A 55,936-nucleotide genomic window follows, 5' to 3' on the forward strand; every position below is an offset into this window, starting at 1 on the left:
CGGCGCCGGAGAAGGCGGAGTTCGACAGCATGGGCTTCCGCTTCGGCAGGAACGCCTCGTAAGCCGCCAGGAGATCTGATACGCAGTGAGAGACACGACCGCCGGCCGGGAAGGACACCGCATGGACATCACCGTCGTCGGCGAGGGCGCCGTCCTGGCCGTGCCCGACATCCTGCGGCTGCACGCGGGCGTCGAGGTGCGCAGGGCGTCGGCCGCCGACGCCTTCACCGCCGTCAGGGCCGCCGCCGCACGGCTGGCCGAGGCGCTCCGCGGGGCGGGGATCGCCCCTGAGGATGTCCGCACGGCCGAGCTCTCCCTCGGGCCCGAGTACGAGTCCTATCCGAAGGTGGCCGCCTACCGCGGGGCGCGGGGTGTGGAGGTCGTCGTCCGCGACCTTGCCGGGGCCGACGGCGTCATCGACACCGTGGCGGGGGTGGGCGAGGAGGCCCGGCTCAACGGCGTGGTGTTCGAGGTGTCGGACCCGGCGGGCGCGCTGCGGGAGGCCCGGGCCCTGGCGTTCCGCGACGCCGCCGCCAAGGCGGCCCAGTACGCCGAGCTGTCCGGCCGCCCGCTGGGCCGCGTCGTGTCGGTGAGCGAGGAGGTCGGGAGCGGCCCGCAGCCGCTCCCGATGGCCGCCGCGGAGAGCGGCGCCTCGATCAGTCCCGGCCGCCAGACCCTCTCGGTGAGGGTCCGGGTCGGCTACGACTTCGCGTAGGCCCGAGGCACGGTCCTGAGCCTCGGGCGGCGCGTCACGGAAGGGCCAGCATGCGGTCGAGGGCGACCCTGGCCCAGTGGGCGGTGTCGTCGTCCACCGTGATCTGGTTGACGACCGCACCGTCCTGGGCGAGCACCAGCGACTCCAGCGCCCACACCAGGTGGGGCAGGTCGATCCGGTTCATCGTCGAGCAGTAGCAGACCGTGCGGTCAAGGAACGAGACGTTCTTGTCGGGGAACGTCTGGGCCAGGCGCTTGACCAGGTTGAGCTCGGTGCCGATCGCCCAGCTGGAGCCCGCCGGCGCCGCCTCGAGCGTCCTGATGATGTGCTCGGTCGAGCCCACGTGGTCGGCCTTGAGCACCACCTCGTGGCGGCACTCCGGGTGCACGAGCACGTTGACGCCCGGGATGCGCGCCCGTACGTCGTCCACCGACTCGGCGGTGAAGCGGCCGTGCACCGAGCAGTGGCCCCGCCACAGGATCATCCGCGCGCGCTCAAGCTGCTCCCGCGTCAGCCCGCCGCCCGGGCGGTGCGGGTTCCACACCACGCAGTCGTCCAGCGACATGCCCATCTCCAGGACGGCCGTGTTGCGGCCGAGGTGCTGGTCGGGCAGGAACAGCACCTTGCCGCCCTGCTCGAAGGCCCAGTCGAGGGCGCGGCGGGCGTTGGAGGAGGTGCAGACCGCGCCCCCGTTCCTGCCGCAGAAGGCCTTGATGTCGGCGCTGGAGTTCATGTAGGTGACCGGGATCACCTGGCCGGCCAGCCCGGCGTCCTCCAAGGCGTCCCAGCACTCCTCTACCTGGTCGAACGTGGCCATGTCGGCCATCGAGCAGCCGGCCGCGAGGTCCGGCAGAATCACCTTCTGGGCGTCGCCGGTCAGGATGTCGGCGGACTCGGCCATGAAGTGCACGCCGCAGAAGACGATGTACTCCGCCTCGGGCCGGGCCGCCGCCTGCTGGGCCAGCTTGAAGGAGTCGCCCGTCACGTCGGCGAACTGGATGACCTCGTCGCGCTGGTAGTGGTGGCCGAGCACGAAGAGGCGATCGCCGAGGGCCTCCTTCGCCTTGCGGGCGCGTTCCACGAGGCCGGGGTCGGAGGCGGGCGGCAGCTCGCCGGGACATTCGACCCCCTTCTCACTGTGCGGATCGGCGCCACTGCCGAGGACGAAGAGCGGCAGTCCAGTCTGGGTGGCCATGGCCGTACCCCCTTATCGTCGAATTGACGATACTCATCATGACACACGGACGAAAGCGGGCAATCGGGGGGAGGTGGGGCCGGGAATGTGTGGCATCCCCGAGGTGTTGGTAGCGTCATCAGTAGGACGTCGAAAACAGACAGCCGGGTTAGGGAGTCAGCAGATGACGGTTGAGAGCAGCGAGACCACGGCACAGGGCCTGATCCTGACCGACGCGGCCGCGGCCAAGGTCAAGAGCCTGCTCGAGCAGCAGGGCGAGGAGGGCCTGCAGCTGCGGGTCGCCGTGCAGCCGGGCGGCTGTTCCGGCCTGCGCTACCAGCTCTTCTTCGACGACCGGTCGATGGACGGTGACGTGGTGTCCGACTTCGGCGGCGTCAGTGTGGTCACCGACCGGATGAGCGCCCCCTACCTGATGGGCGCCTCGATCGACTTCGTCGACACCATCGAGAAGCAGGGCTTCACCATCGACAACCCCAACGCCACGGGCTCCTGCGCCTGCGGAGACTCGTTCAACTAGAGCGACGGGCGACTGGTCGCCGGGTCCCGCGCGCCTTTGTGCGCGCGGGACCTTCGCGTATCCTCGATGGGCCCACTGGCCTGCTGACAACGAGGAAGAAGAACCCCGTGCGCATCGCCGTAACCGGCTCCATCGCGACAGACCATCTGATGACCTTCCCCGGAAGCTTCGGCGATCAGCTGATCGCCGAGCAACTCGACCGGGTGTCGCTTTCGTTCCTGGTCGATGACCTACAGATCCGTCGCGGTGGATGCGCCGCGAACATCGCGTTCGGGATGGGCTGTCTGGGCCTGACCCCCATCCTGGTGGGTGCCGTCGGCGACGACTTCGCCGACTATCGTTCGTGGCTGGAGCGCCACGGCGTCGACTGCGGATCCGTGCACGTCTCGGAGACCCGGCACACCGCCCGCTTCCTGTGCACGACCGACGAGCACCACAATCAGATCGCCTCCTTCTACACGGGGGCCATGGCCGAGGCCCGGCTGATCGAGCTGCAGCCCGTCGCCGCCCGCGCCGGCGGCCTCGACCTGGTGCTCATCAGCCCCAACGACCCCGACGCGATGCTGCGCCACACCGAGGAGTGCCGCCAGCGCGGCATCGGCTTCGCCGCCGACATCTCCCAGCAGCTCGCCCGCATGGAGGACGATCAGATCCGCTCCCTCGTCGACGGCGCCTCCTACCTGTTCTCCAACGACTACGAGAAGGGGCTCATCGAGCAGAAGACCGGCTGGTCCGACGCGGAGGTCCTCGACCGGGTAGGCGTCCGGATCACCACGCTCGGCCCCAAGGGCGCCGTCATCGACCGCAAGGGCGAGCCGTCGATCATGGTCGCTCCCGCCCCCGAGCGGGACAAGGCCGACCCCACCGGCGTCGGCGACGCCTTCCGCGCCGGCTTCCTCGCGGGCCTGGCCTGGGGCCTGCCGCTGGAGCGCTGCGGCCAGATCGGCAACCTCACCGCCACCCACGTGCTGGAGCGCGTCGGCGGCCAGGAATATGAGCTCGGCCAGCAGGTCTTCCTCGAGCGGTTCGGCGCCGCCTACGGCGCCGAGGCGGCCGCGGAGATCGCCGAGCACATCCGCTGCTACCACCCCTGAGCGTCGCAGGCCGTCCCGCCGCCGGGCGGGACGGCACTACGCCGTTTCGGCGCGAGAAAGTCAGTAGTTGCGCCTGACGTGGATCGCCCAGCCACCCTCGGGCAGCTCGTACGACCCGACGTGGCGGTGCGACTTCAGCCTGCACCACGCCGGCACGTCGGTGTAGGCGGCCGGGTCGTCGGCCAGCACCGCCACCACCGCGTTGAGCGGGACGTGGTTGATCTGCTCGGCCAGCATGATGATCGGGATCGGGCACTTCTTCCCGAGCGCGTCGATCGTCAAAGCCGGCTGGGTAACCTCGGTCATGCGACTCCTGCGTCCTGCCGGATGCGGCGCACCAGCTCGGGCAGCACGGCGAGGAAGCGGTCGACCTCGGCCGCGGAAGCGCCCCTGGGCAGCGACACCCGGACATTCCCATGCGTCAGCACGCCCATCGCTTCCAGAACGTGCGATGGACGAAGCGTACTAGCGGTGCACGAGCTTCCTGACGACACGGCGAAGCCGGCCTTGTCCAGCTCGGTCAGCAGCGCCTCGCCGTCGACGTACAGGCACGAGAAGGTCACGATGTGCGGCGCCCGCTCGTCGGGGTCGCCGATCACCTCCACGTCCGGGACGATCCTCGGGACCGTCTCCCTGATCCTGCCGACGAGCTCGGCCAGCCGCGCCTGCTCCTGCGACGCCTCCGCGGCCATCGCGCGCAGCGCGGCCGCCGCCGCCACGATGCCGGGAACGTTCTCGAAGCCCGGCACCCGCCGCCGCTCCCGCTCGTCCTCCGGCAGGAACGAGCGGAACCGCGTGCCCTTGCGCACCGCCAGCACGCCGACCCCGGCCGGGCCGCCCCACTTGTGGGCGCTGGCCGCCAGCACCGACCAGCCGGGCGGGACCGGCATCCGGCCGGCCGTCTGCGCCGCGTCGACCAGCAGGGGCACGCCGTTGGCGCGGCACGCCGCGGCCGCCTCCGCCACCGGCTGCAGGGTGCCGACCTCGTGGTTGGCCGTCTGCAGGCAGGCCAGCGCCGTGCCGGGGCGGGCCACCGCCGCGGTGAAGCGGTCGAGGTCGACCCGGCCGGTGAGGCCGACGCCGACGGTCTCGACGGTGCCGCCGTCGCGTTCGTGCACGCCGCCGGCGTGCAGCACGCTGGAGTGCTCGACGGCCGTGGTGACCAGATGACGCCCGACCCTGCGCCTGCCGTGTAGGGTGCCGAGCACGCCGAGATGCACGGCCTGCGTGCCCGAGGAGGTGAACGACACCTCGTCGGGGCGCGCGCCGAGCGCTTCGGCCACCTCCGTGCGGGCCTGTTCGAGCAGCAGGTGCGCGCGGCGGGCCTGGCCGTAGAGTCTCGCGGGGTCGGCCCAGCCGACGTCGATCGCCGCCAGCAGCGCCTCGCGTGCCTGAGGGTGGAGCGGCTCACTCGAGGCCGCGTCGAAATACGCCACGAGACTCATCGTCCCACTTCCGGCGCCATGGAGGGGTCGCGCGGTGGGGCAAGGCCCCTGCACGCTAATGTGTCTGCTTGTCAGTCTGTGCATGAATCAGAAACAGCAATACGCGCCCAGGGGAAAGACTCTTGGGCTACATCTGTGGGGTAGGCGATCCGTGAGTCCGACTCGCCGTACGACGCGGCGTTCGTTGGCCCGGCGCAGGGTGCCACGCGCCGCCGCTTTGGCGTTGCTGCTGGCCACTGCTACGGCGTGTGCTAATGACGTCCCCGAGGCCGACTGGTCTCGCGGCCTTCTTCCCGGCCACATCACCGAAGAGGGCAATGTGGTCCAAAGCCTGTGGAACGGGGCCTGGATCGCCGCGCTCGCCACGGGTGCCGTCGTCATTGTCCTGATCATGTGGGCGGCCATCTTCCACCGCAAGCGCAAGGCGAAGGCCGAGCTCCCGCCGCAGGTCCGCTACAACCTGCCGATCGAGATGCTCTACACCTTGATCCCGCTCGTCATGGTGTCGGTGTTCTTCTTCTTCACCGCACGTGACAGCGAGCGTCTGGAGCAGGTATCCGGCAACGCGCCGGTGAAGGTCAAGGTCGAGGCGTACCAGTGGAGCTGGCGCTTCACCACCACCGTCAACGGCAAGACGCTGCCGCCGGTCGCCGGCGTGCCGGTGAGCGACTACAACAAGGGCCCCCAGCTGGTCCTGCCGACGAAGACCAAGATCGAGTTCGAGCTGCAGAGCGACGACGTCATCCACTCCTTCTGGGTGCCGGAGTTCCTGTTCAAGCGGGACGTCATCCCCGGGATCCCGGAGGACAACCCGGGTCGCAAGTTCGAGATCACGACGCTCGACCGGACCGGCGTTTTCGCCGGCCGCTGCGCCGAACTGTGCGGTGTCGACCACAGCCGGATGCTCTTCTCGGTGAAGCTCGTTCCGCAGGCTGAGTTCGACCAGTACATCGCGACCCAACAGGCTGGGAGTGCCCAGTGACCGCCATCCAAGAACCACTCAGGACGCCGATCAGGCCCGTGACCAAGGGCCAGATCATCGCCAAGTGGCTGTCCTCCACCGATCACAAGATCATCGGGCACCTCTATCTGATCTCGTCGTTCGCCTTCTTCCTCATCGGCGGCGTCATGGCGCTGGTCATGCGGGCCGAGCTGGCGCAGCCGGGCCTGCAGTTCACCAGCAACGAGCAGTTCAACCAGCTGTTCACCATGCACGGCACGATCATGCTGCTCATGTTCGCGACGCCGCTGTTCGCCGGCTTCGCCAACGAGCTGATGCCGCTGCAGATCGGCGCCCCCGACGTGGCGTTCCCGCGCCTCAACATGGTGAGCTACTGGCTCTACCTGTTCGGCAGCATCATCGCGGTCTCGGGCTTCTTCACCCCGGGGGGCGCGGCGTCGTTCGGCTGGTTCGCCTACACGCCGCTGTCCAACGCGATCAACTCGCCCGGCGTCGGCGGCGATCTGTGGATCATGGGCCTGGCCCTGTCGGGTCTGGGCACCATCCTCGGCTCGGTCAACTTCATCACCACGATCATCTGCATGCGTGCTCCCGGCATGACCATGTTCCGCATGCCGATCTTCACCTGGAACGTGCTGCTGACCAGCATGCTCGTGCTGATGGCGTTCCCGGTGCTGGCCGCCGCGCTGCTGGCGCTGGAGGCCGACCGCAAGCTCGGCACGCACATCTTCGACTCGGAGTTCGGCGGAGCGCTGCTCTGGCAGCACCTGTTCTGGTTCTTCGGCCATCCCGAGGTGTACATCATCGCCCTGCCGTTCTTCGGCATCGTGACGGAGATCCTGCCGGTCTTCAGCCGCAAGCCGATCTTCGGTTACATCAGCCTCGTGGCCGCGACGATCTCCATCGCCGGTCTGTCCATCACGGTCTGGGCGCACCACATGTTCCCGACCGGGCAGGTGTTGTTGCCGTTCTTCTCGTTCATGACATTCCTCATCGCGGTGCCGACAGGTGTGAAGTTCTTCAACTGGGTCGGCACGATGTGGCGAGGGCATCTCACGTTCGAGTCGCCGATGTTGTTCTCGGTCGGCTTCCTGGTGACGTTCCTCCTGGGCGGCCTGACCGGCGTCATCCTGGCCTCGCCGCCGCTCGACTTCCACATCAGCGACACCTACTTCGTCGTCGCCCACTTCCACTACGTGGTGTTCGGCACCGTGGTGTTCGCCATGTTCGCCGGGTTCTACTTCTGGTGGCCCAAGTTCACCGGCAAGATGCTCGACGACAAGCTGGGCAAGCTGCAGTTCTGGCTGCTGTTCATCGGCTTCCACACCACGTTCCTCATCCAACACTGGCTGGGCGTGGTGGGCTTCCCGCGCCGCTACGCCGACTACAGCGCGGCCGACGGCTTCACCGACCTCAACATGATCTCGTCGGTGGGCGCGTTCATCCTGGGCGCCTCGACGTTGCCGTTCTTCTACAACGTCTGGAAGACCTGGCGCAGCGCGCCCAAGGTCACCGTCGACGACCCCTGGGGCTACTGCGGCTCGCTCGAATGGGCGACCTCATGCCCGCCGCCGCGGCACAACTTCACCTCGCTGCCGCGCATCAGGTCCGAGCGTCCCGCGTTCGACCTGCACTATCCGCACGTGTCCGCCAAGTCCGCCCAGGAGGTCGAGGCCTGATGAAGGTCCAGGGTTGGCTGTTCCTGCTGTGCGGCCTGTTCTTCGCCGGCGTCGACATCGCCTACTGGTTCTGGACCAAGGCGGAGATGGGCAGAGGCGAGCCGGTCGGCACCACGGCCATGGCCATCTCGGTCGGGTTCGCGTTCATGGTCGGCTACTACCTGATGTTCACCGCGCGGCGCATCGGCGCCCAGCCGGAGGACAGCAAGCAGGCCGAGATCAGCGACGGCGCGGGAGAGATCGGCTTCTTCAGCCCGAGCAGCTGGTGGCCGCTCTTCCTCTGCCTGGCGGCGGCCTTCGCCTTCGCCGGGTTCGTGATCGGCTTCTGGATGTTCCTGATCGGCGTGTTCCTGGTCATCATGGCCATGATCGGGTTCGTGTTCCAGTACTACCGCGGCAACTTCTCGCACTGATCCACACCTGAGGCGGGCGTGCTCCCACGAGGGAGGACGCCCGCTTTTTGGTGTTCTTTACCGGTTCCCGGATGTGGTCATTCGATCACTCAGGGTACTAATGAGAAATCTGCTATGCGGACTGCCTCTATGGCCCTAACCAGGTACGGGGCGCCAAGCGAGCGGATTTCTCATCAGGTAAGGCAATGGAGCGGGACAAGGGAGTCACTCGTGGGGCGCGTAGCGTATGGATCGGCCGGCCTGCTGGCCTTGGCGCTGCTCACCGCGTGCTCGGAAGGCGGCACGGCGGGCGGCACGGCGGGCAAGCCCGACGGGGTCGCGATGGCGGGCGCGGGGGTGCGAGCGCCCTCTGTGACGTTCTCTCCGGCCGACAAGGCCGCCGACGTGCCCACGGACCAGCCCGTCGTGGTGTCGGCCCAAGGGGGCACGCTCAGGAGCGTACGCGTGGAGGGCGACAAGTCCGGCTCGCTGGACGGCGTCCTGAGCGGCGACCGTACGCGATGGCGCAGCACCGTCACGGCGAGGCCGGGCGTGACCTACACGGTCACCGCGCTCTCGGTGGACGCCGCGGGCAAGCAGACCCAGGCGAAGAGCACGTTCAAGACGGTCAAGAGCGACAAGACGTTCGACATCAAGACGATCACCCCGAACAAGGACTACACCGGGCTGACGGTCGGCGTCGGCATGCCCGTCATGATCGAGTTCGACCAGCCGGTGGCCGACCGCGTGTCCGTCGAGCGCAACCTCATCGTCCGCACGTCCAAGCCGGTCGAGGGCGCCTGGCACTGGTTCGACGACACCCACGTGGACTTCCGGCCGCGGAAGTACTGGCCCGCGCACACGAAGGTGCGGGTGGAAGCCAAGCTGGCAGGAGTGCGCGGCGGGCCCGGCATGTACGGCAAGCGCGACGTCCGGCTCAACTTCAAGATCGGCCGCGAGCAGATCACCAAGGGCAGCACCAACAACCACGTGCTCACGGTCAGGCGGAACGGCAAGAAGGTCCGGACGATGCCGATGAGCGCCGGCCAGGGCGGGCAGTGGAAGTACTACACCACCTCGGGCATCCACCTGGCCATGTCGCGCGAACCAGTGACGATCATGACCTCCCCGGGGATCGGGCCCGGCTCCCCGGGCTACTACCGGCTGACGGTCTACAACACGGTCCGCATCTCCAACAGCGGCGAGTACGTGCACAGCGCACCCTGGTCGGTCGGGTCGCAGGGCCACGCGAACGTCAGCCACGGATGCGTCAACGTCAGCCCGGCGAACGCCGCGTGGTTCATCAAGAACACGCTGATCGGCGACCCGATCATCATCACGGGCTCGCCGCGGAAGCTGGAGCCCACGAACGGGTGGGGGCACTGGCAGGAGAGCTGGAAACAGTGGCTCAAGTGGAGCTCGATCAAGTCGGGTCCCACCGTCACCCTGCCGTAGCCGGCCACCGTAGGACGACCGCCGGACCGGGTCACGCCACCCGGTCCGGCGGTTGCTGTCGTCAGGCCCGCCTCCCGCCCGAGCGGGCCTCTTGTTCGGCGGCCCGGGGCATGGCCAGGACGTCAGGCGGGGCCGCAGGCGCGGCTGACCTCCACCCAGCGGTCGAGGGTGGCCGCGGCCGCCCCCGAGTCGACCGCCTGCACCGCGCGGGCGTAGCCGTCGATCATCGCCGAGTCGAGGTTGTCGCCGGGCCCGTCGAGGGCCACCAGGGCCGCGGCCGCGTTGAGCAGGACGGCGTCGCGCACCGGGCCGGTCTTGCCGCGCACCAGGTCGTGCACGGCCTGGGCGTTGAACGCCACGTCGCCGCCGCGCAGCGCGCCCACGTCGGCGCGCGGGATGCCGAGCACCGACGGGTCGAAGCCGGTCTGCGTCGCGGTGCCGTTTTTCACCACCCAGACCGTGGAGGTGCCGGCGATGGTCAGCTCGTCGAGGCCGTCGTCGCCGCGGAACACCAGGGCGGAGACTCCGCGCTCGGCGAAGACGCCCGCCAGCACGGGCAGCATCGCGGCGTCGAAGACGCCGATGGCCTGGGCGGCGGGGCGGGCCGGGTTGGTGAGCGGACCCAGGAAGTTGAAGACCGTGGGAACGCCGATCTCCTTACGGGTGGGCCCGGCGAAGCGCAGCGCGGGGTGGTAGACCGGGGCGAAGCAGAAGGCGATGCCCGCCTCGCGCGCGACCAGCGCCGTCTGCTCGGGCGTCAGGTCGAGCCGGATGCCCAGGTGCTCCAGGACGTCGGCGGCGCCGCACGAGGACGAGGCGGCGCGGTTGCCGTGCTTGACGACCCTGGCGCCCGCGGCGGCGGCCACGATGGCGGCCATCGTCGAGACGTTGACGGTGTGGGCACGATCGCCGCCCGTGCCGACGACGTCGACCACGGGGCCCTCGACGCTCAGCGGCGTGGCCAGCTCCAGCATGGTGCGAGCCAGGCCGACCACTTCGGCCACCGTCTCGCCCTTGGCGCGCAGCGCGATCGCGAAGCCGGCGATCTGCGCGGACGTCGCGGTGCCGGACATGATCTCCCGCATCGCCCAGGCCGTCTCGTCAGAGGTGAGATGCTCGCCTGACAGGAGAGCGGAAAGCAGGGTGGGCCAGGTCGTCCGGGAGTCCATGGGCACCTACTTGGCGTTGAGTCGGGTGGAGGAGCGGCGGCGCATGAGGTCGGCGACCGCGTCGGCCAGCACCATCGGCTCCAGGGGCTGCGACACGACGGCGTCGGCCTTGGACCAGTCGGCCAGCCAGCGGTCGTCGCGCCTGGCGATGATCAGGCAGATGGGCGGGCAGTCGTAGACCTCGTCCTTGGCCTGGCGGGAGACGCCCATGCCGCCCGCCGGCTGCGTCTCGCCGTCGAGGACGGCCACGTCGATCTCGCCGGAGCCCAGCAACTGGTGGACCTTGGGCTCGGTGGCGCACTCCACGAGCTCGACGAAAGGCACGTCGGCGGCCGGGCGCCTGCCGATGGCCGCGCTCACCTCGGCCCTGGTGGCGGCGTCGTCGCTGTAGACGAGGACCTTCATCGTGTCGTCGGTGCTCCCAGTGGACATCGCTGTCGCGCTCACTATCGTGTCGTAGCGGTATGGTCACCTGGGATCGTACCGGTGCGGCGGTGTGCAATCCCAGGCCGCCCGAGCGCGTGCCGCGCAGGCTGGGCGGTTTGGGTGTGGTTTGCCCCAATTATCCCAGGTTGGTGCGCGGTTCGTGCCCTCTAACGGGGGGTCGTGCGCCGGACCGACCACTGGAGCCGCAATAATGCTGCCCGTGGCGACAGCATCCGCAATAACTTCGACGACGGCAGCCCAGCCGTACCGCAGACCCAACCTGGTCAGCGTCGGTACGATCGTCTGGCTGTCCTCCGAGCTCATGTTCTTCGCGGCGCTGTTCGCGATGTACTTCACCATCCGGTCGGTGAGCGAGGGGAAGGGCCTGGCGTGGAACCCGCTCATGGTCCCGAACCCCGAGCACGACTTGAACATCCCGTTCGCGACGGTCAACACGATCATCCTGGTGCTGTCGAGTGTGACGTGCCAGCTTGGCGTGTGGGCCGCGGAGAAGGGGCAGGTCGGCAAGCTCCGCTTCTGGTACATCGTCAGCTTCCTCATGGGCGCGGTCTTCATCGCGGGGCAGCTGTACGAGTACGGCGAGCTGGCGTCAGACGGCGCGACCCTGTCCGCCAACGCCTATACCTCGGTGTTCTACCTGACGACGGGCTTCCACGGCCTGCACGTGACCGGTGGCCTGATCGCGTTCCTGTTCATGCTGGGACGCACGTACGCCGCGAAGCGCTTCACGCATGAGCAGGCCACCAGCGCGATCGTCGTGTCCTACTACTGGCACTTCGTCGACGTCGTCTGGATCGGTCTTTTCGCGACCATCTACATCATTCGTTAAGGAACGGGACTTCTGTGACTAGGATCACCGCTTGGCGGCGGCATCCCCTAGCGAGATACGCCGTCCTGATTTTGGCGTTGGCGCTGGTCGGGATGGCATACACCGCTTTTGTCCAGGCGGGTAAGCCTGCCGACGCGGCATTGGCGGCGGGCAAGGTCGACGACGTGGCCGAGGGCAAGAGCCTGTTCGTGGCGCACTGCGCGAGCTGCCACGGCACCAACGCCGAGGGGACCGAGACGGCGCCCACGCTCATCGGCGTCGGCGCCGCGGCCGTCGACTTCCAGATGAGCACGGGCCGCATGCCCGCCGCCAACCCTGGGCCCCAGGCGCCGCGCAAGCCGCAGCCCGAGTGGGTCACCCCGGAGAAGATCACGCAGATCTCCGCCTACGTGCAGTCGCTCGGCGGCGGCCCGCAGGTGCCGGGCGCCGAGCAGGTCGACCCGAAGCTGGGCGACGCGGGCAAGGGTGGTGAGCTGTTCCGCGCCAACTGCATCCAGTGCCACAACTGGGCCGGTGCCGGTGGCGCCCTGACGCAGGGCAAGCACGCTCCCAACCTCAACGAGGCGACCCCCACGCAGATCTACGAGGCGATGGTCACCGGCCCGCAGGCGATGCCGGTCTTCAACGACACGACGATCACGCCGGAAGAGAAGCGCAGCATGATCGCCTACATCACGCAGGTGCGCGCGCAGAAAGACCCGGGAGGCTTCGGCCTCGGGCGGATCGGCCCGGTCACCGAGGGTCTCGTAGCGTGGATTGTGGGTCTCAGCGCCCTCGCACTGGCCGCCATCTGGATCACCGCGAAGAAGCGACAGAAGTCATGACAGACAACGAGCACGAGATCGAGCAGCCGGACGAACGCGTTCCCAAGCGCGTCATCGGCACCCCCGCGCCGGGCACCTCGATGCTCGGCGCCACCGAGCAGCCGCAGGAGGCCGACCAGGAGGTCCCCGGCGTCACGTTGCAGGACGAAGCCAAGGCCCGCAAGGCCGAGAAGCTCGTGGCCCTGTGCTTCATGATCACGTTCCTGGCGTCGATCGGGTTCATCGTCTCCTACGTGGTCTTCCAGGTCGGCGGGCCCGAGGCGACCGGGGTGTCCAACTTCGCGCTGGGCAGCACCCTGACCGTGGCGATCCTGGGGCTGGCGATCGGCATCGTGATCTGGGTCCGCCAGATCATGCCGAAATACTCGCTGATCCAGGAGCGCCACGAGATGGCCTCCGCCGCCCCCGACCGCGACGTCGTGGCCGAGACGTTCGTCCAGGGCGCCAACGAGAGCGGCTTCGTCAAGCGCAAGCTGCTGCGCCGTACGCTGCTGCTCGCGGCCGCGCCGCTCGGCCTGGTGCCGCTGGTGCTGCTGCGCGACCTCGACAACAGCAAGATGCCCGGCGCCAAGTTCAACAAGACGCTGCGCCACACCGTCTGGGGAGAGAAGACCAAGGAGGGCAAGCCGCTCAGGCTCGTCGTCGAGGGCACGGGCCAGCCGATCCGCGCCGCCGACTTCAACTCGCCCGGCGGCATCCTGTCGGTCGTCCCCGAGGGCTACGAGCACGACCTCAACGCCCTCGCCAAGGCCACGCTGATCCTGATCAAGTTCCGTCCTGAAGAGATCAAGAGCGGCACCCGCCAGAACTGGACGCACGACGGCATCGTGGCATATTCCAAGATCTGCACCCACGTGGGCTGCCCCGCCGCCCTCTACGAGCAGAACACCCACCACATCCTGTGCCCCTGCCACCAGTCGACGTTCGACGCCGCCGACGGTGCCAAGGTCATCTTCGGTCCCGCGGCCCGGCCGCTGCCGCAGTTGCCGATCACCGTCGACGCCGAGGGCTATCTCATCGCCCAGCACGACTTCGAGGTGCCCGTCGGCCCCAGCTACTGGGAGCGCGGTGACGCCGAGGCCGCGGTCAGGGAAGGAGGCCAGACGTGAGCGAGCTCACGAATGTTCCGAAGGCCGTCTCCGGGCCCTCGACGTTCCTCGACGACCGCCTCGGCGGCGCGAACTTCCTCAAGCGCAACCTGCGCAAGATCTTCCCCGACCACTGGTCGTTCCTCCTGGGCGAGATCGCCCTCTACTCGTTCATCATCCTGCTGCTGACCGGTACGTTCCTGACGTTCTGGTACAAGCCCAGCATGATGGAGATCGCCTACGACGGCTCGTACGCGCCGCTCAAGGGCGTCATGATGTCCGAGGCCTACGCGTCGTCGCTGGAGATCAGCTTCGACGTCCGTGGCGGTCTGCTGATCCGGCAGATGCACCACTGGGCGGCCCTGATGTTCGTCGCGGGCATGATGGTCCACATGCTCCGGGTGTTCTTCACCGGCGCCTACCGCAAGCCGCGCGAGCTCAACTGGATCATCGGCGTACTGCTGCTGACGCTGGCGCTGGCCGAGGGCCTGACCGGCTACTCCCTCCCCGACGACCTGCTCTCCGGCGCCGGTCTGCGGATCACTGAGGGCGTGGCGATCTCGCTGCCGCTGGTCGGCACGTACATCACGTTCTTCTTGTTCGGCGGGGAATATCCGGGTGAGGATGTCATCGCCCGGTTCTACTCGCTGCACATCCTGCTCATCCCGGGCATCCTGCTGGCGTTGATCTCCGCCCACCTGGTGCTCATGTGGGTGCAGAAGCACACCCAGATGCCCGGCAAGGGGCGCGACAACAAGAACGTCGTGGGCGCGCCGTTCTACCCGGCCTTCATGGCCAAGGGCGGGGCGTACTTCCTGTTCACGCTGGCCGTGGTCACGGGCCTGGCGACGTTCGCCCAGATCAACCCGATCTGGTTGTTCGGCCCCTACACGCCCGCCGACGTGTCGGCCGGCTCGCAGCCCGACTTCTACATGGGCTTCCTCGAAGGCGCGCTGCGCATCATGCCCGCCTGGGAGATCAACCTCTTCGGCACCTCCCATGTTGGCACGCTGCCGTTGAGCGTCATCATCCCGGCGCTGGTGCCGATGGGCATCATCATGACCGGTCTGGCGCTCTACCCGTTCCTCGAACGCTGGGTGACGGGCGACAACCGCGAGCACCACATCGCCGACCGGCCGCGCAACAACCCGCACCGCACCTCGATCGGCATGTCGGCCATCGCGTTCTACGGCGTCCTCTGGCTGCTCGGCGCCAACGACGAGATCGCGGCGTTCTTCCACGTCAGCCTCAACTGGACGACCTACGCAGGACGGGTGCTGATCTTCGTGGCGCCGGCGCTGACGTACATGATCACCTATCGCATGTGCCTCGGCCTGCAGCGCTCCGACCAGGCGATCATCTCGCACGGTGTGGAGTCGGGCGTGATCAAGCGACTGCCGCACGGTGAGTTCATCGAGGTCCACACGACCCCGGCCGACGATATCGAGGCGCACATGCGCGGCAAGGAGCCGGTGCTCATGCTCCCGGTCGCGCCCGACGGCTCGGGGATCCCGCCGAAGGGCATGCGCGGGCCCCTGGGCAAGCTGCGTGCGCGCATGTCCAAGGCGTACGGCGGGGAGAAGATCCCGCTGGACGGCGGGCATGGGGACGGGCACGGGCACGAGGAGGAGCACGCCGCCGTCGGTTCAGCCGACGACGACCACAGCCTCACGCGCTGACGCCGCACACCGTACGGGCCCGGACGAGCACCGCTCGTCCGGGCCCGTCGGCGTCCGCGGCCGTGCGCGGTGGTTCAGGTGGGGCGCCGGGATGGGCCGATACCGCGACAGGACGCGTGGGGACAACGCCCTGCCGTGGCCGGAAACCGGGAGCGATCGGGTGGGGACCCCGGGACAACCAGCGCAGGGGCCCAGGAGAAGCGCGATGCCGGAGAATCCGGGGTCACGCCGGGAGCATGTCGTCAGCGGCCGAGCTGTGACGCACGGCGTCAGGGGCCCGCGAACGACGGCGAAGGCGCTGGGGCGGTGCGGTATACGCCGGGTGGGGTGTCAGGGAGTGATCGGCGTACGGGGGTCAGTCGGCTTCGGGAAAGCCGATGGAGAAAGCCGCTTCGAGGTCGTGCTTGGAATAGGCGCGGAAGGCGATGTGCGTCTCGGTGTGCAGGACGCCTGAGACCTTGTTGATCCGCCCGGGAACGACCTCCGCGATCTCCTCGTAGGCGGAGACCCTGACCATGGCGAGCAGGTCGTATTCGCCGGTGATGGAGTAGACCTCGCTGACCCCTTGGATCTCGGCGATCGTCTGGGCGACCTCCGGGATGCGGTCTACCTCTGCTTTGATGTGGACAATAGCCGTGACCATGTAACAACTCTATCGTTTCACCTCAAAGGTCGCCCCTCCCGAGGACGCGGCCGATCAGGACGCTGGTACGCCAGATCGATGCGCGCCTTGTGCCGGGCAGCCCCCCGGGCGGGCAGGCTCCACTCGCCGTCGACCTCCACCAGCCGCACCCCCGGCGACTCCAGCCAGCGCAGGATGCACTCGGTCTCCTCGGCGCTGGCGGCGTGGACGGGCCCGGGACCAGGAATGACGGACTCGGCGGCGGCCTTCAGCGAAGCGACGAAAGGGGTCGGATGGGCGCCCTTCGGCATGACGCCCGCCGCCGCCAGCCGGCCGTAGCGGATCACGTGGATGTCCCAGCCGCCGCCGAAGGCGGGGCTGGCGGCCACTAACTGGGGGATGCGAGTGATGGCGCTCAGCCGCTGCATGCGGGCCGCCGCACGGACGAACGCGGCCAGCCGGTCGCGGTCGATGGAGGCCTCCTCGTAGCGCTGCTCCACCGACAGGCGCTCCATGCGGGCCGACACGGCGGAGAAGACCGGCGACGCGTCGAGCGTCATCGCCCGGCGGGCGCTCTCGGCGTGCACCGCGTATTCCTCCTGGCTGGTCTTCCCCTCGCAGGGGGCGCCGCAGCGGCCCATCTCGTGCAGCACGCAGGCCGCCCGCCTGGTGCGCAGCGTGATCGGCTGCGTGCACTGGCGCAGGGGGACCGCCTCGTGCAGGGCGATGCGGGCGTCGTCTGCCAGGCGGGAACTGCCGAACGGGCCCAGATAGGTGGCGCCGTCGTCCTTGAGCTCGCGCACGATCGACAGGCGCGGGAACAGGTCGGTGGTGAGCTTGAGCCAGACCACCTTCTCGGGGAAGCGGGAACGGCGGTTGTAGCGCGGTTTGGCGCCGCCGATCAGGCGCAGCTCCCTGACCTCCGCCTCCAGGGCGGTCGAGCAGACGATGTGGCGCACCCGATCGGCGATGCCGATCATCTCGCGGATGCGGGGGCGGGTCTCGCTCGCCGTGAAATAGGAGCGCACGCGGTTGCGCAGGTTGGTGCTCTTGCCGATGTAGAGGACCTCGCCGCGGTCGTCCTCGAACAGGTAGACGCCGGGGGCGTGCGGGACGGACTCGGCCAGGTGGCGCTTGCGCTGCTGCTCCGGGGTGGGGGCGCGGACGAACGACTTGAGCTCCTCCAGCGTGTGGACCTGGAACGACCCGGCCCGCTCGATCAGCCCGTGCAGCACGTCGACGGTGGCCCTGGCGTCCTGCAGGGCGCGGTGGCACGGCTCGGTGGAGCTGCGGAAGAACTTGGCCAGCGTGGCCAGCTTGGCGTTGGGCGTCTCGTCGCGGGTCAGCACGCGCCGCGCCAGGTCGACGGTGTCGACGACCGGGTTGACCGGCGGGGGATAGCCGAGCGAGGCGCAGGCGGCCTTGACGAAGCGGGTGTCGAAACCGGCGTTGTGGGCCACCAGCGTGGCGCCGCGGATGAACTCGAGAAAGCTCGGCAACACCGCGTCGATCCGCGGCGCTGCCATGACCATGGCGTCGGTGATGCCGGTCAGCACGGAGATGAACGGAGGGATGGGGCCGCCGGGATCGACCAGCGTGGAGAACTCGCCGAGCACCTCGCCCGCCCGCACCTTGACCGCGCCGATCTCGGTGATGGCGTCCTCGGCGGGGGCGCCCCCCGTCGTCTCGAGGTCGAACACGACGAACGTGACGTCACTCAGCGGGGTGCCGAGCTCGTCGAGAGTGCCTTGAACCGGGTCCACGAACCAAGACCATAGAGAGGCCGACCGACAGGAACCACGACCGGCACCCGCGATCACCGGGACTGGTCACCGGAGGGGCGCTGTTGTCACCGGGCGGCCAGGCCCCGTACCGCCATTTTGTTCAGAAGAACCCCCATAAGTAGTTACCCTTCCCTTTATGTCCGCGGGAAGACTTGCCGGCCGTTACTCCCTGCTGCGCCCGCTGGGCGCGGGCGGCATGGGGAAAGTGTGGCAGGCCAGGGACGAGATGCTTGACCGCGAGGTCGCGGTCAAGGAGCTCACGCTGCCCGAGGGCATGTCGCCCAAGGAACGGTCCGACTCGATCACCAGGGCCGTGCGCGAGGCGCAGGCCACCGCGCGGCTGCGCCACCCCGGCATCGTGGCGCTGCACGACGTGGTCGTCGAGAACGAGCGGCCGTGGCTGGTCATGGAACTGCTGCGCGGGCGCACCCTCGCCGAGACCGTGCGGGAGTTCGGGCCCATGCCTCCCGACTACGCCGCGCGGATCGGCGCCGACGTGCTGGAGGCGCTGGGCATGGCGCACGCCCAGGGGGTGCAGCACCGCGACGTCAAGCCGGGCAACGTGTTCCTGACCGACAGCGGCAGGGTCGTGCTCACCGACTTCGGCATCGCCAGGCAGGAGGGCCAGGCCACCCTCACCGAGCAGGGGCTCATGATCGGCTCTCCCGGGTTCATCGCGCCCGAGCGCCTCGAGGGCCGGCCCGGCGGCCCCGCCAGCGACCTGTGGTCGCTCGGCGCCACGCTCTACGTCGCGGTGACGGGCGGGCCCGCCTACTCCGGTTCGGCGGCTCAGCGGGTACGGGCCACGCTGATGGAGCCGGTCCCGACCGCGCCGGGCCCGCTGGGGCCGCTGCTGGCCGCCATGATGGCGCACCACCCCGCGGCGCGGCCCGACGCGCGCACGGCAGGGGAGGCGCTGCGCCAGGTCGCCGCGGGCGGGGCGGCGCCGCAGTTGCCGGTTACCCAGACCGTGACCGCGCCGACCCGAACGAAGCGGCCCGGCGGCGCGGCCCGCTGGATCGCCGTCGCCGCCGCGGCGGTGGTCGTGGTCGCCGCGGGCACCACGGCCTTCTTCTTCCTGCGAGGGGAGGACGACGGCGTGCCGTCGGCGTTCACGGTGCCCATGGACGTGTGCACCCTGCTCAGCTCTCAGGAGATCGGCAGCGTGCTGCGTACGCAGAGCCCGCCGAAGGGAAGCCCCGACGCCGACGAGGCGGGGCCCAAGTGCGGCTGGCCGCTCTCGGGCAGCGGTGTGGGCCTGCAGGTGCAGAAGGACTCCGACACCGTCGATCCCTGGTCGATGACCGATGATTCCGCCCGCAGGCTGTTCGAGAACCAGAAACGCTACTGGGCCAGATATCAGGAAGTCTCCTGGACGTGGCCCGAGATCGGCGTGAAGGACTCCAGGAAGGCCACGCGCACGCCGGTGCGTCCCATCGGCGGCGTGGGCGAGGAGGCCTTCGCCTTCGAGCTGAAGGGCCCCACCGGCCGCGTGCACACCGCTCACGTCTACTACCGGCTGGCCAACCTCGTGGTGAGCGTCGAATACTCCACGCTGGCCAACAAGCCGACCGACGACGACGTCAAGCAGGCGGCGCTGAGGGTGGCGCAGGCGAGCGAACAGGCGTTGCGCAATGCCGGGTGACCTCTACCTGCTGGCGGGCCGCTACCGGCTGATCGAGCGGCTCGGACAGGGCGGCGCGGGCACGGTGTGGCGCGCCATCGACGAGGTGCTCGACCGGCAGGTCGCGGTCAAGCAGGTACGCGTGCCCGAAGGGCTGACCCCGCCCCAGCGCGCGGACTTCGCCAACCTGGCCATCCACGAGGCCAGGTCGGCGGGACGCCTGCGCGACCCGGCGATCGTGCTCGTGCACGACGTCGTCCTGGAGGGCGACCAGCCGTGGATCATCATGGATCTGGTCACCGGCCACTCGCTCGACAAGGTGATCAAGGAGCGGGGGCCGCTGCCCGCCGCGGACGTGGCCGGGATCGGGCTGCGCGTCCTGTCCGCGCTGGAGGTGGCCCACGCTCACGGCATGGTGCACCAGGACGTCAAGCCGGCCAACATCCTGCTCGACGCCGACGGCTCGGCCATGCTGACCGACTTCGGCATCGCCGCGCCGATGGGCGGGCACGCCGACAGGTTCGGCAGCGCGGGCTCGCCCGGCTACATGGCGCCGGAGCGGCTCAACGAGCAGCCCTCAGGCCCCGCCTCCGACCTGTGGTCGCTCGGCGCCAGCCTCTACACGGCCGTGGAGGGCAGGGCGCCGTTCGAGCGGCAGCTGTCCGCGGCGGTCGCGGCGGCGGTGCTGCTGCACGAGCCGCCGTTCCCCGCCAGGGCCGGGCGGGAGCTCGGCGGCCTGCTGATGGCCATGCTCGCGAAGGATCCGGCGGCCAGGCCCACGGCTGCCCAGGTGCGCCACGTGCTGCGCGGCCTGACCGGCGTCACCACGGGTGCCCACGGCGGGCGGGCGGGCGCGGGGTCCCGGCGCTGGCTGCTGCCCGCGGCGGTCGCGGCCGTCGTGCTCCTGGGCGCCGGCGGCTGGTACGCCGCCGGCGCGCTCGTCGACGGGCCGGAGACCGGCAGGTTCGCCACGGCTCCCGACCCGTGCACGCTGATCACCGGCGCCGAGGCAGGCCGGCTGGTGAAGGGCAAGCCCGAACGCATGCGCAGCAGGCCGGATGAGTGCCAGTGGCTGGTCCGTGACGGCTCGGCGCCCGGCCGACGGCTCATCGTGCGCGCCTGGGCGGAGAAGCCGGGCGCCGATCTCGGCGGGCCGCAGGTCGCCCAGCGCCGCTTCGACAGCGAGAGGACCACCCGCACCGCCTCCAAGGGCAGGCACATGCGCGAGCTGCGCGGCGCGGTCAGCGAGGTCAAGGGCGTCGGGGAGGCGGCGATCATACAGAACAAGTTCAAGTTCCATCTCAACAGCAACGAGACGGGCTCGTCCGACAGCGTCATCCTCTTCCGGACGAGCAACCTGCTGGGCGAGGTGGTCTGGCATCGTGATGACGTGCCGTCCTCCGACCCCGCTGACAAGGAGCCGGCCGTCGCCGCGGCCCGCCTGGTCTCGGCGGCGCTGGCGAAGTGAACGCCTGCAAGCCTCTCGCAAGGGGTGTGACTACCATGTACCCCCGCACGTCAAGGCAACCCCAGGAGTCTTTGTGAATCCCGGTAGCGAGCACGAGCCGCCTACCAGCCCTCACCAGGTGCCAGGCAGGCAGTTCGGGCCGCCCGACATGCCGCCCGACATGCCGCCCGGCACGCCACAGAACACGCCACCGTACCTGCCTCCAGCCATGCCGCCGACGCCGCCGACGCCGCCGACGCCGCCGACGCCGCCGACGCCGCCGACGCCGCAGATGCCGCAGATGCCGCCGCCGCAGCGCCCGCGGCGGCCCGCCTGGCTGCTGCCCACGCTGGCCGCCGCCCTCGTCGTGCTGGTCGCGGCGGGCGGCGTCGGGGCCTACTTCGTGTACGGCAAGGTCGCGGGCACCTCCACGCCGCCGTTCGCGCAGCCGGGCGACACGACGGACGACGGGCCGGCGCAACCGGCCGCCACCTCGACCGCCACCACGGCCGCCGCCGCGACCCGGCCCGACGTGTGCGCCATGCTGCCGAAGGACGAGGCCGACCGGCTCGTCCCCGACGCGACCATCGCCAAGAGGTCCCAGGACAGCCACTACACGGTCAGCTTCACCTGCAACTGGCAGAACCAGCGCATCTCGTACGGCGAGTTCTGGCGCAGCAGGGAGATCGACGTCCGGATCGAACAGCACAAGGGCGAGGGCGCCAAGACCGGCAGGGCGATGGCCCAGAACTCCTACGAGGTCGACTACCGCGGCGGCAAGTACGGCGAGACCGCCACACCGTCGCTCAAGCCCGGCGAGAAGAGTTACACCTCGCCGGTGAAGGACATCCAGGGCGTCGGCGACAGCGCGTTCGCCCAGTACACCTGGCGCCGCGACGGCAAGCTGCTGTGGTACTCGTTCGGCAAGGCCCACGCCCGCGTCGGCGACATGACGATCGAGGTCAAATACCAGGCGAGCCAGCAGCGCAAGGACGCCCGGATCCTGTCCAACGAGACCACCCAGTCGATCACCGAGGCCAACGCGATCCGCGAGGTCTCCAAGCTGGCGGGCCACTTCGCGACGGGCGTGGCGGCCTGGCAGGCGAAGCATCCCGGCGTGCTGGCCCAGGCGGAGTCGTCGGAGGCCACGGTGTCGCCGAGCGCCACCCCGACGCCCTCGCCGAGCGTGCTGACCGTCTTCCCCGCCGACTGCTCCGCCGTGACGGAGGCGGCCACGAAGCTCGTGCCCGAGCCCACCACCCGCGCCCGCGGCACCACGGCCGGGGGCGACAGCCAGACCGAGTGCCGCTGGCTCAACCTGGACCTGCCCGGGGGGGAGGGCACCAAGAAGATCCGCAGCGCGCTGATCACCGTGCACCGCTTCACCAACCGGACCGGCGCGGTCGACGCAGCCGCCGCCAAGGCCTACTACGTCGGCGAGTACGGCGGCGACAAGAGCACCGCCGACTCATCGCTCGAAGGCATCACCTGGGGCAAGCTGACCGAGGTCGACGGGCTGGGCGAACAGGCCTACCAGCAGTACGTGGAGACCAGGCGGGGCGAGGTCTCGGCCTCCAGCGCCACTGTGATGATCCGCAAGGGCGCCATGGTCGTCAGGGTCGACTACTCAGGCCACCAGCGGCCGGAGGGCGAGGCGACGAACTCGTCCAAGGTCGAGTTCATGCCGGAGAAGGAGGCCATGGCCGGCGCGCTCACCCTCGCCAAGTCCTACATGGCCACGCTGACCAGGCAGCCCAAGGGCAGCTGACCTCACGTGACGCCGCCTCGCCCCGCCGTCAGGAGGGGGCGGGGCGGCGTTGTCGTGTTCTCCTGACCGGCGGTTCACATCAACGGTTAAAGAGCCTGCAACCCGGTTGCAAGTGTGACAAATACGGTTAAGACCGCAAGCACTTGAGCCGCGCGATCACGTTTGTCCAGTACAGGGGCATGGGCAAGCGACGGGGGATCTCGCGGCTCATTGCTTTGCCACCGTCGTCCCCCTGATGAGGAACGGCTCCAGCAGGCCGGGCACGGCGCGGGAGGCCAGGTCCAGGCCGGTCTCGCGGCCGACGTCCACCACCTCGTAGTGCCCGCGGCCGGCGGAGGTGGTGGCGGAGACGGTCAGCAATCCCGAGCGCCGCTGAAAGTACGACTCGGTGATCGTCCATCCCGCGATGCCCCTGCGGTCGAGCGCGACGGTCCGCCGCACCACCGCGCCACCCCGGCTGACCAGGTGCCGGGGGCCCAGCGCGTGCCCGAGGTTCCTGGCGCCCTCGACGGCGCCCCACAGCCCGGCCGCCAGCACCACGACGGGGATCAGCCACACCCAGGCGCGCACCCACGGCGCCGGCCAGGACGCGGCCCCCGCCGCGGCGGCCAGGAGCGCGGTCGCCAGCAGGGCCCGTACGACGCGCCGCCGCCTCGCCGCCAGGGGATGCGGGATCAGCGCGCTACCGGCGCCGGGCACGCGCGACCCCGGCCCGCCGGCCGCCGCGACCTCGGCGGCGGGGACACGCGACCCCGGCCCGCCGGCCCCGGCGACCTCGGCGGCGAGCCGCCAGGCCAGGTCACGGGGGAGGGGCGGGGCGAGCGCGGCGGCGTCCTCCGTCTCGTTCCCGGCCTTCTTGCCAAGCCCTGTGGCGACGGTCTTGACGCGGGCGCCACCGCCCAGCCGCAGCAGCAGCGGCTCGCTGATCTCCACTCCGCGCAGCCTGCGCAGCTCCAGGGTCAGCGACCGGGCGGTCAGCAGCCCGCGGCGCAGCCTGAGCCGGCCGGGCTCGTGCTCCAGGCGGTAGCGGCCCCACGACTCGGCGAACAGCAGCACCGCGCCGAGCACGCCGACGGCCAGATTGACCGCCAGCAGCAGCGGGACCGCCGTCAGCGGCTGCGCGACGATCCAGCCCCACAGGTCGCTCGCCGCTCTGCTGGTGACCGACTTGAGCCCGATCGCGTTGAGCGGCTTGTAGAGCGCGCCGAGCACCAGCGCGGACGCCGTGAACGTCCACACCGACAACGGCGCGTACCTGATCCACGACAAGCGCAGCTCGGCCAGCGGCCCCTCCCGCGCCTCCCGCTCCTCCTCCCGGTGCAGCAGGGTACGGCGCAGCGTCTCGGCGTCGTTCCTGGCCAGCGGGTCGAGCGTCAGCTCGGTGTGGTCGCCCGCGTGCTCGCCGGTGCCCACCTTGACGACGCTCAGGCCGAACATCCGGAGGATCGGATCGGCCCTGAGGTCCACGCTGCGCACCCGGTCGCGCGGGATCGAACGGTGCTGGCGCGTGGTGAGGCCCGAGCGCAGCTCGAGCCGCTCGGCGGTGAGCCGCCAGCGGGTCGTACGCAGCCTGGCCAGGTCGTAGGCCAGCACGGCGGCCAGGATCAGCACCGCGGCGCCCGCGCAGGCCGCGACGATCCAGCCCGGCTGCCAGTCCAGGCCCAGCAGGAAGCGGGTGAGCCCGGCGACCGCGCCGGCCACGAGTGCCAGCGACTTGGTGCCCGAGACCCACAGGCTCCGTCCTGACAGCCGCCGCCAGCGGTCCTGCCCGTCGCGGTGGTGTGCCGCTTCCTGTGCCGCTTCCGGGGCGTTCATGTCCTGCCCGCGCAGCCCGGGCGCGTTCATGTGGCGTCCCCGGGCGTCGCCTGCGTGAGGGCGGTCAGGCGTTCGGCCAGTTCGGCGGCCACCTCGTGGTCCAGCCCCTCGATCTTGACGGCGCCCGCGGACGAGGCGGTGGTCACCGTGACGTCGGCCAGACCGAACAGCCGCTGCACCGGCCCCCGCGCGGTGTCGACCCGTTGGATCCGCGACATCGGCGCCACCCGCCAGGTGTGCGTCAGCCACCCCTTGCGCGTGTAGACCGCCTCGCCGGTGACCTCCCACCGCTCCACCCGGTAGTACGCCCGCGGCGCCACCAGCGCCAGCGCCACGCACGCCACCCCGAACACGGCGACCGCCGCACCCAGCCAGAGCGGCCGCTCGGTGAAGATCCAGTACGCCGCCACGGCCGCGACGGCGAGCGGCGCCATGAGGAGCAGCCACTGCACCGTCCACCACGGGATCACCCGCGGATCGGCCTGGTTGCGCGGCGGCCTGAGCATGGTCGAGCTCACTTCTCCTCCTTCGCCTTCTTCGTCGCGTCGGCCGCGGCCAGCAGCACGAAGCCGAGCACCCCGAGCACGATGGCCGCGAACACCTCGTATCCCTTGAGGACCGGCAGCAGGTTGACCACGAGCAGGTCGTGCGCCCACCGCCACCATCCGAACAGGGCGTTGACCAGGCCGCCCACACCCTGAAGGAGCAGCACCCACCCCGATACCGTCAGAACCGCTTGCATGGCTCCAGCCTCGCCGGGCGGCCGCGCGGCCCGCGTCGGCCGTAGGTCTCGGCCGGCATCGACTTTGGTCGCTGTCGCCCCGCCCCGGCAGGGCCTAACCTCGGTGGACGTGACGGCACACCGGCAGGACGGCGTTCCCGTCCCCGAATATCGGTGGGCGCTGCCGTCGGTGCTGCTCGGAGACGCCCGAGAAGGCGGGCGCGTGCGCCGCTCGACGCGCGACTGGATCGTCGACACCGTCATGTTCCTGCTGGCCTGCGGCCTGGCGTTGTCGTCCCTGACGGAGATCCAGGACGAGCCGGCGCCGCTGCTGGTGATCGAGCAGGTCATGGGGGCGTTGTCGTGCGCGGCGGTGTGGCTGCGGCGCAGATGGCCGGTCGGCCTGGCCGTGGTGACGACGCTGCTCTCGTCCTACCTGGAGCTGCCTGGCGGGCCCTCGGTCGTGGCGGTGTTCACGGTGGCGGTGCACCGGCCGTTCAGGATCTCCGGGCCGCTCGCGCTCTTCTCCCTCGTCACGCTGGCGCCCTACGTCTGGCTGCGGCCGCAGAGCGACCTCGAGCGGGGCTGGACGGCGGCACTCGGGGTGGCGATCTTGCTGACCGTGTTCGCGTGGGGCATCGTGGTCAGAGCCAGGCGGCAGGTCATCTGGTCGCTCAGGCAGCAGGCCGGGGTGGCCGCGGAAGAGGCCAGGCGGAGCGAACGCGAGCGCATCGCCAGGGAGATGCACGACGTGCTCGCCCACCGCATCTCGATGCTCAGCCTGCACGCGGGCGCGCTGGAGTTCCGCCCGGACGCACCCACCGAGGAGATCGCCAGGGCGGCCGGCGCCATCAGGAACAACGCCCACCAGGCGCTGCAGGACCTGCGCGAGGTGATCGGCGTGCTGCGCGCCGCCAGGCCGGGCGAGGACGGCGAAGAGGCCGAACCGGTGCCGGAGCGCCCGCAGCCCACGCTCGCCGACCTGCCCAAGCTGGCCGAGGAATGCCGCCAGGCGGGCATGGACGTGCGGCTGGCCCTCGGGGTGGAGGACACGCCGGAAGGGCTGGGCCGTAACCTCTACCGCATCGTCCAGGAGGCGCTCACCAACGCCCGCAAGCATGCGGGCGGCGCGCCGGTGGCCGTCACCGTGGCGGGCAGGCGGGGTAGGGGGGTGTCGGTGGAGGTGCGCAATCCACTGCGGGCCCGCCACGGCCTGCGCATCCCCGGCGCGGGCGCCGGGCTCATCGGGCTGACGGAACGCGCCGAGCTGGCGGGCGGCAGGCTGGAGCACGGTGCCACGCCGGAGGGCGAGTTCCTGGTACGCGCCTGGCTGCCGTGGCCGGCGAAGACGACTCGGGAGGACGCATGACCACTCCGGCCGGCGGGCCGATCAGGCTGCTGATCGTCGACGACGACGCGATGGTGCGGGCCGGGCTGTCGATGATCCTCGGCGGCGCCGGCGACATCGAGATCGTCGGCGAGGCGGGCGACGGCTCCGAGGTGCCGGCCATGGTGGCCGAGCACCGTCCCGACGTGGTGCTGATGGACATCCGCATGCCGGGCGTCGACGGGCTCACCGCCACCGAGGCGCTGCGCCGCACCTCCTCGCCGCCCGAGGTGGTGGTGCTGACCACGTTCCATGCCGACGCGCAGGTGCTGCGCGCGCTGCGGGCGGGGGCGGCCGGGTTCCTGCTGAAGGACATCGCGCCGGGCGACCTGGTGCGGGCGATCAGGAAGGTGGCCGAGGGCGAGCCGATCCTGTCGCCGGCGGTCACGCGGCAGCTCATCACGCACGTGTCCGACGGCGGCGCGGACGAGCGCACGGAGCGCGCGAGGAAGCTGCTCGGCCGGCTCAGCGAGCGGGAGCGGGAGGTGGCGACGGCCGTCGGCCAGGGCAAGCCGAACGCCGACATCGGGCGCGAGCTGTTCATGAGCGTGCCCACGGTCAAGGCTCACGTGTCGCGCATCCTGACCAAGCTCGACCTCAACAACCGGGTCCAGGTCGCGCTCCTGGTCTACGACGCGGGTTCGTAGCCGGGGCACCGCGCGGCCGGCGCCTCGATCGCGGCGTTCTCCCGCCGGCGGGCCGCTGGAATTCCAGCTTTTCGCGCCGGGTGCCCGTGACCAGGCCGGCCGGCGCCCCCACCGGGCCTGTGGCGCGGCCGTCCCGTGCCAGGCCGGCGCGGGTCCTGCGCGCTGCGGCGGGGTCACGAGCGGACGGTACGACGCCGCGCGCCACGGCCGGCCCCCTGGTGAGCGCCCGTGCCGGCGCGGTCCGCCGTCCGTGGCCAAGCGCTTGTCCACAGTGGAGTGGCCGTTACGGTCAGGTACGCGGCAGCCGTACCCTTGTCTGAAAGGGCATGTCACGAAGGGACAAGTGGGATGAGTTCAGCGGGTGAAGGCCTGTCTCGCCCGCTTCCCGAGCAGGTGCGGCTCAATGTCGTCGACTTGGCGTCTCAAGTCCTCGGCACGATGCCCGCTGCCGCCATTCCGCCGCCGCTACGGGGCATCGCCAAGTTCGACCCTCGTAAGCGGGCCAAGCTGGGCAGCGCCCCCATCGCGGCGCAGCTGGAGAACGACAAGAAGTTCCGCGAGCTGGTCGCCGAGTCGGTGACCGCGGGCTGGCCCGAGCTGGTCGCCGCGCTCGCCGAGGGCAACGTGCCGCCCGCCGCCGACCCCGTGCTGGTGGCCGCGGCCGCCTATCTCACCCGCCCGCCCGGCTGGGCGGAGATGATCGAGGCCGCCCGCTCCGACCTGGAGCAGTCGCTCGCGGCCGCCGAGGACTCCGAGCGCGAGGAGGCCGTCGCCCGGTTGCGCGAGCAGCTAGCCGCGCAGAAGAGCGGCGCCAAGGAGGAGGCGGAACGCCTGCGCGAGCAGGTCAGGGCCGCCCGCGCGGAGAACTCCGACCTGCGCCGCAGGCTTCACGACGCCCGCGAGCGGGCCAAGGCCGCGGTGCGCAGGGCCGAGGAGATGGAGCGGGCCGCCGAGGAGGCCAGGACGGCCGCCTCGGCCGCGGGCAGCGCGGGGGAGTCCGAGCTGCGGCGGCTGCGCGAGCGGTTGTCCGACGTGGAGAAGCAGCTCGAAGCCTCGCGCCGGGCCGCGCGGGAGGGCAGGAGCATCGAGGACGCCCGCATCAGGGTGCTGCTCGACGCGCTGCAGGACGCGTCGGCCGGGCTGCGCAGGGAGCTGGCCCTTCCCACCACGATCAGCCGGCCGGCCGATTCTGTCGCCGCGGTCACCGGTGAACGGCCGGGTGTGCGCGTGCCCGCGAGGGCGCTGGCCGATGACGACCCGCAGCTTCTCGACCAGCTCCTCGCGCTGCCGCAGATCCACCTGATCATCGACGGCTACAACGTCACCAAGACCGGCTACGGCACGCTCACCCTGGCCGACCAGCGCAACCGGCTGATGACCGGGCTGGGCGGGCTGGTGGCGCAGACGAGGGTCGAGGTGACGGCGGTGTTCGACGGTGCGGAGCTCAACGCTCCTGTGCAGGTCGTGGCGCCGCGCGGCGTGAGGGTGCTGTTCAGCGCGCCCGGGGAGATCGCCGACGACCTGATCCGCCAGCTCGTCCGCGCCGAGCCGCCCGGGCGCGCCATCGCCGTGGTGTCGTCGGACCGGGAGGTGGCCGAGTCCGTCAGGCGGATGGGAGCCAGACCCGTTCCCTCTGGCTTGCTGCTGCGCCGGCTGGGCCGGGCTTAAGTTACGAATTGGTATGTTCGGGTGAGACCTCACCCGCCACTTCTGTACTATTTCGCCCCAGTAAAGATCCCCTGGGAGGCGACGCAGTGAGGTTTGGCCGGGTGCCGGTGGCCGTGGGTCTCGCGTTCGGGCTTGTGGTGTCCCCCATGGGGGCGGCGCTCGCTGATCCGAAGCCGACCATCGGGCAGGCCAAGGCCAAGCTCGACAAGCTCAACGACAAGGCCGACAAGGTCGTCGACCGCTACAACGCGGCGACCGAGCGCTACAAGAAGGCCAAGGGCACCTACGCGAAGCTGAACACGAGCTACAAGCGCAAACTCCGTACGGTCGCCGACCTGCGCACCCAGATCGCCGACATGGCCGCCACCGTCTATCGGGCCGGCGGCTACGCCACCACCATGCCGGGGCTGGTCGGCGCCGACAACCCGCAGGGACGGCTGGCCGGGATGGCGCTGGCCGGGCAGATGGCCAAGGAGCGCTCGGAGAAGCTGGCCGCGTTCGACCGGGAGAACCGCGGGCTGAAGAAGGAACGCGACAAGGCGCAGGGCGCCCTGCGGTCGGCCGACGAGGTCCGTGGCGAGGTCGAGAAGGAGCGCAAGGAGATCCTCGGCCTGATCGCCAAGCAGAAGAAGCTCCTGAAGAAGCTGGGCGCCTACAAGACCGGCAATCCGAACAGCACCGGCATCGAGTACACGGGACCCGCGTCGGGGAACGCAGCGGCGGTGCTGCGGTTCGCGTTCGCGCAGGTCGGCAAGCCGTACGTGTTCGGCGGGACGGGGCCGGGCGGCTACGACTGCTCGGGGCTGACCCAGGCGTCATGGCGGGCCGCGGGCGTGTCACTGCCCAGGACGACGTGGGCGCAGTGGGCGTGGGGCGCCAGCCGCAAGGTGTCGCTGAACGCGCTCCAGCCCGGCGATCTCATCTTCAGCGAGGGCCTGGGGCACGTCAGCATTTATGCGGGTAACGGGAAAATTGTCCATGCGCCGCAGACGGGTGACGTGGTCAAGGTCGTCAGCCTCTCCGCCTACGGCCGCAGCCTCGTGGGCGCCGTCCGCCCGTAGTTTCGCCCCCTCCTTCTACGACGCGCCATCGTTGACGCCGCGCGGGCGGCCCGCGATCACGTTCTGCTCCCTCTTGATCACCGTGGGTCCAGCGCATACGAGGCTGAATGTGACAAACGCGACATCTGGCCCCTGACAAGACCGGTGTTTCGTGAAATGTGAGCAGCGTCACTTTTTGGTAACGACGCCCCCTGTTCCAACAGGGGTTCGGGAGTTTACTGAGGCCTTCGTCGATCTTTACAGCCTGACTCGGCTTTTGCCGATCCTTGACCGTCCGGCGTAGCTTCTGGCGTCGTCGCGGTGCACAAGCCATGGCGCCGCGAACCCGCATCGGTCCCTCCCGATGTGAAGACAGATGAAGATCCGCTGGTCATCGCCGCGCCATCCCCATGACACGGGCGATGACCTGCCGAATCCGTGCAGTCAGGAGGCACGGAACCGGGGACCCAGCGATCCCAGTTCCCCAGGGATCAGGGGTGAATCGGCGCGCCATCGCGCCGTAGGGCGGCTTCCAGGCCCGAATCCGACAGCTAACCCGGTAGGCGTTCGTGGAAGACCCAAGGAGAAATCCTGTCTACCTCCCTGCACAACCCCCGTCTGTCCCGACTTGCCCTGCCTGGCGTCGTCCTCACGATGAGCGTGACGGCCGGAGGTCTGGTCCTCCACGCCCCCACGGCTCAGGCGGCGACGACGAGCGGCACGGCCGGCGTCTCCTCGGTGAGGGCGGCCACGGCCGCCACCACCGCGAAGTCGGCCAAGGCGGCTCGCAAGCGAGCAGCCAAGATCGCTCGGCAGAAGGTGAAGGCCGGCAAGGCCATCGCCGTGGCCAAGAACCAGATCGGTGACCCGTACCGTTACGGCGCCACAGGCCCTGGTTCGTTCGACTGCTCCGGCCTCGTCCAGTACGCCTGGAAGAAGGCCGGGGTGAAACTCCCGCGCGTGGCGAGCAGCCAGTTCGCCGGCATCAGGAACAAGGTCTCCTGGCGCAACCTCAAGCCCGGCGACCTCATGTTCTTCAACGGGCTCGGCCACGTGGGCATGTACGTCGGCAAGGGCAAGATGATCCATTCGCCGCGGACAGGCGAACGGGTGCGCATCGACAAGCTGGGCGGATGGCGCAAGTCGTCGTTCGTCGGCGCGGTCCGTCCCGGCCTGTGATGAAGCCCCGCCCGGGCCCTCGGAGATCTTCCGGAGCCCGGGCGGGCTCCCGTGAAAGCCCGTCCTTCCCCTCGCAGGCGGCCGGCCCTCTCGATCGGGGCCCACTACGATCGGCAGCGTGTCCGAGCAGGTGAGCCGACGAGCCGCGCTGGCCGCGCTCCTCCTCCTCGGCCTCGCCGCCGACGCGCCCGCCCCCGGATCGCCCGTCTTCCCCGCGCGAGCCCGTGACCTGTGGCCGGACGGCCAGGTCACCGCCCGCGGGGCACGTTCCCTCGTCACCGGCCACCGCGCCGCGCCCGGCACGCTCAGCGATCTCGCCCGCCGCGCCGACTCGGCGGGGCTGCGGGTCACGGCCGTGCTCGGCCGCCCGGTGCGGCCCGTGGTCATCGTTCCCGGCTCCGCGCAGGACGCTGCCCGGCTGGCCGGCGTGGAACGTCTCGACGGGCTGGCGGCGGTGGCCGACCGCGGGCGGGTGATCGTCGTCCCCGAGTCGTTCGGCAGGCTCACCTCCACCGGCAAGGACGTCGTCCTCACCCACGAGCTGACCCACGTCGCCGCGGGCACCGGCGGGCTGCCCGTCTGGCTCTACGAAGGCTTCGCCGACTACGTCGCCTACCGGGACGCCGGGCTGCCCGTGCGCACGGCCGCCGCCGAGCTGGCCGCCGAGGTGCGGGCCGGGCACGTGCCGGCCGCGTTGCCGGGGCCTGAGGCGTTCGCCGTCGGCGGGCCTGATCCCGGACGCCTCGCGCTGGCGTACCAGGAGGCCTGGCTGGCGTGTCGGTTCCTCTCCCGCCGTTTCGGTGAGAGGAGCCTGGTGAGGCTCTACCGTGACGCGCAGGCGGCCGGCGTCGACGAGGCGCTCGCCGCGCTCGGGCTCTCCGTGGCCACGCTGACGGCACGGTGGCGCGCGTACGTGCGGGAGCAGCTCGCGTGAGTGGGGAGAAAGATGAGCGGACGGCGGGACGCGGACGGCCCTTCTGAGGAGGCCGGGGCGGGCGGCGGCGAGGTGACCGCCACAGGGCCCGGTGACGGTGTTCCCGCGGGCGCCGTCAGCGCGGAGGACCCCGCGCAGGCGGATGGCGGCGCGGCGGGGGCGTGGAGACGTCGCGAACGGGGGCAGGGTGATGGGGTGCCCGCGACGACGGACGCCCCGGCGCAGGACCCGGGGGAGGACCCGGTGGTGGATGCGGTGGTGGATGCGGTGGTGGATGCGGCCGAGCGCCGGTTCAGGCGGCAGGCCGCCGTGGTCCTGGCGGTGCTAGCGGCCGTGATCCTGGCCGTGGCCGCCTTCAGCACGCCGTGGCGGGCCCTGGCCGCGGGGCCGCCCGACCCGGCGCGCGACTTCACCGCCGCCGAGATCGCCAGGGCGCGGGCGTTCGACGCCGCCACGTCCCTGCCGAGCTACCTCGGGCTGGCGCTCACGCTGGCCTTCGCGGCCCTGCTCGTGGCCACCCCTTTCGGGGCCAGGGTGTTGGGCCGGCTGAAAGGCCCCTGGTGGGTGCGGGTGGTCCTCGGCGTTCTGGTGCTCACCGCGATCGTCGAGGCGGTCAGGTGGCCGCTCGGCGTCTGGTTCGAGACGCTGCTGCGCGACTACGGCCTGTCCACCCAGGACTGGGCGGGCTGGACCGCCGACCGGCTGAAGAGCCTCGGCGTGGAGGCCTTCCTGCTCTGCCTCATGCTGCTCGTCCTCGTGGGGCTGGCCCGCAGGGTGCGGCGCTGGTGGATCCCGGCGGCCGTGGGGGCGTGCGCGCTGACCGTGGTGATGTCGTTCGTCTACCCGGTGGTGTTCGAGCCGCTGTTCAACGACTTCACGTCCATGTCGCAGGGCTCGCTGCGCGACAACCTGCTGGACATGGCCGAGCGCGACGGCGTGCCGGTGCAGGACGTGCTGGTCGCCGACGCCTCGCGGCGCACGACGGCGCTCAACGCGTACGTGTCGGGCTTCGGCGCCACCCGCAGGATCGTCGTCTACGACACGCTGCTCAAGGCACCGCAGCCCCAGGTCGAGCTGGTCGTCGCCCATGAGCTGGGCCACGCCGAGGCCGACGACGTGCTCTTCGGAACCCTCGTCGGCGCCCTGGGGGCGGCGCTCGGCGTGGTCCTGCTGTTCCTGGTGTTCGGCTCGGTACGCCGGCGCACCGGAGTCACCTCGATCGCCGATCCGCGCGCGGTGGGTGTGGTCATGGGCCTGATGACGCTGGGCTCGCTGATCATGGGCCCTGCCCAGAACGTGATCAGCCGCCACGTCGAGGCCAGGGCCGACGTGCACGCGCTCGACCTCACCCGGGATCCGGCCACGTTCATCGCCATGCAAAGACGGCTGGCAATTACCAATATTTCCGACTTGTCGCCGGATCCGGTGGAATATGTGCTCTATGCCTCCCATCCTTCCAGCCCTGAGCGCATCGCCCTGGCCCGCTCATGGGCCGAGCTGAAGGGCGTCCCGGTGCCGTGACCCATGCGGACGTGCTCTTCGTCACAAACGACTTCCCGCCCAGGCCGGGCGGCATCCAGTCGTTCGTGCACGGGCTCGCGCTGCGCACGCCGGGCGTGACCGTCTACGCCCCCGCCTGGCCGGGGTGCGCGGACTTCGACCGGCGCCAGCCGTACCGGATCGTGCGGCATCCCACGCGGCTCATGCTGCCGACCCCGGCCGTCGCGCGCAGGGCGGCCGCCCTGGTGGCCGAGCATCGCGTGCGGACCGTCGTGTTCGGCGCGGCGGCGCCGCTCGGCCTGCTCGCGCCGCGCCTGCGCGCGGCGGGCGCGCGGCGGGTGGTGATGCTCACCCACGGCCACGAGGCGTCGTGGGCGAGCACGCCCGGATTCCGCGCCGTGCTGCGCAGGATCGGCGAGCACGCCGACGTGGTGACGTATCTGGGCGAGTACACGCGAGCCCGCCTGGCCCCCGCCATCCCCCCGGCCAAGCTCGTACGCCTCGTGCCCGGCGTGGACACCGGCCAGTACCGCCCCGGCACGGCTCGCCGGTCCATCAGGGCCGAGCTGGGCCTCGGCGACAGGCCGGTGGTGGTGTGCGTGTCGCGGCTGGTGCCGCGCAAGGGCCAGGACCAGCTCATCAGGGCCTGGCCCCAGGTGCTGCGCGCGGCGCCGGACGCGGTCCTGCTGCTGGTGGGCGACGGGCCCCACCGCAGGACGCTGGAGCGGCTGGCGGCGGGGCACGAGTCGGTCAGATTCACCGGCGCGGTGCCGGCGGCGGGCCTGCCCGGCTACTACGCCGCCGGCGACGTGTTCGCGATGCCGTGCCGCACCCGGTGGAAGGGCCTGGACGTGGAAGGGCTCGGGATCGTGTTCCTGGAGGCGTCGGCGACCGGGCTGCCGGTGGTCGTGGGCGCGTCCGGCGGCACGACCGACGCGGTGCGGCCCGGTGAGACCGGGCTGGTCGTCGACGGCGAGGACGTCGACGAGATCGCCCGGGCCCTCGTCGAGCTGCTGAGCGATCCCGGCAAGGCGCGCAAGATGGGCGCGGTCGGCCGTGACTGGGTGGCCCGCGAATGGGCGTGGGACCTCGTGGCCGCCCGCTTCAGGGCTCTCCTCTAGGCCCTTTGCCTAGCCCTTGGTCGACCCCAGCGTGAGGCCGGCCACGAACTGTTTGTGCAGCAGCTGGAAGACGATCAGCGTCGGCAGCGCCACCAGCACCGACCCGGCCGCCAGCAGGTTGTAGTCGGTGAAGAACTGGCCGCGCAGGTTGTTCAGCGCCGAGGTGACGGGCAGCTTGTCGCCCGACGACATCAGCACCAGCGCCCACAGGAAGTCGTTGTACATCCATGTGAACTGCAGCGTGGACAGCGCCGCCAGCACCGGCCGGCACAGCGGCAGCGTCAGCCGCCAGTACCGTTTCCACACCCCGGCCCCGTCCACCAGCGCCGCCTCGCTGATCTCCTCGGGGATCGTGCGCATGAAGTTCGCCATCACGAAGACGCAGAAGCCGAACTGGAACGCCACGTGAATGAGGATCAGGCCCAGGTAGGAGTCGTAGAGCGACTGCGAGTCCGACAGCCAGGCGGGCAGCGGGACCAGCGTGTAGAGGGTGTAGAGCGGCGTGATGAGCACCTGCGGCGGCAGCAGGTTGCCGGCGGTGAAGACGATCAGCAGCGCCTTGCGCCCCGGGATGCGCAGCCGCGCGATGGCGAACGCCGTGAACGACGCCAGCAGCAACGTGATCAGCACGCCGGGGATGACGATGATCAGCGTGTTCAGGTAGTAGCGGGGCAGCTCGGCCTGGATCCACGCCTCCGCGTAGTAGTCGAGCGTGAGATCCTCCGGCAGCGAGAAGTAGCCCAGGCGGGCGGTCTCCTCGTACGGCCGCAGCGACGCGTACACGGCCAGGGCGAGCGGCAGTAGCCAGCCCAGCGCCACCAGCGCGAGGAAGGCGTGCAGCAGGATCCGCAGCGGCCGCACCGGGCGCCCCGCGGCGGGCCCGCGCGCCTGGGACGGGGGAGCGGAGGCGGGGGCGGTGAGCGTCATCGTTCCTCCCTGAACAGCTGCGACAGGTAGGTGACGATGAACGCCAGCGAGATCACCAGCAGGATCACCGCGATCGCCGAGCCGAACCCGATCCGGCTGGCCTCGCCCACGATGTTCTCCGTGACCAGCACCGACAGCAGCTCGAGACCGTTCCTGCCCTTGTTGATGGCGTAGACGATGTCGAATGCCCGCAGCGCCTCGATCACCGTGATGACCAGCACGATCACGTTGATCGGCCGCAGCGTCGGGAAGACGACGCGGAAGAACGCCTGCCGCTCGCTGGCCCCGTCGATCGCCGCCGCCTCCTTCAGCGCCGGGTCGACGGCCTTCAGCCCCGCCAGATAGATGATCATCACGTACCCGACGTGCCGCCACGCGGCGGCGACCATGACGACCCAGATGTTGATCGAGCTGTCGCCGAGCCAGTCCACGCCGAGCCCGGTCACCGCGTTCAGCACGCCGTAGTCGGAGGAGTAGACGAGCTGCGCGATGAAGCCGACCACGGCCAGCGACAGCACCACCGGCATGTAGAGGGCGCTCTGGTAGACGCGCGACAACCGCAGCCGCCGGTCCAGCAGCACCGCGCAGAACAGCCCGAACGGCGTCGCGACCAGGCCGAGGAAGGCCAGCCACACCACGTTGTTACGGACGGCCGACCAGAACGGCGGATATTCGGCGGCCAGGTCGTGATAGTTGCGCCCGCCGACCCACTCGATGGGGCCGATGCCGTTCCAGGCGGTGCCGGACAACCCTACGGAGGCCAGCGTGGGACCCCAGACGAGGCCCACGTTGACGACGATGGCCACCCCCAGCCCGATGACCAGGATGGTCACGTCGCGGGCGGAGTAGCGACGGGTCTTGACGGCCATCAGCGGAAGATGTTGGCCTTCTGCTTCTCGATGCTCGTCAGTAAGGAGTCGATCTCGTCCGGTTCGCCGACGAACGACTGCAGGGACGGGATCATCACGGTCGAGGCGAAGTCGGGCCGGGTGTCACGGTCGAGGAACTGCGCGATGTGCGTGGCCTTCGACACGAGCTCAGCGCCGCGCTTCTGCAGGGCGCTGTATCCGGACGTGTCGGCCTTGGAGCTGGCGGCCAGCGTGCCGGGGTCCAGCTTGGTGGCGACGTTCTGCGACGAGGCCTGGGCGAAGTGCTTGAGCAGCGCCTTGGCGCCGTCGACGTTCTTGGCCTTGGCGGAGATCATGTAGCCGTCGATGGGGGCGTCGATCGAGTCGGTCCCGTACGCAGGGTTGATCTCGGGGAAGGTGAAGAAGTCGAGGTCGTCCCGGTCGGCCTCCGGGAACTGCTGGGCGACGAACATCCCCAGCAGGTACATCCCGGTCTTCTTCTGCGCCAGCGACTGCCCGGCCTCCTGCCACGTGCGGCCGAGCGCGGCCGGCTGGTGGAACTCCATCAGCCCGCGCCAGGTGTCGAACACCTGCCTGACCCGCGGATCCGTCCACGACTCCTTGCCGCCCATGAGCGAGACGTGGAAGTCGTAGCCGTTCGTCCGCATGTTGAGGATGTCGAACGTGCCCATCGCCGGCCAGCCGTCCTTGTCGGCGAACGCGATCGGGACGAGCCCGTCGGCCTGCATCCTCCTGGCCAGCGCGGTCAGCTCGTCGAGCGTGGCCGGGGGCTCGTACCCCTTCTCCTGCCAGAGGCTCTTGCGGTAGAACACCGCCCACGGATAGTAGGTGAACGGCACGAAGTACTGCTTGCCGTCGGTGCCGGTCGACTGGTCCTTGAACGCCTGCGTGTAGTCGCCGCCGATCTCCCGCCACACGTCGGAGATGTCGACGGCCAGCCCCTGCTGGGCGAAGAACTGCATGCGGTAGCCCGCGAACCAGGTGAACACGTCTTCGGGCGTGCCACGGAGATAGCGGTTGATGTTCTCCTGGAACGTGTTGTGGTCCACGGTGTTGATCTTCGTGGTGGCCTGCGTGAAGCCGCCTACCACGGTTTCGAGGGTCTTCTTCGGGATCTCGTCGGAGGCGTTGGAGCCGATCGTGACCGTGCCCGGCCCTCCGCCGCCGGAGGCGGGGCCGGGGTCGCCGGAGCCGCACCCGGTGAGCACGGCCGGGACGCCGAACGCGGCGGCGGCTCCCAGCAGGACATGACGGCGGGAGATGGGTAGCTGTTGGGCCATCGTGGGTTTCCTCCTTGCCGGACCCTTCAGATTCCCCCGAGTTCGCGCATCTTCCTTCATCGAAAAGCCAACATTTCGGACTGTCAACGCACGGTTTCATGACGAATCCCCGGCAGCCGCGCCGCCGCCGCCGTGTCATGATGCGATCGGGATGGTGTCGGAACCTGTTGGGATCTGGTGATGCGATGCTCGCTCCGCAGCGTCAGCAGGCGATTCTCGAACTGGTCAGGCAGCACGGCGGCGTCCGGGTGGTCGAGCTGGTGCGGGTGTTCGGGGTCTCCGACATCACCATCAGACGCGACCTGGAGTCGTTGTCGGAGCGCGGCCTGCTGACCAAGGTGCACGGCGGCGCCACCGCCATCGGCTCCACGGACGAGCCCGGCTTCGCCGCCAAGTCGGTGCGGCAGGAGGCGGAGAAGCAGGCCATCTCCCGCCGCGCCGCCGCCCTCGCCCGCCCCGGCACCGCCGTGGCCCTGTCGGCGGGCACCACCACCTGGACGCTCGCGCACCATCTGGCCGGCGTCCCCGCCCTGACCGTCGTGACGGACTCGGTGCGCGTCGCCGAGGTCTTCCGGCGCTGCGGCCGGGCCGACCAGACGGTCGTGCTCACCGGCGGGGTGCGCACGCCCTCCGACGCCCTCGTCGGCCCCGTGGCGGTGGCGGCGATCCGCGAGCTCAACGTGGACGTGCTGTTTCTCGGAGTGCACGGGATGACCGTCAGAGCGGGCTTCACCACTCCCAACATGATGGAGGCCGAGACGGACCGCGCCCTGATCGAGTCGGCCGGCCGGCTCGTGGTGCTCGCCGACCACACCAAATGGGGCACCGTCGGCATCAGCACCATCGCCCAGCTCGGTGAGGCCGACATGGTGATCTCCGACGCCGGGCTCGCGGCCCCGGCCAGGGAGGCGCTGGCCGGTCAGGTGGGCGAGCTCGTCATCGCGGGGGCGAACCCGAGCCGCCCGCCTGTGCCGCCGGTGTGAGGGGGATCGGGTCGGCCCGCACACTCCGGCTCGTCAGTGCGGTGCCGGCGCGCCCGTGACGTCGGACCAGACGACGGACGTGACGAGGGCGGGGCCGCACCGAACGCGGCCCCGCCCTCGTCACAGCGATCAGGCCGCGTCGAGCTTGCGCTGGATGCCGACGAGAATCCGCAGCATCTCCGTCTGGGTGGCCTGCATGGTCTTCTGGCCCTCCTGCACGACTTCCATGCGGCCTTCTATGGAGTCCGTGCGGCCTTCCAGGCCTGTGAGCCTCTCATCGACCCTGGCGAACCCCGCGTCCATCTTGCGGTCGAGATCCTTGACGCGATTGTCCACGCCGGTGATGCGGTGGGTGAGGTCTTCCCCCAGCAGCCGCTGTTCCGTACGGATCTTGACCAGCTCGCCCTGGATCTTGTCGCCGAGCTCGATGCAGGTGTCCTTGATGCTCATGGAAATCTCCCCTACGGTGGTGGGTAGGGACCGGGGATGTGAAGGATCTCCGGTCCTGTTTCTTTGCCGCGAGAATACTCCGTGAACTGCTGGCCGCAAGCCGGAATCGAATGGAGATTCCCCTGTTCAGGTGGCACGTGGGAGCTTTAATCCGAAATGATCCGTGCATGTTACGGCGACATATTGCGATGGTTCTGGCGCTCGTTCTCGCTATCTCCGCGTGCGAGTCGGACATAAATCCCACGGCTTCTGAAAAATCGTCAAATCGTCCCACTGAGACCACTTCGGTGAAGGACTGCTCCAGGGCGACCGCGCGGGATTTCGACGGAGACGGCAAGGACGACGTCGCGGTGGGCAACCGCATGATCATCGGCGGCCAGGTGTCGATCCTGAGCGCGGACCGGCTCGTTCCCCTTACCATCCCCGACAAGGCCGCCGACGGGATCGGCGCCGCGGTGGCGCTGGCCCGGGTCAACGCGGACAACTGCGCGGATCTCGTCGTCGGCGCCCCGTACACCAAGGTCGACGGCAAGGGCGCCGCGGGCGCCGTCTATGTCCTGTACGGCGGGAACGCCGAGCCCGTCAAGAAGATCGTCTCGCCGCAACCCCAGGCGGGGGCGCGGTTCGGGGCGGCCGTGGCGGCGTACGGCCGGACGATCGCCGTCGGCGCCCCGCAGGAGAAGGACAGCGGCTCGCAGTCGGCGGGCGCCGCCTACGTGACCGGCGACGGCACGCCGCCCCGGCGCATCACCCAGGACACCGCGGGAGTGCCGGGCAACAGCGAGCCTTTCGACGGCTTCGGCGCCGCGGTGGCGGTCGGCCCGCTGCACGACGGGCGGATGGGGCTCGTGGCCGGCGCGCCGGGGGAACGCGACGACGGCGGCGGCAGGCAGCGCAAGCCCCGGACGGGGTCACGCGACGGTGCGGTGACCGTGATCCCGGACGTGCGGGCGAGCCAGATCGAGGCCGTCAAGCACGACGGCGGTGCCGGTTGCGCGTTCGGCGAGGCCGTCGTCTACGTGCCCGGCGGCAGGTGGGCGGCGACCCAGCCGAGATGCGGCAAGGTGCAGTTCTTCCACGACGCCGGACTCGCCGGCTCCACGACGTGCGGCGCCTGCGCCGGGAGCACGGGTGGGGGGACCGCGGCCCTGGCCGCCGCGCCCGACGGCCGGGTGGCGGTGGCCTGGGGCGACTCCGCGCAGGTGCTGCCCGCGCAGGAGGGCGGGCGGACCTCCGTCGTCCCGACCCTGCCGGGCGGCAACCTGCCGGTGGCCTTCTACGGGACGCGGCTGGTGTTCGGCATGCCCCGCGATGCGCCGCCCATGGGGGTGACCGTCTTCGACCCGGCCACCGGCAAAAGCGAGCAGGTCATGAGCAGGAGAGGCGACGTGGAGGGCGTCGGGGAGGCGCTGGGCTGACCGGCACGTGAACCCCGCCCCAGGACCTGTGCGGCGGGTCAGGGCCCGCCGTACAGGTCGTCGATCTCCTTCTGGAAGTCGCGCAGCACCAGGTTGCGCTTGATCTTCAGGGTGGGTGTGAGGTGCCCGCTGTCCTCGGTGATGTCGGCGGCCAGGATCGCGAACTTCTTGATCTGCTCGGCCTTCGACACCGACGCGTTCGCCCGGTCGACGGCCGCCTGGACTCCGGCCAGCACCTCCGGGTCGGTGCGCAGCCGCTCGGCCGTCGCCCCCGCCGGCATGGCCTCGGGGTCGAGGGTGATCAGCGCGGCCACGAACGGCCGGCCGTCTCCGACGACCATGGCCTGGGAGATCAGCGGGTGGGCGCGCAGCGCGTCCTCCAGGGGCCCAGGGGCGACGTTCTTGCCCGCCGCCGTCACCAGGATCTCCTTCTTGCGCCCGGTGATCCGCAGGTAGCCGTCGGCGTCCAGCACGCCGATGTCGCCGGTGTGGAACCAGCCCTCGGAGTCGATCACCTCGTCGGTGGCCGCGTCGTTCTTCCAGTAGCCGGCGAAGACGTTCCTGCCCTTGGCCAGGACCTCGCCGTCGTCGCCGATGCGCAGCGTGACGCCCGGCAGCGGCTTGCCGACGGTGCCGATCTTGTTGGCGCCCGGCATGTTGACCGAGCAGGGGGCCGATGTCTCGGTCAGGCCGTAGCCCTCGAAGACCTCGATGCCCACGCCCCTGAAGAAGTGGCCGAGCCGGTCGCCGAGCGCCGACCCGCCGGACACCGCCGCGGAGAGCCTGCCGCCGGTGGCGGCGCGCAGCTTGGCGTACACCAGCCGGTCGAACACCGCCCGCCGCAGCCGCAGCCCGAGCGGCGCGCCACCGGAGCTCTCGGCGCGGCTATAGGCCACCGCGACGTCCACCGCACGGGCGAAGATCGCGCCCTTTCCGCCGGCGATGGCCTTCTGCTCGGCGGAGTTGTAGACCTTCTCGAAGACGCGCGGCACGCCCAGCAGGAACGTCGGCCGGAAGCCCTGCAGGTCGGGGGCGACGTTCTTCATGTTGGGGGTGTGCGCCATGACGGCGCCCGCCTCGAACAGCACCACCTGGATCATCCGCGCGAAGATGTGCGCCAGCGGCAGGAACAGCAGCGCGGCCGGGTCCTTACGGGCGAACAGCGGCTCCAGAGGCCCGCGCAGCACGTTGAGCGCGGTGAACAGCAGGTTGTCGTGGGTGATCCGGCAGCCCTTGGGCCGGCCGGTGGTGCCCGAGGTGTAGACGATCGTGGCCAGGTCGGAGGAGGTGACCCGCTTCCTGCGCTCGTCGACGGCGGAGGCCGGGACGCCCTCGGCGTCGAGCGTGCCGTCGATCCGCCAGACCGCCTTCAGGCCCGGCGCCGCCTCCCGCACGGTCTCCTCGTGCGAGTCGAGTTCGACGAACGCCGCCTTGGCCTCGCTGTCGGTGAGGATCCACGCCACCTGATCGGCCGACGAGGTCTCGTAGATCGGTACGGTGACCGCTCCGACGGACCAGATGGCGTAGTCGACCAGGGTCCACTCGTAGCGGGTGCGCGACATCAGCGCGACCCGGTCGCCGTGCTCGACGCCCGCCGCGATCAGCCCTCTGGCCACCTCGACCACCTGGTCGCGGAACTCGGCAGCGGTGACGACGGGCCAGCCCGCGTCGGTCCTGCGGCGCATGACCACGGCGCCCGGCCGCTCCTCGGCCCGCGCGAAGACGGTGTCGGCCAGGCCGGCGGAGGCGGGCACGTCGACCAGGACGGGGACGCTGTACTCGCGCACGGATCAACTCCTCTTCGTGACGACCTGGCCTGGACGTTACCGCGCCAAGTTACGCGCCGGTAGCTCCGTCGCTGAGGCGTTATGTCACGCTAGCAGCCGGGGCTCTTAGGATTTCCCCATGAAGGTCCATGTGGTGAGCGACGTCCACGGCAGGGCCGACGCCCTGGCCAGGGCCGGCGACGGCGCCGACGCGCTGATCTGCCTCGGCGACCTGATCCTCTTCATCGACTACGACGACCACGCGCAGGGCATCTTCGCCGACCTCTTCGGGGCGGAGAACGCGTCCGCCTTCATCGCCCTGCGCACGGCCGGACGGTTCGACGAGGCCAGGGCCATGTCGGCGCGGCTGTGGGCCACGCTCGGCGGCGACCGGCGCGAGCACATCGAACGCAACGTGCGCGCCCAGTACGAGATCCTCTTCGCCGCCATGCCCGCCCCCGCCTACCTCACCTACGGCAACGTCGACATCCCCGCCCTGTGGGCCGACTACCTCAGGCCGGGGCTCGAGGTGCTCGACGGGCAGGTCACGGAGATCGGCGGGCTGCGGTTCGGGTTCGTGGGCGGCGGGCTCAAGACCCCCTACCGCACCCCGTACGAGATCGGCGACGAGGAGTACGCGGCCAAGGTCGAGGCGGTCGGCGAGGTCGACGTGCTGTGCTGCCACATCCCTCCGGCCCTGCCCGAGCTGCTCTATGACGTGGTGGCCAGGAGGTTCGAACGCGGCAGCGAGGCCACGCTGGAGGCGATCAGGCGCACCCAGCCGCGTTACGCCCTGTTCGGACACGTGCACAACCCCCTGCACCGCCGCACCCGCGTCGGGCGCACCGAGTGCGTGAACGTCGGCCACTTCCGGGGGAGGGGCGTTCCGTACGTCCTCGAGTGGTGAGCGCGGGAGGCGCCCTCCGGTCCGTCCCGAGCGGCGTGTTGTGCACTACGGTGGTCGCATGGCTGATCGCACCACTTCGAGCACCACCATCAGCGCCGGTCGCGCCGATGTCCTGGCGGTCATCGCCGACTTTCCCGCCTACCCGGAATGGGCCGGGCAGGTCAAGAGCGCGGAGGTCCTCTCCACCGGCCCCGACGGCAGGCCCCAGCAGGTGCGGTTCGCCCTCGACGCCGGCCCGATCAGCGACACCTACACCCTCGGCTACGCCTGGCAGGACGACGACGGCGTGAGCTGGCAGGTGGTCGAGCCGGGCAAGATGGTCTCCGACCTCAGAGGGAGTTACCGGCTCGCCGACGCGGGCAGTGGCACCGAGGTGACGTACGAGCTGACGGTCGATCTCAGCGTGCCCATGATCGGCATGATCAGGCGCAAGGCGGAGAAGGTGATCGTGGACACCGCGCTCAAGGGTCTCAAGAAGCGCGTCGAGGGCCGCTGAGTTGAGCCCCCGGGTTCTGCTCTTCACCGGCAAGGGCGGCGTCGGCAAGACCACGGCCGCCGCCGCGACCGCCACGCTCGCCGCCGCCCGCGGCCTCAAGACGCTGATCGTCTCCACCGACACCGCCCACTCGCTGGCCGACGCGCTCGACGCCGAGCCGGGTGAGATCGCGCCAGGGCTGCACCTGCACCAGGTCGACACCCAGAAGACGCTTGAGCGCCACTGGGGCGAGCTGCGCGAATACGCCAGGGGAGTGCTGGAGGAGCTGGGCCTCGACGAGGTCACCTCCGAGGAGATCACCGTCCTGCCCGGCGCCGAGGAGATCATCGCCCTGCTGGAGCTGCGCGAGCACGCCCGTGAGGGCCGCTGGGACGTGATCGTGGTCGACTGCGCGCCGACGGCTGAGACGCTGCGGCTGCTGGCCCTGCCCGAGGCGCTCGACTGGCACGTCAGCAGGCTGATGCCGGTGGGCCGCAAGCTCGTGCGGCTGGTCTCGCCGTTCGTGCGCAGCGTGGCCCACGTCAGCGCGCCGGGCGAGGAGGTCATGAGCGCGGCCGAGCGTTTCCACCGCGGTCTGATGGAGGTGCGCGAGCTGCTCACCGGCGACCACGCCTCGGTGCGGCTCGTGCTCACGCCGGAGGCCGTGGTGCTCGCCGAGGCCAGGCGCACCATGACCTCGCTCAATCTGTACGGCTACCGCGTCGACGCCGTCGTGGCCAACCGCGTCTTTCCCGACGGCGACGCCGACGAGTGGCGCGCGCGGTGGGTGGAGGCGCAGGGAAGGCTGCTGGCCGAGGCGGAGGAGTCGTTCGCGCCGCTGCCCGTCCACGTCGTCCCCTACCTGCCCGCCGAGCCCGTCGGCGGGAAGGTCCTGGCCGAGCTCGGCGCGTCGATGTACGGCGAGTCCGACCCGTTCGCCCCGCACGCGATCGAGCCTCCGCTGCGGATGAGCGCCGACGAGCTGGCCCTCGCCCTGCCCGGGGCCGACCGCGACGACATCGACCTGGCCCGCAAGGGCGACGAGCTGATCGTCACCGCCGGCCCCTACCGCAGGATTCTGGCGCTGCCCGCCGCGCTGGCCCGTCGTAAGATCAGCGCAGCCGCGCTCCGCGACGGCGTGCTCAGCGTGCGGTTCGGCGATCCCGCGTGACGACGATTTCTGCATTACCGTTCAGGTCGGGGAGCGAATCCGCAACCTGACGAGTTGAGGAGGATGAGCGACCCCATACGCAGGGAGGGCCAGATGACCGAGAGCAACGACAGAGATCCGATCGGGACCGTCGCCGACGAGGCGCGCAAGCTGTTGGAGTCGATCCAGGGGCGGGCCACCCGCCAGGTCGGCAAGTCCGTGTTCAACTCGTTCGCCGGCGGCGGTCGCAGGGAACGCGACGTGTGGGAAGAGGCGGTGTCCGAGCCGCACGACGAGTACATCTGCCGTGCCTGCCCGGTCTGCCGGGCGATCGCCGCCCAGCGCGAGTCCGGCTCCGACGTGACCGGGCACCTGGTGGCCGCCGGCGGTGAGCTGTTCGCCGCCGTCCGCGGCGCGCTCGACGTCCTCAGCAGGCCGCCCGCCCCTCGCGGGCAACGCGACGATCGGGATCGACGCGACAACGTGGAACACATAGATCTGGGATAGGGAGACACGGGGCAATGCTCACGATCGGTGTCGACATCGGCGGAACCAAGGTGGCCGCCGGTGTGGTCGACGATGACGGCAAGATCGTCGAACACACGCTCAGGCCCACCGCCGCCGACCGCCCGGAAGTGGTGGCCGAGACGGTGGCCGACGTCGTTCGCGAGCTGGGGGAGGGCAGGCGGATCGAGGCGGTCGGGGTCGGCGCGGCCGGGTTCGTCGACGAGACCAGGTCAATGGTGCGCTTCGCCCCCAACCTGGCCTGGCGCGAGGAGCCGCTGCAGAAGAAGATCAGCGGCCTGCTCGGACTGCCGGTCGTGATCGAGAACGACGCCAACGCCATGGCCTGGGGTGAGACCAGGTTCGGCGCCGGGCGGGGCCAGTCTCACGTGGTCTGCATCACGCTCGGCACGGGCATCGGCGGCGGCCTGGTCTTCGACGGCGCTCTCTACCGCGGTCGCTGGGGCATGGGCGCCGAGCTGGGCCACATGCAGGTGCTGCCCGGCGGTCGGCCGTGCGGCTGCGGCAACATCGGCTGCTGGGAGCAGTACGCCAGCGGTCAGGCCCTCGTCAAGGAGGCCAGGAAGATCGCCGAGGCGGAGCCGGAGCGGGCCGGGATCCTGCTGGGGCTGGCCGGCGGCAAGATCGAGGGCGAGGAGGTCACCGAGGCCGCGCGGCTGGGCGACGAAGCCTCGCTGGCCGCGTTCGGCAACCTCGCCGACTGGCTGGGCCAGGGCATGGCCGATCTGGCCGCGGTGCTCGACCCCGGCTGCTTCATCGTGGGCGGCGGGGTGTCCCGAGCCGCCGACCTGTTCATCGACCGGGCGCGCGAGACCTTCGCCGAGCGGCTCACCGGGCACGGGCACCGGCCGCTGGCCGAGGTCAAGCTGGCGGAGCTGGGCGCCTCCGCCGGCGTGGTGGGCGCCGCCGACCTGGCCAGGCGCCGCTAGTCACCCCCTACGTGACGATCCGCGTAGCGACCTACAACCTGCACGGGTTGCGCGACGACGTTCCCGCGCTGACCAGGGTCATCACCGCCATGCGCGCCGACGTGCTGTGCGTGCAGGAGGCGCCCAGGTTCGTACGCTGGCGGGCCAGGCGCCGGGCCCTGGCCGCGGCGGCGGGGCTGCGGCCGGCCACCCCGGGCAGGCTCGGTGGCGTCGCCGTGTTCACCGGGCCCCGCGTCAGCGTGCTGCACGCCGAGAGCCACGCGCTGCGGGCCTTCTTCGGCCTGGAGCGGCGCGGGCTGGCGATCGCCGTGGTGGAGGCGGAGGGGACCCGGCTGGCCGTCGGCGCGCTCCACCTCGACCTCAACGACCCGGCCAGGGTGCACCACGCGGCGGAGGCCGTGGCGCTGGTGGAACGCGCGGCCACCCGGCTGGACGCGACGGTGGTGCTCGGCGGCGACATCAACGAGCAGGACCGCCAGCCCGCCTGGCGTTATCTCGCCGCGCGGCTGGCCGACTGTTACGCGGTGGCGCCCGAGGGCGACGGGCTGACCTTCCCCGCGCGGCGGCCGTCCGCGCGCATCGACGGGGTGTTCGCCGCGCGCGACGCGCGTGTCGTCTCCTGCGGGGGAGTGGACGCCCCGATGGCCGATCTGGGCGCCGCCTCCGACCATCTGCCGGTCATCGCAGAGTTGCGAGTTGGGCTGTAACGGGCAAGAGGGGCTCGCGAGCCCGTAGCATTCAATCATGACCCGTCGCTCTCAGCGGCGTGCGCTCTCTTTGCTCTTGGCGACGTCCGTGGCCTTGACACAGGCCTCGCCCGCCGCGCATGCCGAACCCCGTCCTGCCACGATCGAGGCGTGGCAGGAGTCGACCAGCGTGCGCCTCCAGGCTGACGGCTCGCTCTCCGACGTGCTCGCGATCTCGGCCGACGACGTGTGGGCCGTGGGCCAGCAGGAGATCTGGGACGTCTGGAAGAACCGCGGGGCCATCCGGCACTGGAACGGCAAGAGCTGGGCGGAGGTGCCCGTGCGCGACGCCACGGCCGCGGGAAACCTGCGCGGCCTGGCCGCCGTGTCGGCGTCCGACGTGTGGACGGTCGGCGACGGCCACGACGGGCTGCCCTTTCTCGCGCACGGCGATGCGACGGGGTTCGACCGGGTCAGGCCGCAGGGCCTGCGGGCGGGCGACTGGCTCGGCGGCATCGACGCCAAGTCGGGGCGGATCGTCGCGGTCGGCAGCCGCGAGAAGAAGGGGCTCATCCTCACCGGCCACGGAGCCTCCTGGACCGTCCACGAGACAAAGGAGAAGGGGGCGCTCTACGCGGTGGCGGACGGGTTCGCCGTCGGCGACACCGGCACCGAGCCGCTGATCGTGCACCAGTCCGGCAGCTCGTGGAAGTCCATGCCGGTGCCCTCGATCCCCGGCGGCTACCTGCGTGACGTGCACGTCGACAGCTCCAAGCGGGCGATGGCCGTCGGCGGCGTCTACCACGGCCCCGGCGACATCACCCCGCTCGTGCTGACCTGGAACGGCAAGCGCTGGCGTGAGCAGCGGCTGCCCCGCTCCGAGGCCCGTCTCTACGGCGTGACGGGCGACGGCAAGGGCCGCTACTGGATGGCCGGCTACGACCCGTCGCGGGCGGGGGAGCCGTTCATGATGCGCTGCGAGAAGGGCGACTGCGAGATCATCCGTGGCCGCGCCAAGCACGGCAGGAGCAGCGTGCGCCTGCAGGCGGTGGCCTATCTCGCGGGCAAGGGCGCGGTCTGGGCGGTCGGCCACGCGGTCGACACCGCCGACCGCTACACCGACGTGGTGGAGGCGTTCGCGCCGAAGACCACCACGTCGAAGTCGTAAGGCGGGGCCTCACAACACGGCGCCGTCGTCCCAGCCCGAGTCGTTGGACGGCGGGCCGTCGCCCATGCGCACCACCAGCGCCACGAACCCGCCGATGAACGCCGCCACCGCCGTGAACAGCGCCCACCCCTCCATGTGCCAGTTGGCCATCGCGGCGACCAGGAGGTAGGCGGGGCCGCCGAACAGCGCCACCCACGCCAGCTTGGTCGGCAGGTCGAGTTTGGGCAGGGGAGGCGGCGGAGGCGGCACGAAGTGACCCTCGTCCTCCTCGTCGCCGTCGTCACGCGGGTCCGTGTCGCCTTCGGGCTCGTCCGGCCCGTCGGGCTCGGCCGCGGGCTCCTCGGAGGGCTTGACCACCCTGCGGGTGGGTTCGGCGGGGACGTTTTCGCTGTCCGGCCATGGCTGGTCGGCCGAGTCGCGCTCGGCGGTGTCGTTGAAGGACGCGACGATCTGCCGCCAGACCTCGTCCTCGTCACTCTGGGGCGTCACCTAGATGGGCCTCTCCACAGCGATCGCGACTTCCCCCTGGGTGCGATCAGTCCCTCTGCAAGGGTACCGAGGCATGTGTCCGGATGAAGCCGAGGCTCCCGGCAAAGATCCTGTCGGCATCGTTGTCCAGCGTCGCAACATGGTAGCTATCGGTAAGCTCCTCGATCGTGGCCTGCGGCACCTTCTCACGGATGATCGCCACACTCGCCGGCTTCACCACGTGGTCATCGGCACTGCGGAAGACCAAAAGCGGTTGTGTCACCTTCGCCAGGTCGGCCTGCACCAGCGACCACAGTTCCGGCAGCGAGGCGGCCGCCTTCACCGGGGTGCGGGTGTAGGCCAGCTCGGTCACGCCGGGCTTCTTGACGTCGCCCGCGACGCCGGGCACCGACGGCACGAACCATTTCAGCAGCGGGGCCAGCCTCATCAGGGGCACGTCGTTCGCGATCGACGGGTTGACCACGATCACGCCCCTGATCGCCGGGCCGTGCACCTCGGCCAGCCGCAGCGCCAGGCAGCCCCCGAGCGACAGCCCTGCCACGAACACCTCCGTGCAGCGGCCCTGAAGGATCTCGAACGCCTTCTCCACCTCGGCGTACCAGTCCTCCCAGCGTGTACGGTTCATCTCCTGCCACCGGGTGCCGTGCCCGGGCTGGCGGGGCAGCGAGACGCTCACCCCGTGCCCGGCCAGGAACTCGCCCCACGGTCGCAGCGACTGGGGCGTGCTGGTGAACCCATGGCACAGCAGCACCCCGACCTGTCCTGCGTCGTGGTGGTAGGACTCCGCGCCTGGCATGAGCGGCATAACAGCTCCTCCGTGCTGTTTCATTCCGGCAATTTCATCCCGGAACGGCCCGATCGTCGCACGTTCTAGGGTGTTTGTGCGAGAGGTGGTGTAGGAGCATCCCCCGCGGGATGGGAAGATGACTCTGATCGCCGACAATGCGCTGAGGAAGAGGTGCCGGGGTGTTCTACTGGGTGGTCAAGGCCATCTTGGGGCCGATCCTCCACCTTGTCTTCAGGCCGTGGACCGAAGGCGCGGAAAACGTGCCCAGGCAGGGGCCGGCGATCCTGGCCGGCAACCACCTGTCGTTCGCCGACCATTTCTTCGGGCCGCTGCAGATCCGCCGCAAGGTCATCTCCCTGGGCAAGGCCGACTATTTCACCGGGCGTGGCGTGAAAGGCTTTTTCACCCGCCTGTTCTTCAGCGGCGTCGGCACCGTGCCGATCGACCGGTCGGGTGGCAAGGCCAGCGAGGCCGCGCTGCGCACCGGGCTGCGCATCCTGCGCGAGGGCCACATCCTGGGCATCTATCCCGAGGGCACCCGCTCGCCCGACGGGCGCCTCTACAAAGGCAAGACCGGCGTGGCCCGGCTCGCGCTGGAGTCCCGGGTGCCGGTCATCCCCTGGGCCATGATCAACACGTACGAGATGATGCCGCCCGGGCGGCCGCTGCCCAAGCTCGGCATCAGGCCGGGCGTCAGGTTCGGCAAGCCGCTCGACTTCTCCCGCTATTACGGGATGGAGGATGATCGGCTGGTGTTGCGCGCGGTGACCGACGAGATCATGTACGCGCTGATGGAGCTGTCGGAGCAGGAATACGTCGACAAGTACGCCGCCAGCGCCCGCGTCGAGATGGAGCGGGCCGCGCGCGCCGCCGCGGGCAAGAGCTAGACGGCGGTAATGGTCGCTCCCTGCGACGGCGTGCTAACGTAGAGTCACACCGGACGGTGGTGCTCTCGCGTGACCGTCCTCCACTCATGGGCTGCGCGTGCCTCCGGGCATGCCGAAGCCACGTCACGTCTCAGTGGGACGACCGTAAGGCACGTTCCGTCTTCCGCATGGCGGTCGTCATCGTATGCAGCTCTTCACGGCTGAGCCGGTCGATCAGATAGGCGCGCACCACCTCCACGTGGCCGGGCGCCACCCGTTCCAGGCAGCGCATGCCCGCGTCGGTGAGCACCGCCAGCACCCCGCGCTCGTCCGAGGGGCAGTGCGCCCGCTCCACCAGGCCGGCCTTCTCCAGCTGGGTGATCTGATACGTCAGCGCGCTCTTCGACGCCACGACGTCTCTGGCCAGCTCCGTCATGCGCATCTGGCGGCCGGGGGCGGCGGAGAGGTGCACCAGGATCTCATACTGCGGGTGCGTCAGCCCCGCCGCGGCCTTGAGCTGCTCCTCGATGCGGCGCTCCAGCAGGTGAAAAGTGGACACGAAGGCGTGCCACGCCGCCATCTCCGTCGCGTCCAGCCATCGGGGGTCCATCACCGCCTCAGTGTAGGCGCAGGCCGCGCCGCTCCTGAGAACAGGTCGTTGACTCGGCGGCCTGACTTGTTGTTCGGCTTTAAACATCACGGCTAGAGTTGTCGTTCAAAACTGAACGACAATCAAGGAGGTCGCATGATCGAACAGGCGCGCCCCATCGTCCTGCTGCTCGCGAGGATCGCCGTCGGCGTGATCTTCGTCGTCCACGGCTACCAGAAGTTCGCGACCATGGGCATCGCGGGCACCACCAAGTTCTTCGAGTCCGTCGGCATCCCGCTGGCCGGTGTGGCCGCGCCTGCGGTGGCCACGCTGGAGGTCGTGGGCGGGCTCGCGCTCATCGCCGGCGCCGCGCTGCCGATCGTGGGCTCGCTGCTGGCGCTCACCATGGTGGGCGCGATCGTCTTCGTGCACGGCGGGAACGGCTTCGCCGCCGGCGAGGGCGGCTACGAGTTCGTCCTGGCCCTGGCGGCTGCCAGCCTGGCCATCGGCTTCAGCGGCGGCGGCGCGTTCGCGCTCGACCGCGTGCTGGGCCGCCGCGGCGGCGCCGCCGCGGTCACCGTCTAGCGCCACCGGCGGGCGCTCAGGACAGGTGGGCGCGGATCTGCCGGACGTGCTCGGGAGTCGTCCGGCAGCAACCTCCGATCAGCGACGCACCCGCCCGCTGCCACTCCTTGGCGGCCTGGCCGTACTCGATCGGGTCGGCCAGGCCCACCCAGCGGCGACCGGCCGGGTCCCACGACTCGCCCGAGTTGGGATAGACCACCACGGGCAGCGCGCCCGACAGGCACGAGATCAGCCCGGGGATGTGGCGCGGCGCGGTGCAGTTGACGCCGACCGCCACCACCTGCGCATGCCCCGCGAACAGCGCGGCGGCCTCCCGGATCGGTGTCCCGTCATTGAGGCGCTCGCTGTCCCCGCAGGAGAAGCTCACCCACGCCTTGACCTCCGGCGTGTGGCTCAGCAGCCGGGCCAGCGCCCGCGCCTCGTGACGGGACGGGATCGTCTCGCAGGCCAGCAGGTCGGCCCCCGCCCCGGCGAGGATCTCCCAGCGCGGCAGGTGCCAGGCGAACAGGCCGTCCTCGTCGAGGTCGTAGTCGCCGGTGTATTCCGCCCCGTTGGCCAGGTAGGCGCCGTAGGGGCCGACCGACGCCGCCACCAGCCCGCCGCCGGCCTCGTCGCGGGCCTGTCCCGCCAGCTCGACCGACAGCCTGAGCAGCCGCTCGGCCTGCGCCACGTCGAGCCCGCGCCTGGCGAAGCCCGGGATCGTGGCCTGGTAGCTGGCGGTCGTGGCCACATCGGCGCCCGCCGCGAAATAGCCGGCGTGCGCCTGCCGGATCAGCTCCGGCTCCTCCAGCAGCAGCCGCGCCGACCACAACGCGTCGCGCAGATCCGCGCCGAGCCGTTCGAGCTGGGTGGACAGGCCGCCGTCCAGGACAAGTGTCGTCACCTCTTCAGGGTATGAGCAGCCGGACGGCCTCCAGACGACGCGGACGCTCCGCCGGGACTCAGGGCGCCGGGATCGGGACGGCGGCCAGGCGGGAGAGGGCCAGACGATCCAGCACGACCACCTCGCCGGTGGAGATCTCGACCCATCCCCGGCGCTCGAACCCGCGCAGTGCGCGGTTGACGCTCACCCGGGTCGCGCCGATCTCGGCCCCCAAGCCCGCCTGGCCGCCGTGGAGCGGCACCCGGCCGCCGGCGCAGCGGCGTACCAGCCAGGCCGCCACGCGCGTCGGCACGTCGCGCACCGCCGCGTCGGTGAGCCGCTCGTCGAGATCGCGCACGGTCGCGGCCAGCGTGCGCAGCAGCCGCGCCGCGACCTCCGGTTCGCCGGCGACCAGCTCCAGCACGGCGGAGCGCGGCACGTACGCGACCTCCACCGCCGTCAGGGCCGTGCGCGTCGCCCGGTGCGGCCCGTCCACGAGCAGGGCCGTCTTGTCGAACGCGACCGGCGCCGCCTCCACGGCAAGGACCACTTCCCGGCCCTCCGCGCTCACCCGTCCGGCCTTGACCCGCCCGTCGAGCAGCACGATCAGGTGGCCGGCGGGATCGCCCTCGGAGCACAGCACCTGCCCTGCCGGGTAGCGCCTGCGCCGCGCCGCCAGGCCGCGCAACCGTTCCTCTCCCAGCCGGGCGAACATCGGCAGGTCGGCCAGCGTGTACGTCATGTATCCCGATATACACCATCGCCGTGCCCCACGATGCTGAGTGAAAGGACAGGGCCGGTCTAGCGTGCGGGGCATGGCGAGATACGTACTGCACCTGGCTTTCGACGGCGACCCGCGGCGGCTCGCCGCCCGGCCCGCGCACCGGGAGCACCTGCGCGGGCTCAAGGAGGAGGGGCGGCTGGTGACCGCCGGGCCGTGGGCGGACGACACCGGGGCGCTGCACGTCTACGAGGTGCCCGGGGAGGAGGACCTGCGGGAGATCCTCCTCCGGGACCCGTACACGGAGGTCGGCGGCTACGAGGTCGTCCTGCTGAAGGAGTGGACGCCGATCATGTGACCGCCCGGTGACTAGGTGCGCTTCCAGAACGAGCCGCGACCCTCTCGAGGCTCACCGAGAGCCTCCGGCCCCGAGGACGGGTCCGGTGCGGCGGAGTGGCCGACGAGCGCGGTGAGGACCGCGACGGCGCGGTCGTGCAGCGCCTGAGCGTCCGCGCCCGGCCGCTCGGCCGCCTCCAGCTCGCGGGCCAGCGCCGCCAGTTCCTCGTTTCCCCCGAGGTACGCGGCCAGCGCGGCCAGCCGCGAGCCCAGGTCGGCCAGGTAGAGCAGGTCGGGCGCGGGAAGCGCCGTCAGCCTGCCGAGTTCGGCCACCAGCTGAGGCCGTACCGACGCCACCGGGTCAGCGCGCCGCGGACCGGACCTCCGGGAGCGGGCACTGCCGCGAGGCGAGCCCGGCCGCGCGGGAGCTCCCGGCGCCGGAAGCGGGCCGACGGCGCCGGCATCGCCGAGCAGCCCCTGCTCCGTGCCCGGGGCGAAGCCCTGAGGCTGCCGCATGTGTACGGCGGCCGCCGGCGCGGCGGCCATCATCGTGTGCCCGAAGGCGCCCATCGGCGCCGCGCTCCGCGGCATCTCCCATCCGCTGGGCGGCTCGACCGGCTGGATGACGCGGTGCTCGGGACCGCCCTCGGCGACCTGCCTGGTGTCGATCGCCACGTACGCGGTGAAGCGGCAGAGCACACCGTTGTCGAGGGACGTGCGCACGATCCTGGACTCCAGGTCGTGCTCGCCCATGGCGTAGCGGTCCTCCAGCTCGCGCAGGTGCGTACGGGCCCAGACGGCGCGGATGGCCGGATGGTCCACCGTCACGCCCGGGACCTGCTGCTCCCACGGCCCCTCGGCCGCCATGCCGTGCACGGTCAGCGAGGAGCCCTCGCGATACCGTCCGAACACCCGCAGGGGCACGCCGGGGAAGACCGAGCCGAGATGCGTGACCGTGTCCGGCTCCAGGTCGAGGCCCTTGATCGACAGGTCGGTGACCAGGGGAGCGCCGATCCTGCGGTGGATCTGCTCCATGGCGGCGTCGAGCCGGTCCTCCGACTCGACCAGCTCGCACCTCCCCGCGCCCAGCCCGGCCAGCCGGCCGAGGAACCCGGCGTTGACGGCCCTGTCGATGCCGACGGTGTGCACGCGCATGGCCGACAGCGCCCCGCCGGCCTGCTCCAGGATCTGGTCCTCGTTGCCCACCTGGCCGTCGGTGACCAGCACGACGACGCGTTCGCGCCCGGACGTGGCGCCCAGGAGGGCGACGGCCTGGAGCAGCGGCTCCAGCAGTTCGGTGCCGCCGCGGGCGTCGACCCGCGCGAGATGTTCGACGGCGCGGTAACGGTTGCGGTCGGACGCCTCCGCCAGGCCCTCGAACGCCTGCTCCACCACGGAGTCGAAGGTCAGCACCGCGAACCTGTCCTGGGGCGTCAGCGTGTCCACGATGCGCGCGGCGGCCCGGCGCGCGCACACCATCTTCCAGCCGCCCATGCTGCCGGAGCGGTCGAGCAGCAGCACCACGTCGCGGGGCGCGCGCGTGGCCTGCAGCGGCGGCGGCACGACGGTCAGCGCGAACGTGTCCCCGCCGTCGAGCTGCAACGACGTGGACGCTTCGAACGACATGCGCAGGATGAAGTCGCGGTCGAGCCGCTCGCCAGGACGCAGGCGGACCGTGTGGCCCTCCTCCTCGACCACGTGCAGGCTGGAGGCCAGCTCGCGCAGCTCCAGGCCCGAGGCGTCCACGCGCGCGCTGAGCGAGAGCCGTACCGGGTCGGGGAAGCCGGGCAGCAGGACGGGAGGGCTGATCCTGGACGCGTCCGGGACGGCGTCGGTGTCGGGTGCGGCGCCGTCGCCGGCGGGCCGCCCGTCGATGGGGGTGCCCGGGATGTAGCGCGGCGCGACGACCAGCGGGAACCTGAACGTGGCCGCGCCGTCCTCGTACGGCAAGGGCTGGCTCATGGTCAGCCGGACCGAGACGCGCTCGCCGGGCAGGATGTTGCCCACTCTGATCGTGAAGACGTCCGGCCGGTCCTCTTCGGCGATCGCCGCCCGCCTGCCCTCGCGCAGCGCCTGGTCGTAGTCGGCCCTGGCCTGGCCGCGCTCCTTCAGCACGCCCTCGATGACCCGGTCGTCGGCCTCCATCCTGAACCCCGTCACGGCGGCCCGGTCGGGCAGCGGGAAGACGTACGTCGCCTCCAGGGTGACGTCGAACGGGTTCCTGAAGCCCTGGGTGACCTCGACCCCGGCGATGAGCCCCGAGATGCCGGCGGCCACGTCCACGCTTTCGAGCGGCAGGTTGCCGCGTTCGGTCCGCAGGGCGCCGAACCCGGCGTCCGGCACCGGCAGGCACCGTGCGGGCTCCAGCGAAGTGATCCTCATCAGATACCTCCGTGGAAACCCCCGCCTTCAGGCGGGGGAG

General features: G+C 70.7%; 55 protein-coding genes and 1 riboswitch. Of the genes, 34 read left to right on the forward strand and 21 right to left on the reverse strand.

Going from position 1 to position 55,936, the window contains the following annotated elements:
* Positions 1–121: 121 nt before the first annotated feature.
* On the forward strand, positions 122–715 hold the full coding sequence (locus tag ABGB01_RS26860) for an SIMPL domain-containing protein (RefSeq protein ID WP_347776309.1): 594 nt from the start codon (positions 122–124) through the stop codon (positions 713–715).
* Between the two features lie 34 nt (positions 716–749).
* Here the strand turns inward: ABGB01_RS26860 and nadA are convergent, their stop codons facing one another.
* The gene (gene nadA / locus ABGB01_RS26865) at positions 750–1,910 is read right to left on the reverse strand and encodes a quinolinate synthase NadA (protein WP_347776310.1); all 1,161 of its coding nucleotides are present in this window, start codon (positions 1,908–1,910) and stop codon (positions 750–752) included.
* 163 nt (positions 1,911–2,073) lie between these two features.
* Between nadA and erpA the strand changes: the two genes are divergently transcribed.
* Both erpA and ABGB01_RS26875 read left to right on the forward strand, forming a co-directional pair.
* Positions 2,074–2,427, forward strand: coding sequence for an iron-sulfur cluster insertion protein ErpA (erpA, locus tag ABGB01_RS26870; protein ID WP_043638338.1), 354 nt, complete (start codon positions 2,074–2,076; stop codon positions 2,425–2,427).
* Between the two features lie 107 nt (positions 2,428–2,534).
* Positions 2,535–3,521 (forward strand): carbohydrate kinase family protein, encoded by a 987-nt coding sequence (locus ABGB01_RS26875; protein WP_347776311.1) that lies wholly within the window; start codon positions 2,535–2,537, stop codon positions 3,519–3,521.
* A gap of 60 nt (positions 3,522–3,581) precedes the next feature.
* On the opposite strand, the gene ABGB01_RS26880 is transcribed toward ABGB01_RS26875, so the two are convergent.
* On the reverse strand, positions 3,582–3,827 hold the full coding sequence (locus ABGB01_RS26880; RefSeq protein ID WP_132512946.1) for a sulfurtransferase TusA family protein: 246 nt from the start codon (positions 3,825–3,827) through the stop codon (positions 3,582–3,584).
* Complete coding sequence (locus tag ABGB01_RS26885) at positions 3,824–4,966, reverse strand: aminotransferase class V-fold PLP-dependent enzyme (protein ID WP_347776312.1); 1,143 nt, start codon at positions 4,964–4,966, stop codon at positions 3,824–3,826. Before ABGB01_RS26885 ends, ABGB01_RS26880 begins: the two co-directional genes overlap by 4 nt.
* Positions 4,967–5,183: 217 nt before the next feature.
* On the opposite strand from ABGB01_RS26885, the gene ABGB01_RS26890 reads away from it, so the two are divergent.
* From ABGB01_RS26890 to ABGB01_RS26905, 4 genes are all read left to right on the forward strand, one after another.
* Entirely contained in the window at positions 5,184–5,948 is a 765-nt protein-coding gene (locus ABGB01_RS26890) for a cytochrome c oxidase subunit II (protein ID WP_347776313.1), read from the forward strand.
* Complete coding sequence (gene ctaD / locus ABGB01_RS26895; protein WP_347620835.1) at positions 5,945–7,606, forward strand: cytochrome c oxidase subunit I; 1,662 nt, start codon at positions 5,945–5,947, stop codon at positions 7,604–7,606. The genes ABGB01_RS26890 and ctaD overlap by 4 nt, the downstream gene beginning before the upstream one ends.
* Positions 7,606–8,019 (forward strand): cytochrome c oxidase subunit 4, encoded by a 414-nt coding sequence (locus ABGB01_RS26900; protein ID WP_347620836.1) that lies wholly within the window; start codon positions 7,606–7,608, stop codon positions 8,017–8,019. The genes ctaD and ABGB01_RS26900 overlap by 1 nt, the downstream gene beginning before the upstream one ends.
* A gap of 210 nt (positions 8,020–8,229) precedes the next feature.
* Complete coding sequence (locus tag ABGB01_RS26905) at positions 8,230–9,453, forward strand: Ig-like domain-containing protein (protein WP_347776314.1); 1,224 nt, start codon at positions 8,230–8,232, stop codon at positions 9,451–9,453.
* Between the two features lie 122 nt (positions 9,454–9,575).
* Here the strand turns inward: ABGB01_RS26905 and trpD are convergent, their stop codons facing one another.
* Together trpD and ABGB01_RS26915 are read right to left on the reverse strand one after the other, a co-directional pair.
* Positions 9,576–10,622, reverse strand: a complete 1,047-nt coding sequence (gene trpD, locus ABGB01_RS26910; protein ID WP_347776315.1) for an anthranilate phosphoribosyltransferase — start codon at positions 10,620–10,622, stop codon at positions 9,576–9,578.
* Between the two features lie 6 nt (positions 10,623–10,628).
* Entirely contained in the window at positions 10,629–11,054 is a 426-nt protein-coding gene (locus ABGB01_RS26915; protein WP_347776316.1) for a hypothetical protein, read from the reverse strand.
* A gap of 205 nt (positions 11,055–11,259) precedes the next feature.
* Here ABGB01_RS26915 and ABGB01_RS26920 point away from each other — a divergent pair, with 205 nt between their 5' ends.
* The 4 genes from ABGB01_RS26920 to ABGB01_RS26935 are packed head-to-tail and all read left to right on the forward strand — an operon-like array spanning position 11,260 to position 15,489.
* A complete protein-coding gene (locus ABGB01_RS26920; protein ID WP_347620840.1) occupies positions 11,260–11,898 on the forward strand; it encodes a heme-copper oxidase subunit III in 639 nt (212 codons plus the stop codon).
* A 14-nt stretch (positions 11,899–11,912) separates the two neighbouring features.
* Positions 11,913–12,722 carry a c-type cytochrome gene (locus ABGB01_RS26925; RefSeq protein WP_347642612.1) on the forward strand — a complete coding sequence of 270 codons (810 nt, stop codon included), beginning with the start codon at positions 11,913–11,915 and terminating at the stop codon, positions 12,720–12,722.
* Positions 12,719–13,831: a Rieske 2Fe-2S domain-containing protein gene (locus ABGB01_RS26930; RefSeq protein ID WP_347776317.1), complete on the forward strand. Its 1,113-nt coding sequence runs from the start codon at positions 12,719–12,721 to the stop codon at positions 13,829–13,831. The genes ABGB01_RS26925 and ABGB01_RS26930 overlap by 4 nt, the downstream gene beginning before the upstream one ends.
* Positions 13,828–15,489 carry a ubiquinol-cytochrome c reductase cytochrome b subunit gene (locus ABGB01_RS26935; RefSeq protein WP_347776318.1) on the forward strand — a complete coding sequence of 554 codons (1,662 nt, stop codon included), beginning with the start codon at positions 13,828–13,830 and terminating at the stop codon, positions 15,487–15,489. The genes ABGB01_RS26930 and ABGB01_RS26935 overlap by 4 nt, the downstream gene beginning before the upstream one ends.
* 355 nt (positions 15,490–15,844) lie before the next feature.
* On the opposite strand, the gene ABGB01_RS26940 is transcribed toward ABGB01_RS26935, so the two are convergent.
* On the reverse strand, positions 15,845–16,132 hold the full coding sequence (locus ABGB01_RS26940; protein ID WP_132603442.1) for an Lrp/AsnC ligand binding domain-containing protein: 288 nt from the start codon (positions 16,130–16,132) through the stop codon (positions 15,845–15,847).
* A 17-nt stretch (positions 16,133–16,149) separates the two neighbouring features.
* The gene (locus ABGB01_RS26945) at positions 16,150–17,874 is read right to left on the reverse strand and encodes a DEDD exonuclease domain-containing protein (protein WP_347776319.1); all 1,725 of its coding nucleotides are present in this window, start codon (positions 17,872–17,874) and stop codon (positions 16,150–16,152) included.
* A gap of 157 nt (positions 17,875–18,031) precedes the next feature.
* Here ABGB01_RS26945 and ABGB01_RS26950 point away from each other — a divergent pair, with 157 nt between their 5' ends.
* The 3 genes from ABGB01_RS26950 (at position 18,032) to ABGB01_RS26960 (ending at position 22,734) form a co-directional block, all read left to right on the forward strand.
* Complete coding sequence (locus ABGB01_RS26950) at positions 18,032–19,540, forward strand: serine/threonine-protein kinase (protein WP_347776320.1); 1,509 nt, start codon at positions 18,032–18,034, stop codon at positions 19,538–19,540.
* Positions 19,530–20,987, forward strand: coding sequence for a serine/threonine-protein kinase (locus ABGB01_RS26955; protein ID WP_347776321.1), 1,458 nt, complete (start codon positions 19,530–19,532; stop codon positions 20,985–20,987). Before ABGB01_RS26950 ends, ABGB01_RS26955 begins: the two co-directional genes overlap by 11 nt.
* A gap of 73 nt (positions 20,988–21,060) precedes the next feature.
* Positions 21,061–22,734 (forward strand): hypothetical protein, encoded by a 1,674-nt coding sequence (locus tag ABGB01_RS26960; RefSeq protein WP_347776322.1) that lies wholly within the window; start codon positions 21,061–21,063, stop codon positions 22,732–22,734.
* Positions 22,735–22,941: 207 nt separating this feature from the next.
* Here the strand turns inward: ABGB01_RS26960 and ABGB01_RS26965 are convergent, their stop codons facing one another.
* Genes ABGB01_RS26965 through ABGB01_RS26975 form a run of 3 tightly spaced genes read right to left on the reverse strand, consistent with a single transcriptional unit; the run spans position 22,942 to position 25,291 of the window.
* On the reverse strand, positions 22,942–24,579 hold the full coding sequence (locus ABGB01_RS26965; protein WP_347776323.1) for a PH domain-containing protein: 1,638 nt from the start codon (positions 24,577–24,579) through the stop codon (positions 22,942–22,944).
* Complete coding sequence (locus ABGB01_RS26970) at positions 24,576–25,055, reverse strand: PH domain-containing protein (RefSeq protein WP_347620888.1); 480 nt, start codon at positions 25,053–25,055, stop codon at positions 24,576–24,578. The genes ABGB01_RS26965 and ABGB01_RS26970 overlap by 4 nt, the downstream gene beginning before the upstream one ends.
* An 8-nt stretch (positions 25,056–25,063) precedes the next feature.
* Positions 25,064–25,291, reverse strand: a complete 228-nt coding sequence (locus ABGB01_RS26975; protein ID WP_347620850.1) for a hypothetical protein — start codon at positions 25,289–25,291, stop codon at positions 25,064–25,066.
* A 109-nt stretch (positions 25,292–25,400) separates the two neighbouring features.
* Between ABGB01_RS26975 and ABGB01_RS26980 the strand changes: the two genes are divergently transcribed.
* The 8 genes from ABGB01_RS26980 (at position 25,401) to ABGB01_RS27015 (ending at position 34,746) form a co-directional block, all read left to right on the forward strand.
* A complete protein-coding gene (locus tag ABGB01_RS26980) occupies positions 25,401–26,639 on the forward strand; it encodes a histidine kinase (RefSeq protein ID WP_347776324.1) in 1,239 nt (412 codons plus the stop codon).
* Positions 26,636–27,304: a response regulator transcription factor gene (locus tag ABGB01_RS26985; protein WP_347776325.1), complete on the forward strand. Its 669-nt coding sequence runs from the start codon at positions 26,636–26,638 to the stop codon at positions 27,302–27,304. The genes ABGB01_RS26980 and ABGB01_RS26985 overlap by 4 nt, the downstream gene beginning before the upstream one ends.
* Before the next feature lie 414 nt (positions 27,305–27,718).
* The gene (locus ABGB01_RS26990) at positions 27,719–28,972 is read left to right on the forward strand and encodes an NYN domain-containing protein (protein ID WP_347776326.1); all 1,254 of its coding nucleotides are present in this window, start codon (positions 27,719–27,721) and stop codon (positions 28,970–28,972) included.
* Between the two features lie 86 nt (positions 28,973–29,058).
* Positions 29,059–30,033: a C40 family peptidase gene (locus ABGB01_RS26995; protein WP_347776327.1), complete on the forward strand. Its 975-nt coding sequence runs from the start codon at positions 29,059–29,061 to the stop codon at positions 30,031–30,033.
* Between the two features lie 397 nt (positions 30,034–30,430).
* Positions 30,431–30,593, forward strand: a riboswitch (cyclic di-AMP (ydaO/yuaA leader).
* Between the two features lie 73 nt (positions 30,594–30,666).
* Complete coding sequence (locus ABGB01_RS27000) at positions 30,667–31,191, forward strand: C40 family peptidase (RefSeq protein ID WP_347776328.1); 525 nt, start codon at positions 30,667–30,669, stop codon at positions 31,189–31,191.
* A gap of 118 nt (positions 31,192–31,309) precedes the next feature.
* Positions 31,310–32,125, forward strand: a complete 816-nt coding sequence (locus tag ABGB01_RS27005; protein WP_347776329.1) for a hypothetical protein — start codon at positions 31,310–31,312, stop codon at positions 32,123–32,125.
* A gap of 12 nt (positions 32,126–32,137) precedes the next feature.
* Positions 32,138–33,646 (forward strand): M48 family metallopeptidase, encoded by a 1,509-nt coding sequence (locus ABGB01_RS27010; RefSeq protein WP_347776330.1) that lies wholly within the window; start codon positions 32,138–32,140, stop codon positions 33,644–33,646.
* Positions 33,613–34,746 (forward strand): glycosyltransferase family 4 protein, encoded by a 1,134-nt coding sequence (locus ABGB01_RS27015; protein WP_347776331.1) that lies wholly within the window; start codon positions 33,613–33,615, stop codon positions 34,744–34,746. Before ABGB01_RS27010 ends, ABGB01_RS27015 begins: the two co-directional genes overlap by 34 nt.
* 9 nt (positions 34,747–34,755) lie before the next feature.
* On the opposite strand, the gene ABGB01_RS27020 is transcribed toward ABGB01_RS27015, so the two are convergent.
* The 3 genes from ABGB01_RS27020 to ABGB01_RS27030 are packed head-to-tail and all read right to left on the reverse strand — an operon-like array spanning position 34,756 to position 37,822.
* A complete protein-coding gene (locus ABGB01_RS27020) occupies positions 34,756–35,673 on the reverse strand; it encodes a carbohydrate ABC transporter permease (protein ID WP_347776332.1) in 918 nt (305 codons plus the stop codon).
* A complete protein-coding gene (locus tag ABGB01_RS27025) occupies positions 35,670–36,542 on the reverse strand; it encodes a sugar ABC transporter permease (protein WP_347776333.1) in 873 nt (290 codons plus the stop codon). The genes ABGB01_RS27020 and ABGB01_RS27025 overlap by 4 nt, the downstream gene beginning before the upstream one ends.
* Positions 36,542–37,822 carry an ABC transporter substrate-binding protein gene (locus ABGB01_RS27030; protein WP_347776334.1) on the reverse strand — a complete coding sequence of 427 codons (1,281 nt, stop codon included), beginning with the start codon at positions 37,820–37,822 and terminating at the stop codon, positions 36,542–36,544. The genes ABGB01_RS27025 and ABGB01_RS27030 overlap by 1 nt, the downstream gene beginning before the upstream one ends.
* A gap of 185 nt (positions 37,823–38,007) precedes the next feature.
* Between ABGB01_RS27030 and ABGB01_RS27035 the strand changes: the two genes are divergently transcribed.
* Positions 38,008–38,805 carry a DeoR/GlpR family DNA-binding transcription regulator gene (locus ABGB01_RS27035; protein WP_347776335.1) on the forward strand — a complete coding sequence of 266 codons (798 nt, stop codon included), beginning with the start codon at positions 38,008–38,010 and terminating at the stop codon, positions 38,803–38,805.
* A 129-nt stretch (positions 38,806–38,934) separates the two neighbouring features.
* On the opposite strand, the gene ABGB01_RS27040 is transcribed toward ABGB01_RS27035, so the two are convergent.
* Positions 38,935–39,255, reverse strand: a complete 321-nt coding sequence (locus ABGB01_RS27040) for a hypothetical protein (RefSeq protein ID WP_347776336.1) — start codon at positions 39,253–39,255, stop codon at positions 38,935–38,937.
* A gap of 287 nt (positions 39,256–39,542) precedes the next feature.
* Between ABGB01_RS27040 and ABGB01_RS27045 the strand changes: the two genes are divergently transcribed.
* A complete protein-coding gene (locus ABGB01_RS27045; protein ID WP_347776337.1) occupies positions 39,543–40,673 on the forward strand; it encodes a hypothetical protein in 1,131 nt (376 codons plus the stop codon).
* A gap of 38 nt (positions 40,674–40,711) precedes the next feature.
* Here the strand turns inward: ABGB01_RS27045 and ABGB01_RS27050 are convergent, their stop codons facing one another.
* On the reverse strand, positions 40,712–42,460 hold the full coding sequence (locus ABGB01_RS27050; RefSeq protein ID WP_347776338.1) for an AMP-dependent synthetase/ligase: 1,749 nt from the start codon (positions 42,458–42,460) through the stop codon (positions 40,712–40,714).
* 118 nt (positions 42,461–42,578) lie between these two features.
* Between ABGB01_RS27050 and ABGB01_RS27055 the strand changes: the two genes are divergently transcribed.
* From ABGB01_RS27055 to ABGB01_RS27085, 7 genes are all read left to right on the forward strand, one after another.
* On the forward strand, positions 42,579–43,346 hold the full coding sequence (locus ABGB01_RS27055; RefSeq protein ID WP_347776339.1) for a metallophosphoesterase: 768 nt from the start codon (positions 42,579–42,581) through the stop codon (positions 43,344–43,346).
* Positions 43,347–43,404: 58 nt separating this feature from the next.
* Complete coding sequence (locus ABGB01_RS27060) at positions 43,405–43,842, forward strand: SRPBCC family protein (RefSeq protein ID WP_347776340.1); 438 nt, start codon at positions 43,405–43,407, stop codon at positions 43,840–43,842.
* Between the two features lies 1 nt (position 43,843).
* Positions 43,844–44,992: an ArsA family ATPase gene (locus ABGB01_RS27065; protein ID WP_347776341.1), complete on the forward strand. Its 1,149-nt coding sequence runs from the start codon at positions 43,844–43,846 to the stop codon at positions 44,990–44,992.
* Positions 44,993–45,085: 93 nt separating this feature from the next.
* Positions 45,086–45,478: a hypothetical protein gene (locus ABGB01_RS27070; protein ID WP_347776342.1), complete on the forward strand. Its 393-nt coding sequence runs from the start codon at positions 45,086–45,088 to the stop codon at positions 45,476–45,478.
* A 14-nt stretch (positions 45,479–45,492) separates the two neighbouring features.
* A complete protein-coding gene (locus ABGB01_RS27075; RefSeq protein WP_347776343.1) occupies positions 45,493–46,425 on the forward strand; it encodes an ROK family glucokinase in 933 nt (310 codons plus the stop codon).
* Between the two features lie 11 nt (positions 46,426–46,436).
* Positions 46,437–47,132: an endonuclease/exonuclease/phosphatase family protein gene (locus ABGB01_RS27080; RefSeq protein ID WP_347776344.1), complete on the forward strand. Its 696-nt coding sequence runs from the start codon at positions 46,437–46,439 to the stop codon at positions 47,130–47,132.
* Between the two features lie 88 nt (positions 47,133–47,220).
* A complete protein-coding gene (locus ABGB01_RS27085; RefSeq protein WP_347776345.1) occupies positions 47,221–48,279 on the forward strand; it encodes a hypothetical protein in 1,059 nt (352 codons plus the stop codon).
* A gap of 9 nt (positions 48,280–48,288) precedes the next feature.
* Here ABGB01_RS27085 and ABGB01_RS27090 read toward each other — a convergent pair whose 3' ends face one another.
* Together ABGB01_RS27090 and ABGB01_RS27095 are read right to left on the reverse strand one after the other, a co-directional pair.
* On the reverse strand, positions 48,289–48,768 hold the full coding sequence (locus tag ABGB01_RS27090; RefSeq protein WP_347776346.1) for a hypothetical protein: 480 nt from the start codon (positions 48,766–48,768) through the stop codon (positions 48,289–48,291).
* Positions 48,769–48,814: 46 nt separating this feature from the next.
* Complete coding sequence (locus ABGB01_RS27095) at positions 48,815–49,573, reverse strand: alpha/beta fold hydrolase (RefSeq protein WP_347776347.1); 759 nt, start codon at positions 49,571–49,573, stop codon at positions 48,815–48,817.
* A 161-nt stretch (positions 49,574–49,734) separates the two neighbouring features.
* On the opposite strand from ABGB01_RS27095, the gene ABGB01_RS27100 reads away from it, so the two are divergent.
* A complete protein-coding gene (locus ABGB01_RS27100) occupies positions 49,735–50,442 on the forward strand; it encodes a lysophospholipid acyltransferase family protein (RefSeq protein ID WP_347776348.1) in 708 nt (235 codons plus the stop codon).
* Positions 50,443–50,572: 130 nt separating this feature from the next.
* Here ABGB01_RS27100 and ABGB01_RS27105 read toward each other — a convergent pair whose 3' ends face one another.
* Complete coding sequence (locus ABGB01_RS27105; protein ID WP_347776360.1) at positions 50,573–51,031, reverse strand: MarR family transcriptional regulator; 459 nt, start codon at positions 51,029–51,031, stop codon at positions 50,573–50,575.
* Between the two features lie 135 nt (positions 51,032–51,166).
* On the opposite strand from ABGB01_RS27105, the gene ABGB01_RS27110 reads away from it, so the two are divergent.
* Positions 51,167–51,595 (forward strand): DoxX family protein, encoded by a 429-nt coding sequence (locus ABGB01_RS27110; protein ID WP_347776349.1) that lies wholly within the window; start codon positions 51,167–51,169, stop codon positions 51,593–51,595.
* 16 nt (positions 51,596–51,611) lie between these two features.
* On the opposite strand, the gene mmuM is transcribed toward ABGB01_RS27110, so the two are convergent.
* Together mmuM and ABGB01_RS27120 are read right to left on the reverse strand one after the other, a co-directional pair.
* Positions 51,612–52,478 carry a homocysteine S-methyltransferase gene (gene mmuM / locus ABGB01_RS27115; protein ID WP_347776350.1) on the reverse strand — a complete coding sequence of 289 codons (867 nt, stop codon included), beginning with the start codon at positions 52,476–52,478 and terminating at the stop codon, positions 51,612–51,614.
* A 58-nt stretch (positions 52,479–52,536) separates the two neighbouring features.
* Positions 52,537–53,199 carry a Crp/Fnr family transcriptional regulator gene (locus tag ABGB01_RS27120; RefSeq protein ID WP_347776351.1) on the reverse strand — a complete coding sequence of 221 codons (663 nt, stop codon included), beginning with the start codon at positions 53,197–53,199 and terminating at the stop codon, positions 52,537–52,539.
* A gap of 73 nt (positions 53,200–53,272) precedes the next feature.
* Between ABGB01_RS27120 and ABGB01_RS27125 the strand changes: the two genes are divergently transcribed.
* A complete protein-coding gene (locus ABGB01_RS27125) occupies positions 53,273–53,536 on the forward strand; it encodes a YciI family protein (RefSeq protein ID WP_347776352.1) in 264 nt (87 codons plus the stop codon).
* A gap of 11 nt (positions 53,537–53,547) precedes the next feature.
* Here ABGB01_RS27125 and ABGB01_RS27130 read toward each other — a convergent pair whose 3' ends face one another.
* Positions 53,548–55,896: a VIT domain-containing protein gene (locus tag ABGB01_RS27130; RefSeq protein ID WP_347776353.1), complete on the reverse strand. Its 2,349-nt coding sequence runs from the start codon at positions 55,894–55,896 to the stop codon at positions 53,548–53,550.
* Positions 55,897–55,936: the final 40 nt, after the last annotated feature.

It is taken from the genome of Nonomuraea sp. B5E05, assembly GCF_039880665.1.
Lineage (GTDB): Bacteria > Actinomycetota > Actinomycetes > Streptosporangiales > Streptosporangiaceae > Nonomuraea.

Coding starts and splice junctions, on each gene's coding strand:
- ABGB01_RS26860 (WP_347776309.1), top strand. CDS start 122: ATGGACATCACCGTCGTCGGCGAGGGCGCCGTCCTGGCCGTGCCCGAC.
- nadA (WP_347776310.1), bottom strand. CDS start 1,910: ATGGCCACCCAGACTGGACTGCCGCTCTTCGTCCTCGGCAGTGGCGCC.
- erpA (WP_043638338.1), top strand. CDS start 2,074: ATGACGGTTGAGAGCAGCGAGACCACGGCACAGGGCCTGATCCTGACC.
- ABGB01_RS26880 (WP_132512946.1), bottom strand. CDS start 3,827: ATGACCGAGGTTACCCAGCCGGCTTTGACGATCGACGCGCTCGGGAAG.
- ABGB01_RS26885 (WP_347776312.1), bottom strand. CDS start 4,966: ATGAGTCTCGTGGCGTATTTCGACGCGGCCTCGAGTGAGCCGCTCCAC.
- ABGB01_RS26900 (WP_347620836.1), top strand. CDS start 7,606: ATGAAGGTCCAGGGTTGGCTGTTCCTGCTGTGCGGCCTGTTCTTCGCC.
- trpD (WP_347776315.1), bottom strand. CDS start 10,622: ATGGACTCCCGGACGACCTGGCCCACCCTGCTTTCCGCTCTCCTGTCA.
- ABGB01_RS26915 (WP_347776316.1), bottom strand. CDS start 11,054: ATGTCCACTGGGAGCACCGACGACACGATGAAGGTCCTCGTCTACAGC.
- ABGB01_RS26920 (WP_347620840.1), top strand. CDS start 11,260: ATGCTGCCCGTGGCGACAGCATCCGCAATAACTTCGACGACGGCAGCC.
- ABGB01_RS26930 (WP_347776317.1), top strand. CDS start 12,719: ATGACAGACAACGAGCACGAGATCGAGCAGCCGGACGAACGCGTTCCC.
- ABGB01_RS26940 (WP_132603442.1), bottom strand. CDS start 16,132: ATGGTCACGGCTATTGTCCACATCAAAGCAGAGGTAGACCGCATCCCG.
- ABGB01_RS26950 (WP_347776320.1), top strand. CDS start 18,032: ATGTCCGCGGGAAGACTTGCCGGCCGTTACTCCCTGCTGCGCCCGCTG.
- ABGB01_RS26955 (WP_347776321.1), top strand. CDS start 19,530: ATGCCGGGTGACCTCTACCTGCTGGCGGGCCGCTACCGGCTGATCGAG.
- ABGB01_RS26965 (WP_347776323.1), bottom strand. CDS start 24,579: ATGAACGCGCCCGGGCTGCGCGGGCAGGACATGAACGCCCCGGAAGCG.
- ABGB01_RS26970 (WP_347620888.1), bottom strand. CDS start 25,055: ATGCTCAGGCCGCCGCGCAACCAGGCCGATCCGCGGGTGATCCCGTGG.
- ABGB01_RS26975 (WP_347620850.1), bottom strand. CDS start 25,291: ATGCAAGCGGTTCTGACGGTATCGGGGTGGGTGCTGCTCCTTCAGGGT.
- ABGB01_RS26985 (WP_347776325.1), top strand. CDS start 26,636: ATGACCACTCCGGCCGGCGGGCCGATCAGGCTGCTGATCGTCGACGAC.
- ABGB01_RS27000 (WP_347776328.1), top strand. CDS start 30,667: ATGAGCGTGACGGCCGGAGGTCTGGTCCTCCACGCCCCCACGGCTCAG.
- ABGB01_RS27010 (WP_347776330.1), top strand. CDS start 32,138: ATGAGCGGACGGCGGGACGCGGACGGCCCTTCTGAGGAGGCCGGGGCG.
- ABGB01_RS27015 (WP_347776331.1), top strand. CDS start 33,613: ATGGGCCGAGCTGAAGGGCGTCCCGGTGCCGTGACCCATGCGGACGTG.
- ABGB01_RS27020 (WP_347776332.1), bottom strand. CDS start 35,673: ATGACGCTCACCGCCCCCGCCTCCGCTCCCCCGTCCCAGGCGCGCGGG.
- ABGB01_RS27025 (WP_347776333.1), bottom strand. CDS start 36,542: ATGGCCGTCAAGACCCGTCGCTACTCCGCCCGCGACGTGACCATCCTG.
- ABGB01_RS27030 (WP_347776334.1), bottom strand. CDS start 37,822: ATGGCCCAACAGCTACCCATCTCCCGCCGTCATGTCCTGCTGGGAGCC.
- ABGB01_RS27035 (WP_347776335.1), top strand. CDS start 38,008: ATGCTCGCTCCGCAGCGTCAGCAGGCGATTCTCGAACTGGTCAGGCAG.
- ABGB01_RS27040 (WP_347776336.1), bottom strand. CDS start 39,255: ATGAGCATCAAGGACACCTGCATCGAGCTCGGCGACAAGATCCAGGGC.
- ABGB01_RS27055 (WP_347776339.1), top strand. CDS start 42,579: ATGAAGGTCCATGTGGTGAGCGACGTCCACGGCAGGGCCGACGCCCTG.
- ABGB01_RS27060 (WP_347776340.1), top strand. CDS start 43,405: ATGGCTGATCGCACCACTTCGAGCACCACCATCAGCGCCGGTCGCGCC.
- ABGB01_RS27070 (WP_347776342.1), top strand. CDS start 45,086: ATGACCGAGAGCAACGACAGAGATCCGATCGGGACCGTCGCCGACGAG.
- ABGB01_RS27075 (WP_347776343.1), top strand. CDS start 45,493: ATGCTCACGATCGGTGTCGACATCGGCGGAACCAAGGTGGCCGCCGGT.
- ABGB01_RS27095 (WP_347776347.1), bottom strand. CDS start 49,573: ATGCCGCTCATGCCAGGCGCGGAGTCCTACCACCACGACGCAGGACAG.
- ABGB01_RS27105 (WP_347776360.1), bottom strand. CDS start 51,031: ATGGACCCCCGATGGCTGGACGCGACGGAGATGGCGGCGTGGCACGCC.
- ABGB01_RS27110 (WP_347776349.1), top strand. CDS start 51,167: ATGATCGAACAGGCGCGCCCCATCGTCCTGCTGCTCGCGAGGATCGCC.
- ABGB01_RS27120 (WP_347776351.1), bottom strand. CDS start 53,199: ATGACGTACACGCTGGCCGACCTGCCGATGTTCGCCCGGCTGGGAGAG.
- ABGB01_RS27125 (WP_347776352.1), top strand. CDS start 53,273: ATGGCGAGATACGTACTGCACCTGGCTTTCGACGGCGACCCGCGGCGG.
- ABGB01_RS27130 (WP_347776353.1), bottom strand. CDS start 55,896: ATGAGGATCACTTCGCTGGAGCCCGCACGGTGCCTGCCGGTGCCGGAC.